The 56,700-nt window shown below is 75.0% G+C and carries 49 protein-coding genes and 2 pseudogenes (2 of these 51 only partly in view); 23 read left to right on the top strand and 28 right to left on the bottom strand.

Going from position 1 to position 56,700, the window contains the following annotated elements; all coding sequences use genetic code 11:
- Positions 1-514 carry the 3' portion of a hypothetical protein gene (locus ACIQI7_RS14890; RefSeq protein WP_401109265.1) on the top strand. It extends 161 nt beyond the left edge of the window, so only the last 514 of its 675 coding nucleotides appear in the window; the start codon falls outside the window, past its left edge; the stop codon is at positions 512-514.
- 491 nt (positions 515-1,005) lie between these two features.
- Here ACIQI7_RS14890 and ACIQI7_RS14885 read toward each other — a convergent pair whose 3' ends face one another.
- The gene (locus tag ACIQI7_RS14885) at positions 1,006-1,185 is read right to left on the bottom strand and encodes a hypothetical protein (protein WP_401109263.1); all 180 of its coding nucleotides are present in this window, start codon (positions 1,183-1,185) and stop codon (positions 1,006-1,008) included.
- 58 nt (positions 1,186-1,243) lie between these two features.
- Positions 1,244-1,993, bottom strand: coding sequence for an SDR family oxidoreductase (locus ACIQI7_RS14880; RefSeq protein WP_401109261.1), 750 nt, complete (start codon positions 1,991-1,993; stop codon positions 1,244-1,246).
- Positions 1,994-2,270: 277 nt separating this feature from the next.
- On the opposite strand from ACIQI7_RS14880, the gene ACIQI7_RS14875 reads away from it, so the two are divergent.
- From ACIQI7_RS14875 to ACIQI7_RS14865, 3 genes and pseudogenes are all read left to right on the top strand, one after another.
- Positions 2,271-2,720, top strand: coding sequence for a cupin domain-containing protein (locus ACIQI7_RS14875; protein ID WP_387755693.1), 450 nt, complete (start codon positions 2,271-2,273; stop codon positions 2,718-2,720).
- 465 nt (positions 2,721-3,185) lie between these two features.
- The gene (locus ACIQI7_RS14870) at positions 3,186-5,984 is read left to right on the top strand and encodes an ATP-binding protein (RefSeq protein ID WP_401109258.1); all 2,799 of its coding nucleotides are present in this window, start codon (positions 3,186-3,188) and stop codon (positions 5,982-5,984) included.
- A gap of 211 nt (positions 5,985-6,195) precedes the next feature.
- Positions 6,196-6,783, top strand: a pseudogene (locus tag ACIQI7_RS14865) (sigma-70 family RNA polymerase sigma factor); the annotation flags it as partial.
- 47 nt (positions 6,784-6,830) lie between these two features.
- Here ACIQI7_RS14865 and ACIQI7_RS14860 read toward each other — a convergent pair.
- Positions 6,831-7,964, bottom strand: coding sequence for a glycoside hydrolase family 88 protein (locus tag ACIQI7_RS14860; RefSeq protein ID WP_401109256.1), 1,134 nt, complete (start codon positions 7,962-7,964; stop codon positions 6,831-6,833).
- 317 nt (positions 7,965-8,281) lie between these two features.
- Between ACIQI7_RS14860 and ACIQI7_RS14855 the strand changes: the two genes are divergently transcribed.
- Positions 8,282-9,232 carry a ribosome-inactivating family protein gene (locus tag ACIQI7_RS14855; protein ID WP_401109253.1) on the top strand — a complete coding sequence of 317 codons (951 nt, stop codon included), beginning with the start codon at positions 8,282-8,284 and terminating at the stop codon, positions 9,230-9,232.
- An 85-nt stretch (positions 9,233-9,317) separates the two neighbouring features.
- Here the strand turns inward: ACIQI7_RS14855 and ACIQI7_RS14850 are convergent, their stop codons facing one another.
- Positions 9,318-10,244 carry a ribosome-inactivating family protein gene (locus ACIQI7_RS14850; RefSeq protein WP_401109251.1) on the bottom strand — a complete coding sequence of 309 codons (927 nt, stop codon included), beginning with the start codon at positions 10,242-10,244 and terminating at the stop codon, positions 9,318-9,320.
- Between the two features lie 266 nt (positions 10,245-10,510).
- Entirely contained in the window at positions 10,511-11,101 is a 591-nt protein-coding gene (locus ACIQI7_RS14845) for a TetR/AcrR family transcriptional regulator (RefSeq protein WP_401109248.1), read from the bottom strand.
- A gap of 97 nt (positions 11,102-11,198) precedes the next feature.
- On the opposite strand from ACIQI7_RS14845, the gene ACIQI7_RS14840 reads away from it, so the two are divergent.
- Positions 11,199-12,122, top strand: coding sequence for an alpha/beta hydrolase family protein (locus ACIQI7_RS14840; protein WP_401109246.1), 924 nt, complete (start codon positions 11,199-11,201; stop codon positions 12,120-12,122).
- Positions 12,123-12,226: 104 nt separating this feature from the next.
- Here the strand turns inward: ACIQI7_RS14840 and ACIQI7_RS14835 are convergent, their stop codons facing one another.
- A complete protein-coding gene (locus tag ACIQI7_RS14835) occupies positions 12,227-12,856 on the bottom strand; it encodes a helix-turn-helix domain-containing protein (RefSeq protein WP_401109243.1) in 630 nt (209 codons plus the stop codon).
- Between the two features lie 268 nt (positions 12,857-13,124).
- Between ACIQI7_RS14835 and ACIQI7_RS14830 the strand changes: the two genes are divergently transcribed.
- Positions 13,125-13,940: a DUF1963 domain-containing protein gene (locus ACIQI7_RS14830; protein WP_401109240.1), complete on the top strand. Its 816-nt coding sequence runs from the start codon at positions 13,125-13,127 to the stop codon at positions 13,938-13,940.
- Positions 13,941-14,081: 141 nt separating this feature from the next.
- On the opposite strand, the gene ACIQI7_RS14825 is transcribed toward ACIQI7_RS14830, so the two are convergent.
- Positions 14,082-14,960, bottom strand: coding sequence for an alpha/beta fold hydrolase (locus ACIQI7_RS14825; protein WP_401109237.1), 879 nt, complete (start codon positions 14,958-14,960; stop codon positions 14,082-14,084).
- A 134-nt stretch (positions 14,961-15,094) separates the two neighbouring features.
- Here ACIQI7_RS14825 and ACIQI7_RS14820 point away from each other — a divergent pair, with 134 nt between their 5' ends.
- Entirely contained in the window at positions 15,095-17,038 is a 1,944-nt protein-coding gene (locus ACIQI7_RS14820) for a BTAD domain-containing putative transcriptional regulator (protein ID WP_401109235.1), read from the top strand.
- A 67-nt stretch (positions 17,039-17,105) separates the two neighbouring features.
- Here the strand turns inward: ACIQI7_RS14820 and ACIQI7_RS14815 are convergent, their stop codons facing one another.
- Positions 17,106-18,011 carry a helix-turn-helix domain-containing protein gene (locus ACIQI7_RS14815; protein WP_401109232.1) on the bottom strand — a complete coding sequence of 302 codons (906 nt, stop codon included), beginning with the start codon at positions 18,009-18,011 and terminating at the stop codon, positions 17,106-17,108.
- A gap of 208 nt (positions 18,012-18,219) precedes the next feature.
- Between ACIQI7_RS14815 and ACIQI7_RS14810 the strand changes: the two genes are divergently transcribed.
- Positions 18,220-18,450, top strand: coding sequence for a tautomerase family protein (locus tag ACIQI7_RS14810; protein ID WP_401109229.1), 231 nt, complete (start codon positions 18,220-18,222; stop codon positions 18,448-18,450).
- Between the two features lie 203 nt (positions 18,451-18,653).
- Here ACIQI7_RS14810 and ACIQI7_RS14805 read toward each other — a convergent pair whose 3' ends face one another.
- From ACIQI7_RS14805 to ACIQI7_RS14790, 4 genes are all read right to left on the bottom strand, one after another.
- Complete coding sequence (locus ACIQI7_RS14805; protein WP_401109226.1) at positions 18,654-19,385, bottom strand: TNT domain-containing protein; 732 nt, start codon at positions 19,383-19,385, stop codon at positions 18,654-18,656.
- A gap of 152 nt (positions 19,386-19,537) precedes the next feature.
- Positions 19,538-20,869 (bottom strand): serine/threonine-protein kinase, encoded by a 1,332-nt coding sequence (locus ACIQI7_RS14800; protein ID WP_401109225.1) that lies wholly within the window; start codon positions 20,867-20,869, stop codon positions 19,538-19,540.
- Positions 20,866-21,627 carry an FHA domain-containing protein gene (locus tag ACIQI7_RS14795; protein WP_401109222.1) on the bottom strand — a complete coding sequence of 254 codons (762 nt, stop codon included), beginning with the start codon at positions 21,625-21,627 and terminating at the stop codon, positions 20,866-20,868. Before ACIQI7_RS14795 ends, ACIQI7_RS14800 begins: the two co-directional genes overlap by 4 nt.
- Before the next feature lie 117 nt (positions 21,628-21,744).
- Positions 21,745-22,623, bottom strand: a complete 879-nt coding sequence (locus ACIQI7_RS14790) for a peptidoglycan DD-metalloendopeptidase family protein (RefSeq protein WP_401109219.1) — start codon at positions 22,621-22,623, stop codon at positions 21,745-21,747.
- Between the two features lie 290 nt (positions 22,624-22,913).
- On the opposite strand from ACIQI7_RS14790, the gene ACIQI7_RS14785 reads away from it, so the two are divergent.
- Together ACIQI7_RS14785 and ACIQI7_RS14780 are read left to right on the top strand one after the other, a co-directional pair.
- The gene (locus ACIQI7_RS14785; protein WP_401109216.1) at positions 22,914-23,957 is read left to right on the top strand and encodes a hypothetical protein; all 1,044 of its coding nucleotides are present in this window, start codon (positions 22,914-22,916) and stop codon (positions 23,955-23,957) included.
- Positions 23,958-24,368: 411 nt separating this feature from the next.
- Positions 24,369-26,549 carry a BTAD domain-containing putative transcriptional regulator gene (locus tag ACIQI7_RS14780; protein WP_401109214.1) on the top strand — a complete coding sequence of 727 codons (2,181 nt, stop codon included), beginning with the start codon at positions 24,369-24,371 and terminating at the stop codon, positions 26,547-26,549.
- A gap of 19 nt (positions 26,550-26,568) precedes the next feature.
- Here the strand turns inward: ACIQI7_RS14780 and ACIQI7_RS14775 are convergent, their stop codons facing one another.
- From ACIQI7_RS14775 to ACIQI7_RS14720, 12 genes are all read right to left on the bottom strand, one after another.
- Positions 26,569-27,198, bottom strand: a complete 630-nt coding sequence (locus tag ACIQI7_RS14775; protein WP_401109211.1) for a sigma-70 family RNA polymerase sigma factor — start codon at positions 27,196-27,198, stop codon at positions 26,569-26,571.
- A gap of 280 nt (positions 27,199-27,478) precedes the next feature.
- Positions 27,479-28,663, bottom strand: coding sequence for a PLP-dependent aminotransferase family protein (locus ACIQI7_RS14770; RefSeq protein ID WP_401109209.1), 1,185 nt, complete (start codon positions 28,661-28,663; stop codon positions 27,479-27,481).
- Between the two features lie 54 nt (positions 28,664-28,717).
- Positions 28,718-29,776 carry an isocitrate/isopropylmalate family dehydrogenase gene (locus ACIQI7_RS14765; protein WP_401109206.1) on the bottom strand — a complete coding sequence of 353 codons (1,059 nt, stop codon included), beginning with the start codon at positions 29,774-29,776 and terminating at the stop codon, positions 28,718-28,720.
- Entirely contained in the window at positions 29,773-31,779 is a 2,007-nt protein-coding gene (locus ACIQI7_RS14760; RefSeq protein ID WP_401109203.1) for an aconitase family protein, read from the bottom strand. The genes ACIQI7_RS14765 and ACIQI7_RS14760 overlap by 4 nt, the downstream gene beginning before the upstream one ends.
- Positions 31,780-31,813: 34 nt before the next feature.
- Positions 31,814-33,079, bottom strand: a complete 1,266-nt coding sequence (locus ACIQI7_RS14755) for a LeuA family protein (RefSeq protein ID WP_401109201.1) — start codon at positions 33,077-33,079, stop codon at positions 31,814-31,816.
- A 30-nt stretch (positions 33,080-33,109) separates the two neighbouring features.
- Positions 33,110-35,062 (bottom strand): non-ribosomal peptide synthetase, encoded by a 1,953-nt coding sequence (locus ACIQI7_RS14750; protein ID WP_401109199.1) that lies wholly within the window; start codon positions 35,060-35,062, stop codon positions 33,110-33,112.
- 23 nt (positions 35,063-35,085) lie between these two features.
- On the bottom strand, positions 35,086-36,255 hold the full coding sequence (locus ACIQI7_RS14745; protein WP_401109196.1) for an acyl-CoA dehydrogenase family protein: 1,170 nt from the start codon (positions 36,253-36,255) through the stop codon (positions 35,086-35,088).
- Positions 36,255-39,455: an amino acid adenylation domain-containing protein gene (locus ACIQI7_RS14740; protein ID WP_401109193.1), complete on the bottom strand. Its 3,201-nt coding sequence runs from the start codon at positions 39,453-39,455 to the stop codon at positions 36,255-36,257. Before ACIQI7_RS14740 ends, ACIQI7_RS14745 begins: the two co-directional genes overlap by 1 nt.
- Positions 39,456-39,558: 103 nt before the next feature.
- On the bottom strand, positions 39,559-40,902 hold the full coding sequence (locus tag ACIQI7_RS14735; protein ID WP_401109190.1) for a condensation domain-containing protein: 1,344 nt from the start codon (positions 40,900-40,902) through the stop codon (positions 39,559-39,561).
- 89 nt (positions 40,903-40,991) lie between these two features.
- Positions 40,992-42,623: an amino acid adenylation domain-containing protein gene (locus ACIQI7_RS14730; protein WP_401109187.1), complete on the bottom strand. Its 1,632-nt coding sequence runs from the start codon at positions 42,621-42,623 to the stop codon at positions 40,992-40,994.
- 103 nt (positions 42,624-42,726) lie between these two features.
- Positions 42,727-43,929 carry an NAD-dependent epimerase/dehydratase family protein gene (locus ACIQI7_RS14725; RefSeq protein WP_401109186.1) on the bottom strand — a complete coding sequence of 401 codons (1,203 nt, stop codon included), beginning with the start codon at positions 43,927-43,929 and terminating at the stop codon, positions 42,727-42,729.
- Positions 43,922-44,959 carry a TauD/TfdA family dioxygenase gene (locus tag ACIQI7_RS14720; protein ID WP_401109184.1) on the bottom strand — a complete coding sequence of 346 codons (1,038 nt, stop codon included), beginning with the start codon at positions 44,957-44,959 and terminating at the stop codon, positions 43,922-43,924. Before ACIQI7_RS14720 ends, ACIQI7_RS14725 begins: the two co-directional genes overlap by 8 nt.
- A 391-nt stretch (positions 44,960-45,350) precedes the next feature.
- Between ACIQI7_RS14720 and ACIQI7_RS14715 the strand changes: the two genes are divergently transcribed.
- The 7 genes from ACIQI7_RS14715 to ACIQI7_RS14685 all read left to right on the top strand — a co-directional run bounded on the left by ACIQI7_RS14715 (position 45,351) and on the right by ACIQI7_RS14685 (position 52,493).
- Positions 45,351-46,229: a BTAD domain-containing putative transcriptional regulator gene (locus ACIQI7_RS14715; RefSeq protein ID WP_401109182.1), complete on the top strand. Its 879-nt coding sequence runs from the start codon at positions 45,351-45,353 to the stop codon at positions 46,227-46,229.
- Positions 46,163-47,167, top strand: a complete 1,005-nt coding sequence (locus ACIQI7_RS14710) for an aldo/keto reductase family protein (protein WP_401109180.1) — start codon at positions 46,163-46,165, stop codon at positions 47,165-47,167. Before ACIQI7_RS14715 ends, ACIQI7_RS14710 begins: the two co-directional genes overlap by 67 nt.
- Before the next feature lie 148 nt (positions 47,168-47,315).
- On the top strand, positions 47,316-48,299 hold the full coding sequence (locus ACIQI7_RS14705) for a trypsin-like serine peptidase (protein ID WP_401109178.1): 984 nt from the start codon (positions 47,316-47,318) through the stop codon (positions 48,297-48,299).
- A 124-nt stretch (positions 48,300-48,423) separates the two neighbouring features.
- Positions 48,424-48,972: a CGNR zinc finger domain-containing protein gene (locus tag ACIQI7_RS14700; RefSeq protein WP_401109176.1), complete on the top strand. Its 549-nt coding sequence runs from the start codon at positions 48,424-48,426 to the stop codon at positions 48,970-48,972.
- A 152-nt stretch (positions 48,973-49,124) separates the two neighbouring features.
- Positions 49,125-49,598 carry a GNAT family N-acetyltransferase gene (locus ACIQI7_RS14695; RefSeq protein WP_401109738.1) on the top strand — a complete coding sequence of 158 codons (474 nt, stop codon included), beginning with the start codon at positions 49,125-49,127 and terminating at the stop codon, positions 49,596-49,598.
- 27 nt (positions 49,599-49,625) lie between these two features.
- Positions 49,626-50,717: a hypothetical protein gene (locus tag ACIQI7_RS14690; protein WP_401109174.1), complete on the top strand. Its 1,092-nt coding sequence runs from the start codon at positions 49,626-49,628 to the stop codon at positions 50,715-50,717.
- 99 nt (positions 50,718-50,816) lie between these two features.
- Positions 50,817-52,493, top strand: coding sequence for a DUF885 domain-containing protein (locus ACIQI7_RS14685; protein WP_401109172.1), 1,677 nt, complete (start codon positions 50,817-50,819; stop codon positions 52,491-52,493).
- Positions 52,494-52,744: 251 nt separating this feature from the next.
- Here the strand turns inward: ACIQI7_RS14685 and ACIQI7_RS14680 are convergent, their stop codons facing one another.
- Both ACIQI7_RS14680 and rpmG read right to left on the bottom strand, forming a co-directional pair.
- The gene (locus ACIQI7_RS14680) at positions 52,745-52,996 is read right to left on the bottom strand and encodes a type B 50S ribosomal protein L31 (RefSeq protein ID WP_401109170.1); all 252 of its coding nucleotides are present in this window, start codon (positions 52,994-52,996) and stop codon (positions 52,745-52,747) included.
- Positions 52,997-53,027: 31 nt separating this feature from the next.
- The gene (gene rpmG, locus ACIQI7_RS14675; RefSeq protein WP_350741047.1) at positions 53,028-53,192 is read right to left on the bottom strand and encodes a 50S ribosomal protein L33; all 165 of its coding nucleotides are present in this window, start codon (positions 53,190-53,192) and stop codon (positions 53,028-53,030) included.
- 150 nt (positions 53,193-53,342) lie between these two features.
- Here rpmG and rpmB point away from each other — a divergent pair.
- The 5 genes and pseudogenes from rpmB to rpmF all read left to right on the top strand — a co-directional run.
- Positions 53,343-53,570 (top strand): annotated as a pseudogene (gene rpmB / locus ACIQI7_RS14670) (50S ribosomal protein L28); the annotation flags it as partial.
- A 9-nt stretch (positions 53,571-53,579) separates the two neighbouring features.
- On the top strand, positions 53,580-53,885 hold the full coding sequence (gene rpsN / locus ACIQI7_RS14665) for a 30S ribosomal protein S14 (RefSeq protein WP_401109735.1): 306 nt from the start codon (positions 53,580-53,582) through the stop codon (positions 53,883-53,885).
- Between the two features lie 5 nt (positions 53,886-53,890).
- A complete protein-coding gene (locus tag ACIQI7_RS14660; protein WP_401109167.1) occupies positions 53,891-55,054 on the top strand; it encodes a CobW family GTP-binding protein in 1,164 nt (387 codons plus the stop codon).
- Between the two features lie 18 nt (positions 55,055-55,072).
- Positions 55,073-55,315 (top strand): 30S ribosomal protein S18, encoded by a 243-nt coding sequence (gene rpsR / locus ACIQI7_RS14655; protein ID WP_401109166.1) that lies wholly within the window; start codon positions 55,073-55,075, stop codon positions 55,313-55,315.
- Positions 55,316-55,326: 11 nt separating this feature from the next.
- Complete coding sequence (gene rpmF, locus ACIQI7_RS14650; protein WP_401109163.1) at positions 55,327-55,491, top strand: 50S ribosomal protein L32; 165 nt, start codon at positions 55,327-55,329, stop codon at positions 55,489-55,491.
- A 78-nt stretch (positions 55,492-55,569) separates the two neighbouring features.
- On the opposite strand, the gene ACIQI7_RS14645 is transcribed toward rpmF, so the two are convergent.
- Together ACIQI7_RS14645 and ACIQI7_RS14640 are read right to left on the bottom strand one after the other, a co-directional pair.
- Positions 55,570-56,433 carry a TIGR03943 family putative permease subunit gene (locus ACIQI7_RS14645; RefSeq protein WP_401109161.1) on the bottom strand — a complete coding sequence of 288 codons (864 nt, stop codon included), beginning with the start codon at positions 56,431-56,433 and terminating at the stop codon, positions 55,570-55,572.
- A protein-coding gene (locus ACIQI7_RS14640) for a permease (protein WP_401109732.1) crosses the window boundary here: on the bottom strand, positions 56,430-56,700 show its end. 701 nt of this gene lie beyond the right edge of the window; only the last 271 of its 972 coding nucleotides appear in the window; its start codon lies off the right edge, out of view — the gene reads right to left on this strand; the stop codon is at positions 56,430-56,432. Before ACIQI7_RS14640 ends, ACIQI7_RS14645 begins: the two co-directional genes overlap by 4 nt.

Raw genomic sequence — 56,700 nt, 5'->3', positions numbered from 1 at the left:
GCTCTGGATCACCGGCGCCGTCGGGCTGGTGGTGGCGGTGGCCGCCTCGTTCGGGATCCGGGACGGCGACGGGACTCCGCTCGCCACCGTGGGGACGGCCCTGCTGATCCTCACGCTCTGGCTCGGCGCCTCGGCGGCCGACTTCGCCGCGAGCGGCGTCCGGGACTGGGTGCGCACCCCGCAGGCGGTCACCGCGACCGTCACCGAGTGCCGGACGGAGAGCTCGTTCCACGAAATCGACACCATCGGCTTCGAGCACGTCGCCTGCCTCTACCACTGGACGTTCAACGGCGACGAACGCACCGGGAGGCTGGCGGGCGACTCGCATCCGGACGGCACGCGGGTCGGCATGTGGATGAGCCCGAAGACGGGCGAACTCGCCGAACACCCGCTGTTCGCCCTCATCGGCTACACCGCAGGGGCACTCGGCGCGGCCGCGATCGTCCTCGTCGGCGGCTGGTTCCGGCTCCGGACGGAGGCGTGCCGGCTGCTCGGGCGGCCGGTCACGCCGTAGCGGTGCGGTGCGCCGTAGCGGTGCGGAGTGTGAGGTGGCGCGTTGGCCGTGGAGGAGGAGGGACAGAGAGAGGGACCGGGAGAGGTCGGCCAGGGCCTGCTGGACGCGGGCGTTCTGCGCGGGGCTGAGGAGGGCGCGACCCGCCGGTCGTACCGCACGGCCAGCCGGCGGCCGCGGGCGGCGCCGTCCCGAGCACGCAGTCGCGCACGACCGCGGTCCGCCCGGCCCGGGACGGCGTGTCCGGCGCGTCGGGTGGCACCTCGCGGGCTTCCCCTCCCGCCGCGGCCACCCCGGCGGCTCCGGCATCCGACAGGCCACGTCGAGCAGGCGCCGGCGTTCGGCGGCCGACTCCCCGATCGGCAGCGCCCCGTCGGAGAACTCCACGGGTCCGTCCTCCTCTCCCGGGGCTCGTCGTCACCGCCGGGCGGATCGGAGGGAGGCGACCGCTCGGGGCGCTCAGGGCCCGGGGGAGGACGGTGCGGGCACCTGCCCTACGCGCCGACGTCCCGGAGCCGCTGCAGGGAGTCGGGCACGGATCGCATCCGGTGGCCGAGCAGGGCGAACGTGCGGCGCGGTTCGGCGGCGCGGGCCTGGAGCGCGACGGCCTCCGCGGCCAAGGACCGTGCGACGACCGCGAGGGCGGGCGGGGTTCCCGGGACGGTGGTCAGCACGCTCCTGTGTCGGCGGGCCAGGAAGGGCCGGAGGGGCAGGGGGCAAGGGTCGGGGATGTCACGGCCGGGACCGGGCGAGCCAGTCGGCGAAGCGGGCCCCGGCGATGTGCGCGCCGGGGCCGGGCAGCAGTGTGGACTCCCGCAACCCGCTGCCGAAGTACTCGGCGTGCGGGTCGGTCACCACGGTGCGCCGGTCGCCGTCGGCGGCCAGGGTCTCGCGGACGAGTTCGTCCAGCCGGAAGGTGTCGGGACCGGCCACCTCGACCACGCCGTTGACGGGGGAACCGACGGCCGTACGACCCACGGCGGCAGCCACGTCGTCGGAGAGGACGGGACGGATCCCGACCGGGGCGAGGCGCACGGTGTCGCCGTCGGTGGCCTCGGCGGCGATGCCTCGCACGAACTCGAAGAACTGGGTGGCGTGCACGATGGAGTAGGGCAGCCCGGACGCCTCGATCAGCTCCTCCTGCGCCTGCTTGGCCCGGAAGTAGCCGCTCGCCTGGAGGCGCTCGGTGCCGACCACCGACAGGGCGACGTGGTGGGTGACACCGGCCTCGGCCCCGGCCTTGAGGAGGTTGGCCGTCGAGGTGCGGAAGAACTCCATCACGGCGTCATCCGCGAACGAGGGGGAGTTGGACACGTCGACGACGACCCGGGCGCCGTCGAGCACTTCGGCGAGGCCCGCACCGGTCAGCGTGTCGACGCCCGTGCTCGGCGCGGCCGCCACCGCCTCGTGGCCCTGTTCGCCGAGGCCGGCGACCAGCTTCGATCCGATCAGTCCGGTGCCGCCGATGACTACGACCTTCATGGGGGATCCTCTCGAGGTGTTCGGGTTCTGGGTCCTCACCAGGTAAAGACCGGGCTGCCGCGATGGTTGTGACGGCAGGCCGGAAGAATTCCGAACTCCGTCCGTCCTCGCCCGGACGGCCCACGGGGCGAGCGTGACGGCCGTCGGCATCCGGTGCTGTGACACCCGCGGCGCTCCCCACGTGTCACACATCCACACGGTGCCCGGTCAACACTGCCGAAGGGCGGGGGAGAAGCACCCCGCCCGGTACCAGGCGACGGACGGAAGGCGCACGACAGTGTCGGACCACCACGCAGGACACCCGCACACGGCAGGCGACCCGGCGTCGTCGGCGAGTTGGACGACCGCGGCCCGGATGCTGCAGGACGCCGGGCCGCTGACCATTCCCGAGGGAGCCTCCGCCATGACCGTGCGGATCGAGTGGGAGCCGGGCGACCCGGGCACCCCGCCGCACCGCCACTCCGGGCCGGCCTTCGGGTACGTGGTCGAGGGCGCGGTCCGCTTCGAGCTGGAGGGCGAGCCCGAGCGGGTGGTGGAGGCCGGCGGCACCTTCTGGGAGCCGGGCGGCGACGCCATCCACTACCAGGACGGCAACGCGCTCGCCGACGCGCGGACCCGGTTCGTGGTGACCATGCTCTGCGCCCCCGGCAAGCCCATGCTCGAACTGGTCTCCGAGGAGGAGCTCGAACAACGCGCCCACCTCCGCGCTCCGCGCCCCGCCGGATGAGGACGCCGTCGGTTGAGGACGCCGTCGGTTGAGGACGCCGCTGGCTGAGGACGCCGTCGGTGGAGGACGCCGCCGGGTGCGCCCGCCACCCCCGGCGGGAGCCCGTCTCCCGTCACCGTCCGGGAGTTGATCCGGGGAGCGCTCGACCCCGCCGGCCCGGTCGGGTCCGGCGACAGGCCGGCGGCCTCGTTGCGGGCCCCGGGGACCCTGCGGCTCGACCGCAACCACTGGACGCCGCCGCAGGAGCCGGCCGCGGTCGCAGCGGCCGTCGAGGCGCACTGGGCGGCGCACCCGGATCGGGCGGACGAGCCCCCGGCACGGGGCGCCACGACGCGGTGACGGTACCTCACCGCGCCGCGCCCGCACAGCAACCGGCGCAGCGTTTGTTCGTCCACGCGAGCTGATGCATGATGAGGACGGCCTGAGCCGATCAGGGTCGAACCTTGAACTGCATGGTGGTGGTGGATGGCGGGCGGCGCCCCTCGGCGCGGGTCGCGCGACCCGCGCGGGCTACCCGCGCTGCGCGGCAGGCGGGGCGAATGCGGAGCGCTGGACCGGGTGGTCGCCGGCGTCCGGACGGGCCGGGGCCAGGTGCTGGTGCTGCGCGGCGAGCCCGGAGTCGGCAAGTCCGCCCTGCTGGAGTACCTGGTGGGCGGCGCGACGGGGTGCCGGATCCTGCGGGCCGTCGGCGTCGAGTCCGAGATGGAGCTGCCCTTCGCCGGACTGCACCAGCTGTGCGTGTCCCTGATGGACCGCCTCGACCGCATCCCCGGCCCGCAACGCGACGCCCTGGCCGTCGCGTTCGGACTGAGCGCGGGCAGCGCGCCGGACCGCTTCCTGGTCGGACTGGCGGTGCTCAGCCTGCTGGCCGAGGCCGCGGAGGAGGAACCGCTGGTCTGCGTCGTGGACGACGCCCAGTGGCTCGACCGGGTCTCCGCCCAGACCCTGGCCTTCGTCGCCCGTCGGCTGCTCGCCGAGCGGGTGGCGCTGGTGTTCGCGGTGCGTGCCTCGGCGCCCGCCGCGGACGGCGACCCCTTCCGCGGGCTGCCCGAGACCGTCGTCCGGGGGCTGCGCGAGGACGACGCACGGGCGCTGCTGGAATCGCTGGTCCCCGGCCGGCTGGACGAGCGGGTCAGGGACCGCATCGTCGCCGAGACCAGCGGCAACCCGCTGGCCCTGCTGGAGCTGACCAGGGGACTGACCGCCGCCGAACTGGCCGGCGGCTTCGGGCGCCCGGACGCCCGCCCGCTGGCCGGCCAGATCGAACAGACCTACCTGCGGCGCATCGGATCGCTGCCGGCCGCCGCCCAGCGGCTGCTGCTGGCGGCGGCCGCGGAACCGGTGGGCGACGTGCCGCTGCTGCGCCGGGTCGCCGAGCGGCTCGACATCGACGCGGACGCCGCGGGAGCCGTCGAGGCGGCCGGGCTCGTCGAGTTCGGCACCCGGGTGCGCTTCCGCCACCCGCTGGTGCGCTCGGCGGCCTACCGTGCCGCCGACCCCGCCGTGCGCCGGGACGTCCACCGCGCACTGGCCGAGGCGACCGACCCCGACGTCGACTCCGACCGCCGGGCCTGGCACCGCGCCCACGCGGCCCTCGGACCCGACGAGGCCCTGGCGGGCGAGCTGGAGCGCTCGGCCGGCCGGGCCCAGGCCCGCGGCGGGATCGCCGCGGCGGCGGCGTTCCTGAGGCGGGCGACCGAGCTGACGCCCGACCCCGTCCGCCGCGGAGCCCGGGCCGAGGCCGCCGCCCGGGCCGCGTTCGACGCCGGTTCCCCCGACGCGGCGCTCGAACTCCTGGCCGCCGCCGAGCTGAGCCGGCCGGACGAGGCGCAGCACGCCCGACTGACCCGGCTGCGCGCCCAGTTGGTGCTGGCCCGCAGGCGCGGCGGCGAGGCGCTGCCCCTGCTGCTCGACGCGGCCGGCCGACTGGCCCGGACCGGCGACGCGCACGCCCGCGAGGCCTACCTCGACGCCATCGGATCGGCGGTCTACGCCGGACGCCTGGCGGACCGCACCGGCGTGCGGGAGGTCGCCGAGGCCGCCCGCACGGCACCGCCCGCACCACACCCGGCGCGGCCCACCGACCTGCTCCTGGACGGCCTGGTGGCCTGGTTCGCCGACGGCTGCGCCGCCGGGGGACCGCTGCTGAGGTCGGCGCTGGGGGCGTTCCGGCAGGCCGCCGCGCACGAGGGCGGCGACGCCATGCGCTGGCTCTGGCTGACCTGGCTGGTCGCCGGAGAGATCTGGGACGACGAGACGTGGCACCGGCTGACCGAGCGGGCGGTCAGGTCGGCCCGCGAGAGCGGCGCCCTCAACTTCCTGCCGCTGGCGCTCGGGTACCGGGCCGTCCTGTCCGTGCACACCGGCGACTTCGACCTCGCCGCGGCGCTCGTCGAGGAGGCCGGAACCCTCGCGGAGGCGGCGGGCCACTCGCCGATGGGCTACCCCTCGATCCTGCTCACGGCCTGGCGCGGCGAGGGCGAGCAGGCCGCGGAGACGATCCGCAGCGGCGTCGCGCAAGCGACTTCGTGGGGCGAGGGGCGGGCGATCGGCGCCGAGCACTATCTCCTCGCGGTCCTGTACAACGGCCTCGGCCACTACCGGGAGGCCCTGGAGCAGGCCGAACGGGCCGTGGCGTACGAGGACCTGGCGCTCGTCGGGTCCGCCCTGGCCGAGCACGTCGAGGCGGCCGTACGGGCGGGTGCCCCCGAGGCGGCCGGTGCGTCGCTGCGCCGGCTGGAGGAACGCGCCGAGGCCGGCGGTACGGAGTGGGCCCTGGGCGTGCTGGCCCGCTCCAAGGCCCTGGCGAGCGAGGGCCCGGCCGCCGAACGGCTGCACCGGGAGGCCGTCGAGCGCCTCGGGCGCGGCCGGGTCGCCGTCGACCTCGCCCGCGCCCACCTGGTGTACGGCGAGTGGCTGCGCCGTGAGAACCGGCGGACCGACGCGCGCGAGCACCTGCGCACCGCCCACGGGATGCTGCAGCGCTTCGGCGCCCGCGCCTTCGCCGAGCGCGCGCGGCGCGAACTCCTGGCCACCGGCGAGACGGTACGGCACCGCCCGGCCGAGGCGGGCGACGTCCGCGAGGCCCTCACCGCCCAGGAGGGGCAGATCGCCCGGCTGGCCGCCGACGGCCTGACGAACTCGGAGATAGGCGCCGAACTGTTCATCAGCCCGCGCACCGTGGAGTGGCACCTGGGCAAGGTCTTCACCAAGCTCGACGTCACCTCGCGCAACAAGCTCCGTACGGTGCTGGCCGGCCCCTGACGGCCGGGGCGCCGAAGGCCCCGGGGGGACACCCGGGGGAGGACCGGGGATTTCCCCGGCGCCCCGGGACGGGTCCGGACGGCAGCGTGTCCACCAGGGCATCGACGGATGCCGGGTGGCGAACGGAGCCGTGGTGACCGAGTGCGAAGAACAGTCCGCAGAGCAGTCGGGGACGTGGACGGCCCCCCGGCCGGCCGCCGGGGACGGCGCCCTGGAGGAGGCCGCGGCCGTCTTCGAGGGCCTGCGGCCGCACCTCTTCGGCATCGCGTACCGGATGCTGGGCAGTGCGGTCGAGGCGGAGGACGTGGTCCAGGACGTGTGGCTGCGCTGGCAGAAGACCGACCGCACGGCCGTGATCAGCCCGGTGGCCTTCCTGTCGCGCGCCACCACCCGGCTGGCCATCAACGTGGCCCAGTCCGCCCGCTCGCGCCGCCAGACCTACACCGGCGCCTGGCCGCCCGACTCCGTCGACACCGGGGCCGACCCCGAGGCCGGCGTGCAGCGGGCCGAGGAGCTCGAACTCGCCCTGCTGCTGGTCCTGGAGACGCTGACGCCCGCGGAGCGGGCGGTGTACCTCCTGCGCGAGGCCTTCGAGTACACCTACACCGACATCGCCGGCATGCTGCGCCTCAGCGCCGTCAACGTCCGCCAGATCGCCAGCCGGGCCCGCCGCCGCCTCACGGCCGGCCGGCGGGAGAGGGCGGACGCGGGGGAGCACCGGCGGCTGCTGGAGGTCTTCCTCGCGGCGGCCAGGACCGGCGACGTCGGCTCCCTGGAGGAGTTCCTGGCCCCGGCCGCCGCCCGGTAGCCCGCCGGGCCGCCCGCGCGGCCCGCCACCCGGCGCGTTCAGGAGGCCAGTCGGGCGACCTGCGAGCCGGCCAGCAGGAAGGCGCCGACCCCGAAGTCGGCGGTGCTCTCGTAGGTGATCGGCCGGCTCGACTCCGGGCGGTCCCCGGTGCCCTGGACCCAGCCCAGCCTCCCGTCCGGGTGCACGGCGTCCCGCACGAGGGCGTTCCAGCCCCTGGCGAGGACGGGCAGGTAGGTGGCCCGGTCGATCACGCCGGTGCGGATGGCGTGGGCCAGGCCGAAGCAGAACAGCGCGGTGCCGCTCGACTCCCGGCCGGGCAGGTGCCCGGGGTCGGCCAGGGACGGGTTCCAGAAGCCGTCCGGGCGCTGCCGGGCCAGCAGGGCGCGGCTCATCCCCTGCATGTTCCACCGGTACTCGGGCGCCCGCCGGTCGGTGGACGGCAGGACGGCCAGCACCTTGGCGTGGGCGGCGTAGGCCCACCCGTTGCCCCGGGACCAGAACACCGGCCTGCCGTCCGGCGACAGCCGCCCGGCGCCGCCGGGGGACCAGGTGTCGTCGCGGTACCAGAGCTCGTGGGTGTAGTCGTACAGCCCGCCGCCCCGGACCCGCTTGGTGTGGTCGTACAGCGCGTACATCTTCGTCCAGTACGCGCTGTCGCCGCGCAGCGCGCCGAGCCGGGCCATCGGGGGCATCGCCATGTGCAGGGCGTCCACCCACCACCAGTCGTCGTCCTTCTCGGGCCGGTCGGTGTGGACCATCCGGTGCAGGGAGGCCTCGATGGCCGCGATCCGCTCCTCCCCGCCGCGCACCTCGTGGATGTCCAGGTACACTTGGCCGGCGTTGTGGTTGTCGGCGTGCCGGGTGGTCACCCCGCCGGCGAGGCCGTAGTCGTGCTTCTCCGCCCAGGACTCGGCGTAGGCGAGGTAGCGCGGCTCGCCGGTCAGCCGGTAGGCGGCCATGGTGCCGCCGAAGTAGGTGGCCCTGGCCCAGAGGTTGTCGCCGGGATCGCCGTGGCCGTTGATCCAGTGGTCGTTGACCCGGCGCACGCTCTCCACGACCGCGGCCCGGCCGGGCAGCACGTCGGCCGGGGCCGCCTGCGCGCGGCCCGCCGCCGTGACGGTGCCGGCGAGGGGCAGGGCGGCCGAGAGCCGCAGGAAGGTCCGGCGTCGCATGGTGGTGGTGCCTCCTGCTGGAAGGGCCCGACCGCCGGGGCGGAGGGGCCGGGACGTGGTCAGTTCGGCGGCAGGCCGTCGAAGTTCGGGATGATGCGGAGCGGCCGCCGGTAGTCGGCGGGGGTGTTCGGCGCGCCGTTGCGGGGGCCGGTGGTCACCACCCCGCCCGGCACGCTCGCCCCGGCAGGCCGGACACCGCCGGCGACCACACAGATGACCGGACAGGGCCGCCCGGTGTGACAGCCCGGGGCCCCGGGCACCCCCGCCCGCGCCGACGGCGGCCGTCACAATCACAGGCTCTGGTCTGTCAGTTGGGTGTGAACACGAAACCCACCACCCGACGGACCGTACGCCCGGCCGCCGCGGTCCTCACCGCGGCCCTCGCCCTCACCGCCCTCGGAGCCCCGCCGGCCGGCTCGGCCGTCCCGCCCGACAAGGTGACCTGGGTCATCCACGAACTCGACGACGACCCGGCCCACCCCGGCGGATCCGCCGGCCGGGACCAGTACTTCTCCGTGGTCACCCAGATCCGCAACTGGATGGCCGGCCCGACGGTCCGCGGCGACATCCGGCTCAGCCAGGCGGACACCGACGGCATCATCGGGATCGACCTGCGCGACCACAAGGGCGCCCGGCTCGTCACCCTGTTCCTCAACCCCCACAGCGGGTACCTCACCGGCTTCCGCGCCCGCAACGAGGTCGTCTTCTACTTCAGCGACGCCAACCCCGCCATGGTCGAGGAGATGAAGAGGTACGCCAGGAACATCGGCGCGCGCACCTACCAGACACACCTGTCCGGATCCTTCGACGCCTGGTACAGCGCGGCCACCAGCGGCGGCCTGCCCGCCCCCACCGGCATCGGCACCCGGTCCTTCCACGACGCGGCCTCCTCGCTGGGCGGCTCGCCCGAGCCGGAGTACATCGACCGCTTCCTCCCGCAGACCGCCCAGTACCTGCTCACCCTCAGCCCGGCCTACGCGCAGGCCTCCCACTACACCCTCTTCCGCGACCGGATGGGCGACGCCCTCGCCAACAACACCTCCTCGGCGGTCGTCATGGACAACCGCACCAGGGAGCTTCGCGCCAACTGGGAGAAGATCAGCAACGACACCCTGCCCAACATCCCCTTCCTGGCGAACGACCGCACGGCGGGCGGCGACGCCCTGCCGTTCCCCGTCACCCTGGGGCCCGTGAACGGCACGCTGCGCACCGTCTCCGACGTGGCTTCCGCGCTGCGCATCCTCACGAACACCCAGGGGCGGGAGTAGCGGCCGACCGCCGCCGCGTGCCCGCGGCGCGACGGAGCCCGGCCGGAGGCGAACTCGCCTCCGGCCGGGCTCCGTCTCCGGCACCTCAGTGGGCGCCCTTGAGGTACACCGTCATCCGGACCTCCCGGTGGAGGTCGCCCAGGGTGTTCAGCGTCCCGTTGATCGGGCCGATGTCGATGCCCTCCGGGAGCGGGGTGGAAGCCTGCGCGGCCCGGTGGTTGCGCCACCAGACCGCGTACCGTTCGGCCCAGTTGACCCACCGCGCCCAGGCCCGGCGGACCTCGAAGGCCCTCTCGTCGTAGACCGGGACCCTCGTCTGGTACGTCGTGCGGCCCATGGCCTGGGCGACGTCGTCACGGAAGCTGGTCCACCGCACGCCCAGCTCGTAGGCGGCGGACAGGGTGCGCATGGACTCCGCGATCGACGGGATGTCGAGGTTCTGCACCGGCCCGGGCGGGAACCGCCAGAGCTGCCAGCCGGCACTGCCGAAGTCCGCGGCGTTGAAGTTCCGTTGCAGCCCGACGCCCGACTCGGCGATCCGCTGCTCCCATTCGTTCCACGAGCCGTTCATGGGCAGCTCGACGGCATGGCCGTGCTGCGACACGGCCAGGGCCCGGATCTCCTGGACGACGGTGGGGGCCGCATCCCTGAAGTAGTAATAGTAATTGTGGGCGGTCGCGAAACCCGCGATGTAGAGCGAGTGCGGGTTGATGAGCAGCGTGCCCCGGTGCTCGTTCAGGTCGCCCTCCAGTTCGAGGACGATGAGTCCGCCCGCGTGCTCCTGGATCTCCTGGATGTCACCGTCGAACGGGTGCCCCGCCGCCCGGCGGATGAGGTTGACGATCTCCTTGTACTCGCTCTCGCCGGAGATGTCCGACGAGGCGTCGGCGATGATCTTGGTGTGCAGGTACCTCCAGAAGCCGGGCCCGGTGTCCGCGGCGGCGGGCTGCGCCCCGACCCCGGTGGCGGCGACGGTGAGAGCGGCGATCACGAACACCAGCAAAGGGTTCATGATCCCGCTCCAGCGGGTTCTTGTCAGCACGACGTCCAGACCTCCGGTGCCCTCGGTGATGTGTCAACGTGGCACGCTCGCCACGTTCCACCGGACTGACCGGACAGGGCCGCGATATGTGACATCTGGTCAGGAGACTTGCGGCCGAAGGCTTTGCGGTGACGACTGGCCTTGCGGCCGCCTCCTGTCCCGACCGGGCTTGCCCGGGAATGCGAGTGGAGGCGAGCGGTCGGCGGTCGGCCGTCCGGGGCGAGGGGTCTCCGTCGTCAGGCCGTCGCGGGACCGTCCGGGGGCGTGGTCGTCCGGCAGCCGGCGAGGAGTCGGGCGACCATGGCCCGGGCGTGCTCGCGGTCGTATCCCGGGCCCAGGATGCACAGGTTGCCGACCGCTCGCATCAGTGTGTACGCGGTGACGTCCGGGTCCAGTTCGCCCCGGGCCTTGGCGGCGTCGAGGAGCGAGGCGCAGGCGGGGACGAGCGTGTCGAGCATGAGGGAGTGCAGGCTCTGCAGGCTGGGGTCCTCGGACTGGAGTGCCGCCCCCAGTCCGTGCTTCGTGACCAGGAACTCCACGAACGCGTCCATCCATCGCGACAGGGCCTCGCCCGGCCTCGGCGATCCCGCGAGGCCGGTGGCGAGCCGGGCGCACTCGTCCACCTGGTGCCGGTACACGGCGACGACCAGCTCCGCCCGGGAGGGGAAGTGGCGGTACACGGTGCCCAGGCCCACTCCGGCCCGGCCCGCGATGTCACGGATGGGCGCCTGGACACCCTGCTCGACGAACACCTGCGCGGCGGCCGCGAGCAGGGACTGGCGGGTGCGCTGGGCGCCCGCCGCTCTGGAGCCGGTCGGTCCGGACACATTTCACCCCTGGTTCGCGGAACATTGTTCCGCTACTGTGAGCGGAACGTCGTTCCGCCAAGTATGCGGCACGTGCCTCGCCGACAGGAAGTCGCACATGTCCACTCCTGCCCCCTCCCCGAAGAACCCGAAGAAGACCGTCGCGATCAAGCCCGTCACCGTCCCCGTCGGGGAGCGGGCGGTGCCCCTGCAGGTCAAGGTGACGGCACCGGCCGAGGGCCGCGACCTCCCGGTCATCGTGTTCTCCCACGGCAACGCGTGGTCGATGGACGGCTACGAGCCGCTGGTCGACCGATGGGCCGCCGCCGGCTTCGTCGTCGTGCAGCCGACCCACCTGGACTCGCGCCGCAACGCCATAGGGTTCGACGATCCGCGCTTCGGCACCGTCTGGCGCGTGCGCATCGCCGACCTCCACGGGGTGCTGGACCACCTCGACGCCGTCCTGGCCGAGGCGGGCGACCTGATCGACCGTGCCGACCGGACGAGGGTCGCCCTCGTCGGACACTCCTGGGGCGCCCAGACCGTCGGCGCCCTGCTGGGCGCCCGGGTGTTCGACGCCCAGGGCGTCGCGGGCGAGGACTTCTCCCACGGCGGCGCGAAGGCGGGCGTGCTCATCGCGGCGACCGGCACGGGCGACTCGCTCACGCCGTTCGCCGTCGAGCACCTGCCCTTCATGAGGCCGGACTACTCCACCATGACCACGCCGGCGCTCGTCATCGCGGGTGACAAGGACCAGTCGAGGATGTCCACGCGCGGACCGGACTGGTTCCTCGACGCCTTCGACCTCAGCCCCGCTCCCAAGCGCCTCCTCGTGGTCCCCGGCGGAGAGCACACCCTGGGCGGCATCGCCGGGGAGGCCGTGAGCGAGACCACGGACCCGGACACCGACCGGGTCGCCCTCGTCGCCGACGCCGTCACCGCGTACCTGCTCGACGCCCTCGAACTCGACCCCGGCACGTGGTCCCGCTTCCGCGCCGACACCGAAGCCGTGGAGAAGGCGTCCTTCCGGCACAAGGACTGACGTCGGCCCGGTGCCGCCCTCCCGGCCCGTCGCGCGCCGCACGGCGGCGGGCCGGGAGGCCGTCGCCTGCCGCCGGCCGCCACCTCGCACCGCGCTCCGGGCCGTCACTCCGCAGCCTTCCGGTCACCGGTCCGGCGAGCGGCGGCCGGTGGGGTGCGCTGCCGCAGCCGCTCGCCCTGCGGTCCGAACATGACCAGGTACTCGACCGGACCGCCGGGGCCGGCGTTCGCCACTCCGTGCGGGGTGCGGGTGTCGAACTCCGCGACGTCCCCGGCGACCAGGACGAGGTCCTGGTCGCCGAGCGCGAGCCACAGCCGCCCGTACAGGACGCACAGCCACTCGTGGCCGTCGTGGGAGAGCTGACGGGGCCGCGCGGGCGGGCCCTCGACGGCGGGCAGGACGTGCTTGTGGGCGTGCAGGCCGCCGACGTACCGGGTCAGCGGCAGCACCGCCTTGTCGTCGCCGAAGCTCAGCGGCGCCCTGGCGCGCGGCTCGGCCGCCGGAGCGGGCTCGGTGCCGGCCAGCTCGTCCAGGGAGACGCCGTACTCCTTCGACAGTTGCAGCAGCACCTCCAGGGTCGGTCTGCGCCGACCGGTCTCGATCCGGGACAGCGTGCTGGCCGAGATGCCGGTCGCGCGGCTGACCCCGGTGAGCGTCAGCCCGTGGTGCTCACGTGCGGCCCGCAACCGGGGCCCCATCGTGGCCAGCGTGCCGTCCACGTCGTCGACTGCCACCCGTCCCGCTCCTTCCGGCCGTACCGCTCCACCGCTCCACCGCTCGTCCGGCGAGCTTGCCAGAATGGCAAGCCCGATCGCGTCGGACGGGTGCGCCACCGCATGATCGACGGGCGGCCCCGCCCACCCCACGCCCCATGCCCCACGCCTCGCGGCTGTCGCGGCCCTCGCGGCCGTCGGGGTCAAACCGCTTTTTCTGCAAGGGAGTTCGATCCGTGCCACTGCCCCTCCTCAAGCCCGTCAGGACCGCCCGGTGACCGACGCGAGCATGGACAGAGCGAACCGCTTCCGGGCCGAGGCGGCATCCCACGGCCTGCCGTCGGAGGAGGTGGAGGAATGGATACGCAGCGCCCGTCCGGCGGTGTACCTGGCGGAGGGCGGTGACGGCCCCGTCGCGGCCCGGATCGGCGGCGAACCCCTGCTGCCGCACGGCGTGCCGAGGCCGTCCGAGCCCTTCGTGGCCTCCGTCGACCTCGCCGCCCTCCCGCCCGGCGCGACCGGCCTCCCGCTGCCCGCCGACGGCCAGCTGCTCCTCTTCTCCGGCGTCGACGTGCACGGCGTCGGGCGGCAGGTGCCCGACGCGGTGCTGTACGTCCCCTCCGGTACCCCGACAGCCCCGAGCCCCGTCGAACACGGCGGTTGCGGCGGGCGCGGGCCGTACCGGCCGCGGGAACTCCGCACCGTGTGGCACCAGCCGAGCGCGCCGATGCCGGAGAGCTTCGCCCTCGACCGATGGGGCGACTTCCCCGAGGACGAGCAGTTCGAACTCGCCGACGAGCTCGCCGACGCCTGGGCGCACGGCGGCGGCCACCGTCCTCCCTGGGACCTGCAGATCGGCGGCCATCCGGTCTCGCCCCAGAACGACCCCGTCCACGACGCCCGTGGTCCCCGGGAGGCCGGCCCCTCCGAGCACGGCGGTACGGCCCACGGAGACGGCGCCGACGACTGGTGCCTCCTGGCCACCTGGAAATGCGGCGACGACGTCACGGAACTGGACTCCGGCACGGCCCACTGGGTGATCCGCCGCCAGGACGCGGCGGCCCGGCGCTTCGACCGGGTCCACCGCTACGTCGAGATGGCCTGACCGCGCGGGCGGGGCGGGGCGCCCACCGGCCGCCCCGCCCCGTCCACACCCACTCGGATCGCCGGATCGCCGGATCGCGGCGCCGGTCGGGAGCCGGGGGCGCTCGGCTGCCCGCGCCCTCCCGCGGCCCGGGTGGAGGGATCAGCGGAGCAGCAGGTCGCGGATCGCCTCCGTGATCTCGTCAGGCGCCTCCTCGGCCATGAAGTGCCCCGCCCGGGTCAGCCGGTGGTCGAGGTCCGGTGCCCACGCCCGCCACACCGCGGCGGCGTCGTAGCCCAGTTGGGCGCCCCAGTCCTGCTGGACCACGGTCACGGGCATCGCCAGCTGCGACCCGGCGTCCAGGTCCGCCTGGTCGTGCAGGACGTCGACGCCCGCCGAGGCCCGGTAGTCCGCGACGATCGACGGCACCGCCGCGGCGCTCGCCCGCAGGTACTCGGCGCGCACCTCCGGCGGCACGGCGGCCGGGTCGTTCGCCCAGGCGTCGAGGAACGAGCCGAAGAACGCGTCCGAGCTGTTGGCGATCATCGTCTCCGGCAGCCCCGGCGGCTGCGCCATCAGGAAGAGGTGGTAGCCGACCGCCGCCGGGACGCCGTGGAGCACGTTCCACATGTCGAGCGTCGGCACGACGTCGAGGATGCCCAGGTGGGTGAGGGTCTCCGGGTGGTCCAGGCCCGCCCGGAAGGCGACCAGGGCGCCGCGGTCGTGGCCGACGAGGGCGAAGCGCTCGTGGCCGAGCGCCGCCGCCAGGGCCACGACGTCGGCGGCCATGGTGCGCTTGGAGTACACGTCGGGTCCGGTGGCCGCCGGCTTGTCGCTGGCGCCGTAGCCGCGCAGGTCCGGGCAGATCACCGTGTGCTCCTCGGCGAGCCGCTCGGCGACGTGCCGCCACATCAGGTGGGTCTGCGGGAAGCCGTGCAGCAGCACGACCGGGCTGCCGCTGCCGCCGACGGCGGCGGCGAGCTCCACGCCGTCCGCACCGGGCAGGCGGAGACGGTCGAAGCCGGGAATGGCGAGCGTCATGAAGGGTTCCTTCCTGGGGTCGGACCGGCGAGAGTCCCGGTCCGAGGACTGACGGAACGAGCATGGGCGACGGCGATCAGCAGCCGATCAGTACGCGTCGACGTCGCGGTCCCGTGACGCGGAAGATGGAAGGCATGCGAATCGACGTACTCGGAGCCGTGCGGGCCTTCCACGACGACGGCACCCCGGTCGACCTGGGCGGGCCCCGCCACCGCGAGGTGCTCGCCCGGCTCGTCGCCGCCGAGGGACGGATGGTCGCCACCGACACCCTCGTCGACGACCTGTGGGCCGAGCCGCCGGACCGCGCCGTCGGGGCGTTGCGCACGTTCGTCGCCGCGCTGCGCCGCGCCCTCGAACCCGAGCGGCCACCCCGCACCCCACCGCGCGTCCTCGTCACGGAAGGCCCGGGCTACGCGCTGCGCCTGCCGCGCGACCAGGTGGACGCCCACCGGTTCGAGGACGCCCTGGCCCGCGCCAGGAACGCGCCCGACGCGCTGACCGACCTCGAAGCGGCCCTCGCGGCCTGGCGCGGCCCCGCCTACGCCGACGTCACCGGCTCCGCGTGGGCCCGTCGCGAGCGGACCCGCTTGGAGGAGCTGCGGCTGGAGGCGACGGAAGTGCGCGCCCGCCTCCTGCTGGACGCGGGTTCAGGGGCCGAGCTGGTCGCCGAACTCGGCGCCCACGTCACCGAACACCCCTGGCGCGAGCCGGCCTGGGGACTGCTGGCCCGCGCACTGCACCGGGCGGGCCGTCAGGCGGACGCGCTGGCCACCCTCCGCCGCGCCCGCACGATGCTGGTGGACCAGCTCGGGCTCGACCCCGACCCCGACCTGCGGCGCCTGGAGACGGACATCCTCCACGGGGCCCCGACGCTCCGGCCGCCGCGCACGGTGTGGACCACCGCCGCCCGCTTCGGCCCGCGCACCACCGTCGAGCTGGCCCGCACCCTGGCCCTGGCTGGGGGTGACGCCCTCGTCCACTCGCGGCGCGACCGCCTCGCCGCCGTCCAGGCGGCGGAGCGCACCGGAGACGTCGCCCTGACCGCCCGCGTCATCGGCGCCTACGACGTGCCCGCCCTCTGGAGCCGGGCCGACGACCCCGAGCAGTCCCGCGCCGTCGTGGAGGCGGCCGAGCGCACGCTCACCGCGCTCGGCCCCGGCGGCCCCGCCGAACTGCGCGCCCGCCTGCTGGCCACCGTCGCGGTCGAGAGCCGCAGCGCCGATCTGTCCGGCACCGCGCTCGCCCGCGCCGCGCGGGCGGCGCGCGAAGCGGAGGCACTGGCCCGGGGACTCGGTGACCCGGCCCTGCTGGTGTTCGCCCTCAACGGCGTGTTCCTCCAGTCCTTCACCCGGCCCGGGCTCGCGGCGGCCCGGGACGTGACCGGCGCCGAGATCCTCGACCTGGCCACCGGGCACGAACTGCCGAACTTCGCCGTGCTCGGCCGGCTCATCCGCCTGCAGTCCGCCTCCGCCCTCGGCGACCTCGACGCCGCGACCGCGCACGCCGAGGCCGCCGAGCGGCTCGCCGTCAGCACCGAGGCCTCCCTCGTCCCCGTCCTCACCGCCTGGTTCCGGGCCCGGGCCACGGCCGCCCGCAGCACCGAACCGGGCGGACCGACCGCCGCCACCGCCGCGGCGCACTACCGCGCCGCCGAGGACGCCCTCGCCGCGACGGCGGGCATGCCGGGACTGCACCGGGGCCTGTTCGCCCTCGCCCTCCTGGGCCTTCGCCTCCTGCACGGCCGCCCCGCACCCACCGACCCGGCTCTCGACTGGGGCCCCTACCGCTCCTGGACCCAGCCGCTGGTGCTGCTCGCCCGCGACCGCGCCGAGGAGGCCCGGACCGCCCTCGCCTCGGCGCCCGAACCACCCCCCGACCACATGCAGGAAGCGCTCTGGTGCCTGACGGCCCACGCCGCCGCCCGCCTCGGCGAGCGCCCGGTCGCCGCCCGCGCGGCCACAGCCCTGCGCCCCGCCCGCACCGAACACGCGGGCGGCGCGAGCGGGCTGCTGACGCTGGGGCCGGTGGCACGGTACCTGGCGGAGGCGGAGGCGGAGGCGTGCGCCGACAGGGGATGACCGGTGCAGCGGTGGGGACGTCGGCGAACCCGCAGGACGAGACACGGCCCTCCGTCTCCGGTGCGGGTCAGCGCTGCGGTCCGGACTCGGCCGCGGGCACCCTCTCCGGGGCCGGGTCCCCGGTGACGCCCAGGTCCTGGGTTCCGATGACGGACAGCAGTTCCAGCTGTTCGGCCCCCCGGCTTCCGGGCGGTGCGGTGAACCACAGCAGGCGTTGGCGTCCGTCCTCGCTGAGGAGGTTGTAGCAGTCGAGTTCGATGACGCCGAGCGCGGGGTGGACGATCCTCTTGTGGTCCATGCGGCGCACCGCGACGTCATGGGTGTTCCAGAGGGCCGCGAACTCCGGGCTTCGGCGGCACAGTACGGCGACCATCCTCGTGACCTCCGCGTCCCTGCCGCGTCGGGCGGCCGCCGCGTGGAGGTCGGCCACGAACACCCGGGAGTGGTGCGGGTGGTCCTCGAGCGGGTACCTCTCGCGTGCCTGCGGATCGGTGAACCAGCGGTACACGAAGCTCGCCTCCGGGCCGCGGTGTGCCGGGGACGCGCCGAGCAGGGCCAGCGCCAGGTCGTTCTCCACCAGGGTTTCGTGCAGGTCGGTGATGACGCGCGCCGGGGTGTCGGACAGCCTGTCCAGGAGTCCGAGGAACGCGGGCTGCACGTGCGCCGTCGGCCCGTGGGCCGACGGCGGGATCGGCCGTTCGGCCAGGCGGAACAGGTGGTCGCGCTCGTCGCCGTTCAGACGCAGAGCCCGGGCCAGGGCGGCCAGGGTCTGGGTCGAGGGCTGTACGCGGTGCTTCCCACCACCGCGTTCCAGCTCGGTGTAGTAGTCGGCAGACAGCCCTGCCAGCTGGGCGACTTCCTCTCGGCGCAGCCCGGGAACGCGCCGGCGCGGGCCTTGGGGGAGACCGACCTCTACGGGGCGGATGCGGTCACGGCGCGTCCGGAGGAAGGCGCCGAGTTCTGGAAGGTTCACCCCTTGATGGTCGCGTGCGCGCCGGGCCGCAGCCAGGGGATGGCACCCCCTGGGTAGACGCAACCCTGGCTGGGGGCGGGGGACCGGCCGATCGTGGAGGTCGCGGCAGGGCGGCGGCGCGACCGCGGCCCTGACCGCGGCCACCACTGGAGTCGGCGGTGCCCACCCCCCGTCCGTGACGTCCCCTTGAGAACAGGAACAACCGGCCATGCCTTTCGCGAACTTCAAGGTCCCCGAGAAGACCCTCACCCCGGAGCAGAAGGAGGAGATCGTCACCCGCGTCACCGAGCTGTACGTCGAGATCTACGGCGAGCGCGCCCGGAACAACACCATGGTGCTGGTCGAGGAGGTCGCCGACGGCGGCTGGGGCATCTCCGGCAAGGTGCTGACCCTCACCACGCTCGGTGAGGCGGCACCGACCGACACCAGGGACCTCTGACCGCTCCAGGCCCCTGCGTGAGCAGCGCGACGAGCCGCTGCCCGACACCGTCGGCGGCGACCGGCACGGCCGCCGCTGACGGCTGATCGGCAGCAGGACGGTCTTCGGCTACCACCGGGGCCCGTACCGCGGACCGCTCCACGCGTTCCGGACGATCACGACCTTCGACCTGGCCGATCGCAGCCCGGGGGCCTGCCGGTCCGTCAGGCGCCGGTGGGTGTCACCACGCACTGGTCGTCGTCGACGACCTGGAGGTAGCCCTCGGCGACGAGGACGTCGATCTTGTAGTCCTTGGTGCCGAGTGCCGCGGGCTTGAGCGCCTTGTCGAGCCACTCCTGCACGCCGCCGCCGGGCATGCCGTAGAAGGCCGCCGTGTGGCCGCGCCACACGTCGAAGGGCTTCAGGGCGTTCAGGCAGTGGTAGGCCTTGCCGTCCTTCGGGTCGGGGTTGAGCCCGTCCGGCGTCAGCGAGCGCTGGGTGTACGGTGTGCCGGGGTCGGCGAGGTAGCCGCCCTTGAGCTCGCCGAAGCGGTCCAGCTTGGTGCCGACCGGCACGGTCCACTTGGTCCGGTTGACCTGGCCGTTGAGCCGCTGGAAGCCGCGATCGGGCGCGAACTGCCAGTCCCCCGTGTCGGATTCGGCGTAGAGCTTCACGAAGTTGGTGGCGCTGAGACCGCCGAACCGCTGGTACCCCCTCAGCAGGACGGCGATCGGCTCGGTGTTGGGCAGGGCGGCGGGGCCGAGCCGGGGGTCGCCGCAGTAGTACTGCTCCGGGTCGACGACCGGCGGGACCGGCCGGTTCGGGCAGTCGTCGGGCAGGACGGCACGGGCGGCCCGGACGGCTCCGGGCTGGGCCACGGCGTCCCCGGCGGCCGCGAGGCCGGTGATCGGCAGGGCACAGGCGAGGGAGGCGGCGGCCATCGAGCGAAGACGCATGCTGAACTCCGTTCCGGGAGGCGGCTGGATGCACAGCGGAACGTAGTGGATGGTCTACGAATTGTTCTCCATCGCCACAGCTCGTAACTCCGATGGACCTCGCCGTCCCAGCGGACGGTCTGGGCCCGGATCAGTGTCCCGGGCGCCGGGGGTCAGCAGGCCGGGACCCAGGTGTGCGAGCGGGGTCGTTCGCCGGCGGGGAGGTCGCGCCGCTCGCCGCGCTCGACGCAGTCCAGGAGGACCTGCCGGTCGGGGTCGGCGTAGTAGCGGACGTCGACCAGGCTGGCGCCCTCCTCGGTGCCCTGGCCGTTGTTGTAGACGGACCGGGGCGGCCGGTCGGCGGCCCAGGCGCAGGTGCGGCCGCCCTGCGTCCAGTCCCGGTAGCCGTCCACCCAGGCGCACATCTCGCCGCGGCCGTCGGGTTCGGAGAAGAAGCAGACGGAGCCGTGCCCGCAGCGTGCGTAGCCGATCGGGTCGCGGCCGGCGGCGTGGCCGAGAAGGCCGGCCGCCAGGCCCGCCGCGGCGACGGCGACCAGCGGGCGGCGGTACCGGTGCAGCAGCGGGCGGCGCGGGCGCCGGCCGGCGCCCGCGCTCCGCACCCGGCACAGCAGCGAGGCGGTGCTGTGGCGGGCCCGGTCCTCGGGACGGCGCGCCAGGCAGTCGTGGACGATGTCGTGCCACACCGGCGGCAGCCGGGGCGAGATCCGCAGTTCCTCCTCCCCCCGGGCGTAGCGCAGTGCGGCGTCCCGGCGGGCCGCGGGGGTCGCGCCGGGCAGGGGCAGGGCGCCGGTGAGGACGAGGTGGGCGAGGACGCCGAAGGCCCAGACGTCGGCGGTCGGGCGGATCTGCCGGCCGCGTTCGCCGACCTCCGCCCAGAGCAGGTCCGGCGGGGTGTAGTCGGGGGTGGCGAACGGCGGGGCGTAGGCGTGGGTGCCGTCGAGTTCGGCGGCCAGGTTGAAGTCGGCGAGCCGCGCGGTGCCGTCCGGCATCAGCAGGACGTTGCCGGGCTTCAGGTCGCCGTGCACCCAGCCCGCGCGGTGCAACTGGGCGAGTCCCTCGCAGATCTCCGCGAGCAGGGCGGGGCCGGTCCGGGGGGTGCGGTCCTCGGCGAGCAGGGTGTCCAGCGAGCGGTCCGCCTCCTCCAGCACGAGGACGGTGGCGCCGTCGAGTTCGGGCCGGTCGGGCTCGTCGACGGCGAGGATCTCGTAGAGCCGGATCAGCCGTGGTGCCCGGACCCGGCTGAGCAGTTCGGTCTCGCGGTCGGCCAGTTCGCGCAGGTGGCGGAGCTGGCGCGGGGTGCGGGTGCCGGTGGGCAGGAACTTGAGCGCGGCGCGGGACGGCAGGCCGGCTCGCGGGAGGGCCCGGCGGGCCGCGTACACGCTGCCGAAGGCGCCGTTGCCGAGCAGGCGGCCGACCCGCCACGCGCCGATCCGGTAGCCGTCGGGGACGCTCAGCGCCCCGCAGGGCCCGGGCGGCAGGCTCACCACGCGGTCCCGGGGGCGAGGAGGGCGAGGTCGTCCTCGCGGACCAGGTCGAAACGCAGGGCGAGGGAGGCCAGCGCGTCCTTCTTGCCGACCAGGCGCGGACCGGAGGCCGCGGTGTCCGGGGCCGGCTTGAGACGCAGCTTGACGGCCAGGTAGTCGATGTTCCACTGGACGGCGGCGCGGTTGGCGGACGGCCAGAGCGGCCGGAGCCGTTCGACGACCTGGTCGACGGTGGGCGCCGGGGCGTGCGGATCGCCGCGCAGCCGGGACTCGCAGAGCGCGGCGAGTACCAGGAAGTACCGCTTGGAGTGGTCGAGCGGGAACGCCAGCAGGGTGGGTTCGCCGCCGGGGCCGCCGGAGGTGTCCCACCCGGTCGGCGCGTCCCGGTCGGCGTAGTCGTGGCGCGGCGCCCAGACGTCGAGGCTGAGCAGCTCGGACCCGGCGGGCAGGACCACCCGGGCGAACTCGAACGGGACGGGCGCGGCCAGCCGGCCCGGTGCGACCTTGATGTGCTCGCCCGCGCCCTCCGGGTTCTCCACGACGTAGGTGGAGGTGCGGCTGAGGTTGCTGAGCGTCCAGTACGTGCCGGTGGCGCCGATCTCGCCGGCGGTGCGCGAGACGCCGCTGTGCGGGATGCCCAGGCCGGGTGCTGCGTCCGCCGCGGCGGCCCGGCCGAATCGGAGGGTCTGCCCCGGTGCCAGGTGGAACCGGTCGCCCGGAGCCATGCCGGGCCCGGGCACCACGATGATGCTGTACATGCCGCTTCCCTTCCCCCGTCTGCGGTCCGGGGAAAGGGTAGCGAGCGGAACTAAACGTTCTCGTAACGTCCGGTCACCACCGGTACGGAGGCGTACGGACGGCGCCGGAGGGGCGGATCAGCACTCGCCGCGCCAGCGGAAGGCGTCGACCGTCCGGCCGCCGTCCGGGAAGTTGCCCCGGCCCTCCGCCCAGCCGAAGTGCAGGCACTGGCCGCCGCCCTCGCGGAACGACACCTGGACGTGGTCGTAGCCCGGCTGCTCCGTCCCGTTGTTGAAGTACGACCGGCGCAGCCCGCAGGTGCTGGCGGGATCGTCGACGGCCGAGCGGCAGACCGTGCCGGTGCCGTCGGGGCCGGAGTAGAAGCAGACCTGGCCGGTCGGACAGTCCTGCCAGGCCGGGGCCGGGCCGCCGGTGCAGTTGCGGCTGGTGACGCTCGGCCAGTGCCGGTTCAGGCCGCTGTACTCCACGCCGTCGAAGCGCACCGGCACCCGGTCCTTCTCGTAGGTGAAGTCGCCCGTCGCCGCGTAGCGCTGCTCGTAGTGCAGGTGCGCCCAGTCGGTGCCGCCGGTGCTGCCGATCCGGCCGATCCGGGTCGACGGCAGCACCGGGTCGCCCTTCTTCACGAAGGCGGCCGGGTCGTCCATCAGGTGGTAGTACGCGGTGAACCAGCCGTTGCCGTGGCTGATCTGGACGGTGTTGCCCGAGCCGTCGTCCCAGTAGGTGGCGGCCACCGTGCCCGCCGCGGAGGCCAGCACCGGCAGGGCGTCGGACCCGGTGTTGTGCTCCACCACGATGTCCAGCGCCGGGCTGTGCTCCTCGCCGTAGGTGTCCAGCTCCCAGGTCGTCCCGCACGGGAACGGCATCTGGAACAGCGGCGGCGCCGGCTGGGCGGCGGCCGTTCCGGCTCCCGTTCCGGCGGCGAACGCCGTGAGCACGATTCCCAGGACGACGGCCAGTACCCCCGGCCGCCACCGGTCGCGAACGCGGTTGCCCATGTCTCCCCCTCTTCCGGTCGGCGGCACCCGGGGCGGGCACCGCCACCGCCATGCTCGGGCCCTTCCGGCGGTCGCGGCACCTCGCAACAACGAGGGTTCGACGGTCCGGGCCTCTGCGGGTGGCGTCCCGGCCGGCGCGTCCGCGGCGGCGTTCCGTCAACCTGTCGGTGCGCTGTACGCCCGGTCGGGTTGACGGCGCCGGGTTCGCGGCCGGTGGGGGGCCGGCCGGGTGAGGATGGGCGCGGCCGCGCAGGTGCGTACCCCGGAAGCGGCGTACGGAAGGACACGGTGTGGACTGGACAGACCGCCGTACGACGGGCCGCCGTACGATCAGGCACCCCCGGCCGCCCGGCGTGGACACCCTCCACTACACCGCGCGGAGCGGCCTCGACGCCGTCCCCGATCCCCGGCACCGCGGCATGGTCGCCGGCGTTCTGGACTCGGGCCTGGTCGACGAGATGATCGCCTTCGTCGGATCCTTCGCCCCGCCCGTCGACCTCGGGCAGGTCCGCGCCGACACCGCCGCGCTCACCGCCGAGTTCGCGGCGTCCGGTGTCACGGTTCCCCCCGCCACCACCGCCCACATCACGCTGATGCGCGCCCTGATGGTGCCGGTCGCCGACGACGCGACGGCCCTCGCGCTCGACCGCGTCTGGGTGTTCACCACCAACACCGACGACGTGTGCTGCCACGACCGGGCGGAGGCCGGATCCGTCCTGCGGGCCGGCATGCTGCCCGGGCGATCGGCGTCCTCGCCGAACACCCGGTACATCGAGTACATGTTCGACGAGATCGCGCGGTTCTGCGATCCGGTGTTCCTCGCCGTGTTCAAGACCTTCTTCTACAACGCGATCAGCGGCGTCCTGATGGAGGCGGAGTTCACGCCGGAGGCCTCGGACGAGGTCGACAGCGACTTCGTCCGCGTCTTCAACGGCTTCTCCCAGTTCTGGTTCAGCTCGCTCCAGTTCACCGATCCCTGCCTGGGCTCCGCCGACAACCGGGCCTTCTGGTCGGCCGCGCTGAGCTCCTGCGTCGCGTTCCTGAACGACGTCAACGACGTCCTGTCCTTCTACAAGGAGGCGGTGCACGGCGAGGACTTCGCCGTCAGCCGGATCCACCGCCGCGCGGTGAGCGAGGGCATCCCGTACCTCGCCGCCTACCGCAGGAGCCTCGACAGCGGCCTGACCGCCTACCGCCGGATCCTGGACCTCGCCACCGACGAGCAACGCCCGCACCTCGACCGGTACATGAAGGCCTTCGCCTTCTGGCACCTCCGCTGCCGCCGCTACCGCTGGCAGGACGTCTACCCCGGGCTGACCCCGATCGACGCCTGATCCGGCGGGCAGGCCGCACCGGCCGGCCGTACAACCACCGCACCGCCGTCGGCGAGCCGGCCGGCCGTCGCGACACCGGCGGGCGGACGGGCGGACGGGCGGACGGGCGGGCGGTCGGTCGGGCGGTCGGACGGAGCGAGGGCGGTACCCGTGCGCGCGGTCCGCGCACCCGAACCGGCGGTCGAGGCCGCCAGGTGGAGCGCGGGCGACCCCTCGCCGAAACGCCCGTCCCCTGGTTCCCCCGAGCGCGCTCCGCCGTTGGCCGGGGGGCGGACGCCGACGGCGGAGGGCGGCTTGACAGCGGGCGCCGGGGGGTGAGACGGTCACAAATGAATAACCCCCCAGAATGGTTATGGAGGGGGCCGCTGCTCACCCCGGCGGGACGCGGAAGGACTGCGAGGTCAACCCGAGATGGACGCACCGGTTCGCTACTCGATCCTCGGCGCCGTGCGGGCCACCCGCGGCACCACGGAACTGGAACTGGGGCCTCCCAAGCGGTTGGCACTGCTCGCGCTGCTGCTGCTCCGGGCGCCCGGGCCGATCACCCTGAGCGAGGCGGTGGACATCCTCTGGGACGACGACCCGCCGGCCAGCGCGGTCAACGTGGTGCACCGTCACATCGGCGCGCTGCGAAGGACCCTGGAGCCGGGCCTGCGCAGCCGCACCGAGGCGGAGCACCTGGTGCGGGCCGCGGACGGGTACCGGCTGCTGGTGGACACCTCCGCCTCGGACCTGCTCCGCTTCCGCGCCCTGCGCGCGCAGGCGCAGCAGGCCGTCCGGGCCGGCGCCGCCGAGCGGGGCGCGCAGGACTTCGTGGCGGCACTGGGCCTGTGGCACGGGCCGACCATCGCGGCCGGCACGTCCGTGGCCCAGCACCCGCTGTTCACCGCGGCGGGGCACGAGTACGTCGCGACCGCCAAGGAGGCCGCCGACGTGGTCCTCGCCTCGGCGCCCGCACTGACCGACGAGGTCCTGACGGCGCTGCGCCGGGCCGTCGACTGCCACCCCTTCGACGAGGCGCTGCACTCCCGGATCGTCGCCGCGCTGGCCGCGACCGGCCGTCAGGTCGAGGCGCTCCAGCAGTTCGAGAGCATCCGGCGCACCCTGGCCGACGAACTGGGGGTCGAGCCGGGGCCCGGTCTGCGTTCCGCCCGGCAGCAGGTGCTGCGCCGACAGGCCGTACGGCCGGCGGACGGGCCGGAGCGGGCTGCCGGTCCGGTGGTGCGGCCCGCCCAACTGCCCCCGGTGCACCTGCCCTTCGCGGGCCGGCGTCAGGTCCTGGACCACTGCCTGGAGGCGCTCACCCCGTCGGGCCGGCAAGCCCCGTCGCCCACGACCGTGGCCGTCTGCGGGATGGCCGGCGTGGGAAAGTCGACGCTGGCCCTGCACTGGGCGCACCTGGTCGCCGGGCGCTTCCCCGACGGGCAGATCCACGTCGACCTCCGGGGCCACCACAGCGCGCAGCCGCCGCTCACCCCGGCCGCCGCGATGACCGAGGTGCTCGGCGCGCTCGGCGCCCGCCCGGACCCGGTGCCCGCGAGCACGGCGGAGCTGGGCGCGCGCTACCGGCGGACGCTGGCCGGGCGTCGGCTGCTGATCGTCCTGGACGACGCCAGGGACTGCGAGCAGGTGCGTCCGCTGCTGTCCGGCGCCCCTGGATCCCTGACGATCGTCACCAGTCGAAGCCGACTGGAGGGGCTGGCCGTCACCGACGACGCCCGGCTGCTGGCGCTGGCTCCGATGGCCGGGCCGGAGGGCCTGGAACTGCTCGAACACCGGTTGGGCGCGGACCGGGTCGCGGACGCGCGGGCGGCGGCGGAGGAGATCGTCGGGCTGTGCGGCGGGCTCCCGCTGGCCCTGGCGGTGGTCGCCGCCCGCGCCCGGACGCGCCCGGACTTCCCGCTCGGCGCGCTCGCCCAGGAGCTCCGCGACAACCGGGACAGCCTGGTGGCCTTCTCCAGCCACGACGCCCGCACCGACCTCCGCAGCGTCTTCTCCCGCAGCTACGACACGCTGAGCAGCGGCGCGGCGGCCCTGTTCCGGCTGCTCAGCCTGTACCCGGGGCCGGACTTCTCGCTGCCCGTCGTCACCAGTCTGACGGGTACCCACCCCTGGTCGGCCCGGGTGCACCTGGCCGAACTCGTGGACCGCAGCATGGCGGTGGAACGGGTTCCCGGCCGGTACGCCTGCCACGGGCTGCTGCGCGGTCGCGCGGCGGAACTGGCCCACTGCGTGGACGGGGACGACGCCCTGGCCGAGGCCCGGGCCCGGCTGTCCGAGCACTACCTGCACAGCGCGGCCGCCGCGGCCGCCCTGCTCGTGCCGCACGGCGAGGGTGACGGTGACGGTGACCACGGCGGTGACGGCGACCGCGACCGGGACGGCGGCAGTGGTCTGCCGCTGCCGCCCCCGCGGGCCGGGGTCCGCCCCCAGCGGTTCGACGACCCGACGGGCGCCGCCCGGTGGATCGCGGCCGAGCGGCCCGCCCTGACGGCGCTCCTTCGGGAGGCGGAGGGCGGCCCCGGAGCGGCCGCCCTCCGCCAACACCTCACCACCGCGCTGGAGTCGGGCGCCCGGTTCGCGGCGCCCTGACCCTCCGGCGGGCGTCGGTTCAGGCGGCCCTGGGCCCGGCCACGGCCCGTAACTTGCGCAGCGCGTGGTGCTGACGGGACTTCACCGTCCCGAGCGGCACCCCGAGGATGCCGGCGGTCTCCTGGATGGTGCGGTCGCACAGGTAGATGTGGACCAGGACGGCGCGGTGCTCCGGCGACAGCCGCCGCAGCAACAGCCGGGCCAACAGCACGTCGTGCACCGAATCGGTGCCGTCGCGCACCGCTTCGCCGGACTCCCGCCGTACGGACGGCTCCTCGTGCGAGCAGCCCACCACCTCCCGGCGGGCGTGCGGCCGGCGGACCGAGTCGATCACCAGGTGCCGGGTGACGGTGAAGAGCCACCCGCGCACCGAACCCTCCAGGCCGACGAGGCGGTCGATGTTCCGCCAGGCGCGCACGGCGGTCTCCTGGACGATGTCCTCGGCGAGCCCGTGGTCCCCGGTCATCCGCTCCGCGTAGGCCAGGAGGGCCTCCCGGTGCTCTCTCATGATCACGCCGAGGAGGTCCGACCGGGTCGCGGTCGCGCCGCGGGTGGTGGCGGTGACGGCCGTGGTGGTCGCGCGGCGCCGGCGGGCCGTGCCGCGCACGGTGGCCTCGCCGGTCATGGTGGCCGTCGGTCGGTGAGTCATTCCGGTCCCCTGTCACATGGTGGGCGGGCGGGTGCCGGGATGCGTCCTCCGGCACCGCGTGTTCCGCACACTAGGAGCCCCCCTGTGTCCGAACAGTGACGTTTCCCTGCCGCCCGGGTGCCGGTGCGTCAGTCGGCACGACGGCCCTGCGTCAGTGCGCGTCACACACCGAACCCCCGGCCCCCCGCCGCAGCTCGGGCGGCGGGGGAGCGGGGGTTCGGTGGCTCCGGCGCCCGGGCGGGGCGCGGTCAGGGGACGGGAACGGGGACGGGAACGCGGCTCAGCCCGGGCCGGCGAGCACGTCGGCGAGCCGGCCGGCGCCCTCCTCGATCACCTCCGGGCGGTGGGCGGCGAAGGACAGCCGCATCGTCCCCGGGTCCGCGGGGCCGGCGTGGAAGGGCGCGCCCGGCAGGTAGGCGACCCCCTTGGCGACGGCGTCGCGCAGCAGCGCCCCGGTGTCGTGACCGGCCGGCAGCCGGGCCCAGACGAACATCCCGCCGTCCGGCCGGCTCCAGGTGCTGCCCGCGGGCAGCACCCGTGGGAGCGCGGCCAGCAGCGTCGCACAGCGCTCCCGGTACGCCGCGCGCACCGACACCAGGTGGGCGTCCAGGTCGTGGTCCGCCAGGTACCGCGCGGCGGCGGCCTGGTCGACGGTCGAGGAGTGCAGGTCGAGCGCCTGCTTCGCCAACAGGCAGGCGCGGCGCAGCGTCCCCGGTGCGCGGAGCCAGCCCAGCCGCAGGCCCGGTGCGATCGTCTTGGACAGGCTGCCCAGCAGCGCGGTCCGGTCCGCCGCCTCCGGCTGCGAGGCGATCCACGGCACCGGCTCGCCGCGGAAGCGCAGTTCGCCGTACGGGTCGTCCTCCACGATCCGGAACCCGTGCTCCGCCGCGAGGCGCGCCACCTCCCTCCGGCGGTCCCCCGCCATGGTCTGCCCCGTCGGATTCCGGAACGTGGGGACGAGGTAGAGCAGCCTGGGCCGCGCGGTGGCGACCACCCGCTCCAGCGCCTCGACGACGATCCCCCCGTCGTCCGAGGGGACGGGCACGACCGTCGCGCCCGTGTAGGCGAAGCACTGCAGGGCCGCGAGGTAGGTGGGGTCCTCCACGGCCACCACGTCCCCGGGGCGCAGCAGGGTGGCGGCCAGCAGGGCCAGGGCCTGCTGCGCCCCGGTGGTGATCAGCAGGTCGTCCGGGCGGGTCGGGAGGCCCTGCCGGGAGAGCCGGGCCGCGATCGCCGCGCGCAGGTCGGGGTCGCCGTCCGAGCCGGAGTACTGCAGGGCCCGGCCCGGGGACTCGCTCAGCACCCGGTCGTAGGCGCCGCGGAGGTTGTCGGCGTCGATCAGCTCCGTGGCGGGGAGTCCGCCGGCGAAGGAGATCACGTCGGGCCTGCCGGTGAGGGCGAGGGCCTCGTGGATGGCCGATCCGCCGGCCAGGACGGGCGGCTCCACCAGGGCGGGCGGCGGCATGCGTGCTGAGGGGGGTGTCATGACTCTCCGATCGTCATACGGTCGTTCAGTGGTTCAGTCGGTACCCGGGCCGGCGGCCGCGGGCGGTGCGGCCGGCAGGCGCCGTTCGAGCAGCGCCGTCACCTCGGCCATGAACTGCCGGGTGGTTCCGCTGCCGCCGAGGTCGGGCGTCGCCGCCGGTCCGGCGGCGGCCTCCACCAGGCAGGAGCGGAACACCTCGGCCGCGGCCCGGTGGCCGGCGTGCTCCAGCAGGAGGACCAGGGACATCGCCGCGCCGTAGGGGTTGGCCGTCCCCGTTCCGGCGATGTCGGGGGCGCTGCCGTGGACGGGTTCGAACAGGGCGAACCCGGTGTCCGGGCAGATGCTGGCGCTCGGCGCGAGGCCGAGCCCGCCGGCCAGGGCGGCGCCGATGTCGCTGATGACGTCCCCGAAGAGGTTGGGAGCGAGCACCCCCTCGTACCGGCTCGGGTCGCGTACCAGGTGGTAGCAGAACGAGTCCGCGTACTCCTCGGAGCCGGCCAGGCCGGGGAAGGCGCGGAGTTCCCGGCGGAAGACGTCCTGCCACAGGCGCCCGGTGTTCGGCACCGCGTTGGACTTGTGCACCAGGGTGGCCCGGCGGCGTCCCGCGGCGTGCAGCCGGGCCAGGCAGTAGCGGACGAAGGACTCGACGGTCTCCCGGGTGTAGACGCACTCGTCGATCGCCACCGTGACGGCCCCGGAGCGGGCGACCGACCCGCCGACGCCCGCGTAGAGCCCCTGGGTGTTCTCGCGGTAGAGGTCGACGACCCCGTGCTCCAGCACGACGGGCCGGTGGTTGACGCAGAGGTCGAGGCCCCGGCGCAGTCCGAGCAGGATCTCCCGGCCGTGGGCCATGTCGGGGATGCGCGGGTCGCCGAGCGCCCCCAGGTAGACGGCGCCGTAGTCCCGGGCGAGGCGGTCGAGCGCCCCGGGCGGCAGGCCGACGCCGGTGGCCAGCCAGCGGTCCGCGCCCCAGTCCAGGACGTCGTAGCTGAGGCCGAGGCCGAACGCCTCGCTGACCGCCGTCAGGGCGGGCAGGGTCGCCGGGACGACCTCCTTGCCGATCCCGTCGCCGGGCACCACCGCGATCCTCATGACCGCGGCTCCGTGCCGAGCGGCGCCCCGACGGAGTCGCCGAACAGGGCCTCGACGGAGCTGAGGCGTCCGGCGATCGCCGTGGCGGCCACCACGTACGGCGACGCGAGGTAGACCCGGCCCGGCCCGGAACGTCCGGGGAAGTTGCGGTTCTGGGCGCTGACGGTGACCTGGTCCGCCCGCTCGGAGACGCCGGGGCCGGCGTTGATGCACGCGCCGCAGGACGGTGGCAGCACCTGCACCCCCACGGCCGCGAACAGGTCGGTGTACCCGCGGTCGACGGCGTACCTCATCACCGACTCGCTGCCGACCTGGATGTACGCCTCCACCCCCGGCGGCACCGTCAGGCCCCGGTCCCGGGCCAGCGCGAACACCTGGGCGTACATGTCCATGTCGTACGCCTTGCCGCCGGTGCACGAGCCGCCGTACACCTTGTCCACCGGGACGGGCTCGCGCACCGAGCCGAGCGGGACGGCGTTGCGCGGATCCCCGGGCAGCGCGACCATCGGCTCGACGTCCGCCAGCTCGACGGCCACCACCGCGCTGTAGTGGGCGCCCTCGTCGGAGGCGAGGAGCGGGCCATCGAGGACCGGCCCGCCGGGGACCTCCCCGCCGATGACCGGCGCCCCTGCACGCCCGGCCAGGAACTCGCGCGTCACCTCGTCCGGTTCGAACAGCGCGGTCATCGCGCCGGCCTCCACGGCCATGTTGCACAGCGTGGCGCGCTCGTCGGTGTTCAGCCCGGAGCATCCCGGACCGGTGAACAGCAGGACCTTGCCCAGCGTCCGGCTGCCCTCGATCATCGGGTGCGCCAGCAGGCCGAGCATGAGGTCCTTGGCGCACACGCCCTCCGGCAGCCGCCCGGTGAGCTCGATCCGCAGGACCTCCGGCACCTTCACGAGGGTTTCCCGGCTGTACCAGGCGCTCGCGATGTCGGTTGCGCCGACGCCGAACGCGAGGGCTCCGACCGCGCCCGCGGTGCAGGTGTGGCTGTCCGTGCCGATGATCACGTCCCCGGGCCGGGCGACGTGCTCCACGATGTGGTTGTGGCAGATCGCCCGGCTGCCCCCGCCGGTGGCGGCGGGGCCGACGAAGTGGCCGCCGGCGGCCGTGGCGAACTCCAGCTGCCGGCGACCGAGGTCGTGGATCCGGCCGACCAGGTCCGCTCCGCCCGGCCGGCGGGCCACCACCTGGTCGGCGAGCGACAGGTGGTCCTGGAAGAAGTAGCAGGAGTCCGGGTCGGCGAGCGGGGCGTCCGCCCCGAACTCCCGGGTGAACATGCCGGCGGCCATCGGCGTCACGTACTCGTGGGAGAACCTGACGTCCGTCCGCACGAAGTACGACTCGCCGGCCCGGACGGTGCCGCCGGCCGGCGCCGGGTTCCTGGGCGCGAGCCGGCTCTGGAGGATCTTCTCGACGATGTTCAGCGGCCGGCTCCCGGCGAACGCGGGCAGCGGCCCGGTGCCGTGCCCGTCCGCCGTCCGGCGGTGGAAGCCGAACAGCCCGCCGAGGTCGATGACGGCGCGTTCGACGTCGTTGGCGCTGCCGGTGAAGGCCGCCAGCGGCAGTTCCTCCCCGGCCAGCAGGGCGGCGAGGAGGTCGAAGTCCTCGCAGGTGACGATGCCGACGTTGCGGCAGTTCTGCTGGTAGATCCGTTCGAAGGAGCGGGCGAAGACCAGCTCCGTCCCGGCGTACTTCTCCGCGTACACCGCGTGCTCCCGGGAGGATCCGCAGCCCTTGGCCTCCCCGCTGACGATGACCTGCGGGGCGAAGGCCCTCACCGCGCCCTCGCCGAACCGCCGGTCCCGCAGGCCCAGGTACGCGAAGTCGCCGAGCCGTTCGTCGTACCAGAAGCAGCACCAGCCGGGGATGATCTCGTCCGTCGAGACGTTGTTCCGCAGCGGCTCGCGCAGCAGCCGCTGCGGCGTCGGTCCGCCCTCGCCGGCCAACTGCCCGGCGACCAGTTCCGGGTCCTCGGTGAGGACCAGCACGTTCCCGTGCAACGCGATCGTGCGGGGGGACGCGTCCGGCGTCCCGTCAGTGGCCCGTCGCAATGACCCGTCCTATCTCTTCGTCGGTGAGCGGGGTGCGGCGCGTCTTGGCCAGCTCCAGCACCCTCTTGACCACGTCGGAGTCCTCCGCCGGGTAACCGTGCGTGGTCAGCCAGTACTTGACGCTGCTCGCGCCGGAGGCCGCGTCCACCAGCACCTCCTGCTCCCGGCCCAGCAGCCGGGCGGGGACGCCCGCGTAGACGCCGTCCTTCAGCGCCTCGTCGCCCTTGCGGTGGGCCTTGAGGATGGCGGAGGCGTGCACCCCGGCGCTGGTCTTGAAGACGTCGCGGCCCATGCCCGGGTAGTTCCGCGGGATCTCGACGCCGAGCAGCGGGGCCGCGTGCTCGACGTACCCGCGCAGCGCCCTCAGGTCGTACGGGTGCCCGTCGTTCAGGCGGTGGTTGACGATGATCTGGTCGAGCGACGCGTTGCCGGCCCGTTCGCCGACGCCGAGGACGGTGCCGTGCACCCGGGCGCAGCCGAGGGACAGCGCGACGAGCGAGTTCACCAGGGCCAGGCCCCGGTCGTTGTGCCCGTGCCATTCGAGGTCCACGGTGTGGCCGCGCTCGGCGAAGTACCGCCGGGTCCAGCGGATCAGGGCCGCCGTGCCCCTGGGGACGGCGGCCCCCACCGTGTCGCACAGGGTCAGCCGCCGCACGCCGGTCTCAACCGCGACGTCGTACACGCCGGCGAGCACCTGCGGGGTGCAGCGGACGGTGTCCTCCAGGACGAGGACGAACTCCGCCCCGCCGCGGGCGCACTCGGCGGCCGCCGTGCGGATCGCGCGCTCGATCAGCCCGGGGTCCCAGTCCTCCACGTACTGCCGGATGGGGCTGACGCCGATGAAGGCGTACGCCTCGACGCCGATCCCGGCCCGCTGGCCCATCTCGCAGATCGCGCCGATGTCCGCCGGGTGGGTGCGCCCCGCGAAGCCGGGGACCAGGTCGAGTCCGGCGGTGGCGATGTGCCGGGCCAGGGCCGTGCACTCCTCGGCCGCCGCCGGGTCCGAGCCGGGGAACCCGAGGTCCGCGCACCGGATGCCGGAGCGGACCATGTGCTCCAGGAAGCCGAGCTTCTGCTCCGGTGTCGGGTTGCGGACGTGCGGCGCCTGGAGGCCGTCCCGGAGGGTCTCGTCGAAGACGAGGCCCGTACCGCCGGCACCGCCGTGCTCCTCGTGCCCGTCGTGCTCCGCCGCGTGTTCCGTGCTCGCGTCGTTCCAGCTGTACCAGACGTCCTGCCCGGTCTCACTCACGGTCTTCCCCTTCCTGACGGGTGCTCGCGGTCACGACCGGTCGGCGGTCGCGGCGCCGGACACGGCGTCGGACACGGCGGCGTCGAGCATCGCGGCGACCGCGGCCAGGTCCGGCTGGCGCATGACCCGCGCCGCCCGGAGCCGGACACCGGTGTCCTGCTCCAGGGCCGCGAGCAGCCGGGCGATGTCGATCGAGGTTCCGCCGGCCCGGATGAAGTTGTCGTGCGGCATCAGCGCCGGATTGCCCAGCAGGGCGCGGCAGTGCTCCAGCACCCGCCGCCGGGTGGCCGACGCCCGGTCGTCCGGGAGTTCCTCCGCCGCCTCGGCGGCCTCCGCCTCGACCGCGGAGCGCCGTTCGTCCTCGGCCAGCAGCGCCGCCCGGTCGACCTTCCCGTTGGCGTCGTACGGGAGTTCGTCCAGCAGCCGGACCCGGGAGGGCACGGCCTGCGCGGGCAGCCACTCGGCGGCCAGCGCCAGCAGTTCCGCCTCGTCCGGACGGGCGCCGGGCGCGGGCAGGACGAAGGCCAGCAGCCGGCCGCCGCCGGGCGAGGCGACGGCGGCCCGGCTCACCCGCGCGTCGCGCTCCAGGGCGCCCTCGACCTCGGCCGGCTCGATCCGGACACCGCTGATCTTGAGCTGGTCGTCCACCCGGCCGAGGAACTCCAGGACGCCGTCCGCGCGCATCACCGCCCGGTCGCCGGTCCGGTACGCCCGGCCGCCGCCGGCCTCCTGCGGTGCGGCCGGGAAGCGCCGGGCGGTGAGCTCCCGGTCGAGGTACCCCAGGGCGAGGGTCGGTCCCGCGATCCACAGCTCGCCCGGTGTGCCGCGGCCGAGGACCGACCCGTCCGCGTCGGTGACGAAGGCGCGGGCCCCGCCCAGCGGGCGGCCGATCGGCGGCGGGCCGGACCGGTCGTCCGCCGGCTCCCCGTCGAGCGGGTGGAAGGTCGCCGCGATGGTGGTCTCGGACGGGCCGTAGACGTTGTCGGCCCTGGCGGTCACGTCGGGCCCCGGCCAGCGCCGGAGCCGGTCGCCGCCGATGCACAGGTAGCGCAGCGGCAGTCCCGGCGGCCAGGGACGGTCGAGCACGGTCTCCGCGAGCGGGGTGGGCAGCAGCGCGGCGGTGAGCCCGGACCGCTGCCACCAGTCGGTGAGCGCGGCCGGGTCGCTGCGCGCCTCCTCGGGGGCCACCACCAGGGTGGCGCCCGAGGCCAGCCCGCCCCACAGTTCCAGGAAGTGCGCGTCGAAGGCGGTGCTCATGAAGAGGCCCTGCCGCTCGCCGGGCCGCAGCCCGGACCGGCCGCGGTACCAGCCGACGGCCCGGGCGAGGGACCGGGCGCCGACCAGCACGACCTTCGGGGCCCCGGTCGATCCGGAGGTCAGCACGGCGTACCGGGCGCCCGGAGGGAGGTCCGCCGGGCCGGCGCCGCACGGGAGGTCCGTGGGGCCGGTGGCGGGCTCCGGGCCCGGCCCGGGCACGGGCACCCGTACGTCCAGCCGTCGCGCGGCGCCGTCCCGGCCGGGCCCGGACACCTCGACCGCGCGGTGGTCCGTCGGCAGCCCGTCCCCCGGGTCGCCCAGCAGGCAGCCGAGGCGCAGGCTCCCGGCGAGCGCGGTCAGCCGCCCCGGGGCGGGCCGGGGGCCGAGCAGGACCTGGACCGCTTCCAGCCGGGCGAGCGCGACCGTGGCGGCCACCAGCAGCGCGGAGCGTTCCAGGCACATGCCCACCACGTCGCCGGGGCGCACCCGCTCCCGCAGGGCGTCGGCCAGCTCGGTGGCCGCGGCGTCGATCTGCGCGTAGGACCACCGGGTGCCGTGCTCGTCCACGGCCACGGTGTCCGGGGCCAGCCGCGCCCAGGAGTCGAAGGCGGCGAGCACGGGGTCGGCGGCGTCGGGGAGCGCCGGCCCGGCGGCGGCCGGGTCGCTGGTGACGATGCTGAGGTCGGCGGTCGCCCGCCGGGGCGTCGCCGGTGTGCGGTGGTTCACGGTTCCTCCGGTCTCGGGGGCGGTCATCCCAGCCCCATGGAGCGAGCGATGATCACCTTCTGGACCTCGGAGGTCCCTTCGATGATCGTCATCATGCGGATGTGGCGGTACAGGTACTCCAGGGGGTGGCCGCGCACGTAGCCGGTGGCTCCGTGCACCTGCAGGGCCCGGTCGACGACGTCCACGGCGACCTCGGTGGCGACCAGCTTGGCGAGGGCGGCGTTCTCCCCGCTCTCCAGTCCCTCGTCGACCAGTTCGGCGCAGGCCAGGGTGAGCAGCTTGGCGGTCTCCACGCCGGCCCGGCCGGTGACGAGGTGCTCCTGCACGTGCTGGTAGCCGCCGATGACCTGGCCGAACGCCCGCCGTTCCCGGGCGAATCCGACGGCCTCGCGCAGCGCGAACTCGGCGATGCCGTTGCACTGGGCGGCGACCAGCAGCCGCCCGTAGGCGAGGCTGTCCATGGCGTACTCCACCGCCGAGCCGATGCCCTCCGACTCGCCGACCACCGCGGCCATCGGCAGCCGTGCCTCGTCGAGGACCAGCTCGAACAGCGGCTCCCCGGCCATGCCGGCGTACTGCTGGCCGCGCCGCAGCCCCGGGTGGTCGAGCGGCATGACGAACGCGGTGGCGCCGCCGTGCCCGGTGGGGCCGTCCGTCACGTCGGCGACGACGATGGCGTAGTCGGCGTGCCCGGCGTTGCTGACGAAGGTCTTGCGCCCGTTCAGCACCCAGCCGTCGCCGTCCCACCGGGCCTTGGTCGACATCGCGAAGGAGTCGGAGCCGGAGCCGGGTTCGGTCATCGCGAGGCAGCGCAGCTTCTCCCCGCGCACCATCGGGACGAGGTACTCCTCGATCTGCCGGGCGGTGCCGTGCGTCAGCAGCCAGCTGGGGCCGTCCGGCCCGGCCAGGGCGTACGGGGCGAGCGGGCAGCCGCTCGCCCCGGCGGCGTGGTGGAGCTGCACCAGGGCGGTGACCGGCATCCCGGCGCCGCCCATGGACTCGGGGTACTCGGCGCCGTAGAAGCCCAGGGTGGCGGACCGCCTGCGCACGTAGTCGCGCAGCTCCCGGGGCGGACCGTCCACCGGTTCGGGGACCTCGGCGGCCAGCGGCACCAGTTCGCGCTGCACGAAGGACTCGAAGCTGGCGGTGATCTCGCGGTGCCTGCGTTCCAGCACGGAGGAGGGCTGCGGCATCACGCGGCCACCTCCAGGGCCCGGGCCTGGTCCGCGAGGACCGGGTTGCGGAAGACCGTGCGCAGCGGCGGCCGGTGGCCCAGCCTGGGTTCCAGCCAGGCGACGAGCTGGGCGGCGAGCAGGGAGTGCCCGCCGACCTGGAAGAAGTGCGAGTCGGCGGTGAACCGGTCGTGGCCGAGGACCGCGCGCCACCCTTCGGCGAGCAGGGACTCGCCCGGGCCGGCGAAGCCGGTGCCGTCCTGCGTGCCGTCCCCGGTGCCGGTGGCCTGGGCGGCGGGCTCGGCCGGCGCGGCCGCGGCCGCGAGCGCGGCCAGCCGGGCCCGGTCCGGCTTCCCGCCGGGCAGGGTGGGCAGGGCGGCCCGGGCGATCCACCGGGCGGGCAGGAACGGCGCCGGCAGCCGGCCGGCCAGGGCCCGGTGCAGGGCGCGTTCGTCGAGCGGGCCGTCCGTGGCCACGAAGCCGGTCAGGACGGGGCCGGCCACCGGGTCGTCGTGCAGGACGACGGCGCAGGAGCGGCCGCCCAGTTCGGCGGAGGCCGCCGCCTCGATCTCCTCCGGTTCGATCCGGTGCCCCCGCAGCTTCACCTGGTTGTCCCGGCGGCCCAGGAAGTGGATCCGCCCGGCCGGGTCGCGGTAGCCGCGGTCCCCGGTGCGGTAGACCCGCTGCCCGCCCAGGGCTGGCAGGGTGACGAAGCGCTCCGCGGTGGTCCGCTCGTCGTCGAGGTAGCCGGTCGCCAGGGTGCCTCCGGCGATGGCCAGTTCACCGACGGCGCCGTCCGGCAGGGGGTCGAGGCCGGTGTCGAGCACGAGGACCCGGGTGCCGTCGATCTCCGTGCCCAGCGGGGTGTCCCCGCCGCGGGCCAGGTCGTCGGCGGTGACGGTGTGGGTCACCGAGGTGACGGTGGCCTCGGTGACGCCGTAGGCGTTGAGCAGCCTGGTGCCGGGGTGCGCCCAGTCGGCCAGCGCGTCGACGGGCAGCCGTTCGCCGCCGACCACCACCGTCGTCGGGTGCCACCTGCCGTCGCGCCGCGCCGCAGCCAACTCGCCCCGGACGGACAGGAAGTAGCTGGCCGGCAGGTTGGCGACGGTCACCTGCCGGCCGGCGAGGACCGCGACCAGCTCGTCGGCGGTGGGCACCTCGCGCTGCGGGAGGACGAGCGCCGCGCCGGCGGCGAGGGTGACGAGCACGTCCTCCAGGTTCTGGTCGAAGGAGGGCCTGGCGAACACCAGCACCCGGTCCGCGGCGGTGAGGGCGAGCCGCTCGCCCATGCCAGCCAGGTAGGTGTCCAGCGCGCGGCGGGGGACCGCCACCGGCTTCGGGGTGCCGGTCGAGCCGGAGGTGTGGATGACGTAGGCCGCGTCCTCGACGGACCGGCCGGGAGCGGCGGCCGGGAACTCGGCGGCGTCCAGCAGGCCCACCGGCGGCCCCTGGACGGGCAGGCCGAGGGCGCTCTCCGCGGTGGCCAGCACCAGGGCCGGCCGCAGCCGGTCGAGCAGCAGCGCCAGCCGGTCGCGCGGGTCGTCCGGCGACAGCGGCGCGTACACCGCTCCGGTGCGCAGGCAGGCCAGCAGCGCCACCACGCTGTCGGCGCCCCGGGGCAGCACGACCGCCACCGGGCGGCCCGCCGTGACGCCCGCGCGGGTCAACCGGTCGGCCAGGGCGGTCACTTCGCGGTCGAGGTCGGCGTACGTCCAGGTCCGTGCCCCGCTGACGAGCGCGGTGGCCGTGCCGTCCCGCCGGGCCGGGTCCAGGGCGGCGACCCGGTCGTCCGAGGGGTCCGCGGACCCGACGGCGGGGAACCCGGCGGCGGACCCGGCGGCGGCCGCGGTGGAGTCGGCGGCCAGCGAGGCCAGCCGGGCGCCGGGGCGGGCGAGGTAGCTCTCCAGCAGTTCCTCGAACCTGGCGGCGAGCAGCCGGATCGACTCCTCGGGGAACACGTCGGCGTCGTAGTCCCACACCGCCGTCATCCCGCTCCCCGGGCGGGAGCCGTCCGCGCCGATGGTGCGTTCGTGGGGGATCAGGACCACGTCGAGGTCGAAGCTCCGGGTGGTGCCCGCGGTGAACGCCTCGTCGAGCGACACCTCCAGGCCCGGCACGTCGATCACCGGAAGGGGGGTGTCATGGGCGTTGAACATGACGTTGAACATCGGGTTTCGGGCGCCGTCGGTGTGCAGGCCCAGCGCCTTGGTGAGCTCCTGCACCGGCACCTCCTGGTGGGGCAGGCCGCGCATCAGCACGTCGGTGACCTCGTCCACCGCCTCGTCGGCCGGGCCGGCCGGGTCCGGTCGCAGGCGCAGCGGGATGGTGTTCACGAACATGCCGACGCTCTCCTCCCAGCCCGGCCCGCGGTTGGCGGTGGCCGTGCCGACCACGAGGTCGTCCCGGCCGCTGTGCCGGCGCAGCAGTTCGGCGAACAGCGTGAGCAGCGTCGTGAACGCGGTGTGCCCGGAGGTCGCGCAGTGGTCGTGCAGCCGTTCCACGAGCCGCCGGTCGAGGGCCTGGCGCAGCTGGGCGCCGTGGTGGCGGCGCTCGGCCCCGGGCCGGCCGAGGCCGGGGAGGGCGATCTCGTGGGCGGCGCCGCGCAGTTCCTCCTGCCAGTACTGCAGGCTCTTCGCCAGGTCGGCGGTGCGGGCCGACTCCTGGAGGTGCTCCTGGTAGCCGCGCGGCCGCGGCAGCACGGGTTCCGTGCCGAGCAGCCGGCAGCGGTAGAGGGTGAACAGGTCGCGCAGCGCGATCACCCAGGACCGGCCGTCGTGCACGAGGTGGTGCTCGACGTGGACCAGCCGGTGGTGGTCCGGGCCCATCCGCACCAGGCACCACCGCACCAGCGGCGCGGCGTACGTGTCCAGCGGCGTGTCGGCCTCCGAGCGGACCAGGGCGGCGAACTCGGCCTCCGGGTCCTCGGCCGCCGAGAGGTCGACCTCGCGGAAGCGGGGCACGCTGTTCGCGCTGACCCGCTGGCCCGGCAGGCCGCCCTCCCGGTCGACGAGCTCCAGCCGGAGCCCGGGGTGCCGGCGCAGCACCTCCTCCCAACTGTCCAGCAGGGCCCGGACGTCCAGCTCGCCGCGCAGCTCGATGGCCGCGGTGGAGTTGTAGGCGCGGCTGCCGGGGAGCAGCTGCTCGTGCAGCCACACGATCTCCTGGGACGGGGAGAGCGCGTAGACGGTGCCTTCCGGTGGTGTGGTGCTCTGCTGTGGCATGGTGCCTTCCTTGTGGTCGTTCGGATCGTGTGGGTCGTACGGGTCGTGCCGACGGTGGGTCGGTCGGTCGGTCGGTCGGTCGGTCGGTGGGTCGGTCGGCGGTTCAGGGCGCGGGTGCGCAGGGGTCGGGGGAACGGTCCAGATGGGCGGCGAGGGTGCGGCGCAGCGCGTCGAAGCCGGAGTGCGCCGCCGCCCGATCGACGAGCCCGGGCTGCCACCCCAGCCGCACCAGCAGGTCGGTGGCGCCGCGCGTGACGGCCACCGCCAGGGGGGTCTGGAGGGCCAGGGCCTCCCGGTGGGTCTCCAGGCCCTCGACGCCGCCCAGTTCCAGCGGCGGGCGCCGGGTGGCGTCCTCCTGCGCCACGAGCGCGTCGAACAGCGCGTGCCGGGCGGGGCCGCGGAGCCGCGCGAGCCGCAGGACCTCGTCGAGCGGGGTGTCGGCGTGGTCGAGGTCGTCCCACCAGCGGTCGGTGAGGTCGTCCGGGTCCGCGCCGCAGGGGGCCACGCAGAGCACCGTGTTGAGGAAGCAGCCCAGGACGGGGGCGGCGCCCGGCGGCCGCCCGCCCCACGGGTAGCCCACGGTCGGGGTGGCGCCGCCGGGGGCGCCGGCCGTGACCCCCGCGACCGCGGTGACCGCCGCGGCCGTCGCGCCGAGCACCGCGGGGAAGAGGGCGATGCCGGCCTCCTCGGCGGGCGCCGGCCTGCGGTACCGGAGCAGCCCGGCGACGGCGTCCGCCCGCCCGGGGCCGGCGGCGGCCCGCCGGGCGGCGACGCCGGTCGGCACCAGCTCCGCCAGCCGGCCCGCCCAGTGGGCGAGCGAGCCCGGCCGGGAGGCGGCGCGTTCGACGGCGAGCTGCCGTTCCACCGCGTCCCGGTACGCCTCGGCGTCCGACGCGCCGGTGGCGGCCAGCACCTCCCGCGGATCGGCCCGCTCCCGGTAGGCGCGGCCGAGGCCCTCGGTGATCAGCCCCAGCGACTGTTCGTCGCAGGCGGCGTGGTCCACGACCACGGCCAGCGTCTCCACCTCCGGTTCGGCCTCCGAGGCGGCCAGGAACAGCCGCAGCGGCGGGCCGTCGGGGCTCCAGGTGCGCAGGGCCCGCCGCAGCGCCCCGTCGGTGGACTCGCCGGGCCTGGCCGTCACCCGGTGGACCGCGCCCCGGGGCTCGGCGAGCCGCTGGACGGGCAGGTCGGCCGCGGTGTCGAACCGCGTGCGCAGCACCGGGTGCCGGGCCGCGAGCCGCGCGGCCGCCGAGCGCAGCAGGTCCGGGTCGACGGCGCCGCGCGGGAACCGGAAGTACAGCGGGACCAGCAGCGGCGGGACGTCGCGGGCGAGCCGGCGCATCGTCAGGAAGCGGCGTTGCGCCCCCGTGACGGGGAGGACGCCCGGGTGGGCGGCGGCGGCCGAGCGGAACTGTTCGAGGTACGTGGCGGTGATGTTCTCGCCCATCGGTGGACTCCAGCGGTCGGCGGCGGTCGGCGGTGGCCGGCGGTGGTCGGCGGCGGTCAGGTGCGGCGAAGCGGCAGTGCGGCGGACGGTCAGTGCGGAGCGCCCACGGCCTGGTCGGGGTCGCGCAGGCGGGCGAGCAGCGCGGCCCGGTCGACCTTGCCGTTGGCCGTGACGGGCAGCGCGGCGGCGACGTGCCAGGCGGTCGGCACCATGTAGTGCGGCACGTGGCGGCGCAGTTCCCGGGCGAGTGCCTGCGGGAGGGGCCCGGCCGGCCCGGCCGTCCGCCCCGCCGGTACGACGAACCCGACGAGACGGGCGTCCGGGCCTTCGCCGGTCTTCTCGACCACGGCCGCGTCGAGCAGTCCGGTGGCCAGCAGGGCGCGTTCCACCTCCTCCGGCTCGATGCGGAAGCCGCGCAGTTTGACCTGGCGGTCCCGGCGCCCCAGGAACTCCAGCGCCCCGTCGGCGCGCCGGCGCACCAGGTCCCCGCTGCGGTAGACCCGCTCACCGTCGGGCAGCAGCACGAACCTCTCCGCGGTGAGCCCGGGTTGGCCGAGGTAGCCGGTCGCGAGGCGGGGGCCGCCGATGCACAGCTCGCCGGGCTCGCCGGACGGCACGGGTGCGAGGTCGGGGCCGAGCACGGCGACGGTGGTGTGCGGGAGCGGGAAGCCGATCGGTATCCGGTCGAGCCCGTCGAGGTTCCCGGCGTCGCAGCGGAACGCGGTGGTGAAGGTCGTGGCCTCGGTCGGGCCGTAGACGTGCAGCACCTGTCGGGGCGGACGGACGGCGCACAGGCCCCGGACCATCTCCGGGTCGACCGCCTCGCCGCCGAAGAGCAGGACGCGCAGCGGCGCGAAGGCGCCGGGTGCGGTGCGGTGCACCAGGTCGACCAGGGCGGTGGTGAGGAACATGACGTCGATCCGGTGCCTCGCCAGGTTGTCGGTCCACTCCTCCAGCGGCACTTCGGCCACGGCGGGCAGGACGACCACCGTCGCTCCGGACGCCAGGGTGTTCCACACCTCGAAGGTGACGGGGTCGAAGGCGGGGCTGGCGACGTGGGCGACGCGGTCCCCGGGGCCGACGGGGCAGTAGCCCCCGCCGGCGATGAAGTGCGTGATGGCCGAGTGGCTCAGCACCACGCCCTTGGGCCGGCCGGTGGAGCCGGAGGTGTAGCCGATGAACGCGGCGTCGCCGGGTGCCACGAACCGGACGGGTGCCGCGTCCTCGACGGGCGGCGGCACGTCCTGAACGGGCTCCGGGGCCTCGACGGGCGGGGTGTGCCGGCCCTGCACCGCCCGGTCGAACAGGTCGCCGGGCGTCAGCCGCGGCGGCCGCTGCCCGGACGGGCCGGTGCCGGCCGGGCCGGCCGTCACCACGGCGTCGGCGTCGCAGTCCCGGACGACCGCCTCCCGGCGCGCCGCGGGTGCGTGCGGGTCGACGGGGACGTAGGCCGCCCCCGTACGCAGGACGCCGAGGAGCACCGCCACCAGGTCGGGGGAGCGCTCCAGCGCCACCACCACGCGCGCCCCCGGTCCGACGCCGTGCCGGGTGAGCGCCGAGGCGACCTCGCCCGACCGCTCCCAGAGCTGCGCGTAGGACAGTTCGCGGCCCAGGACGTCCCGGACCGCGCAGGACTGCGGCCGCGCCGCCACCTGGCGCGCCACCAGGACGTGGACGCCCGCGAAGGGCGTCCCCGCGGCGTCCGGTGCGGTGCTGCTCATCGCGCTCTCCGTTTCTCCGGACCCGGCCGGAAGGTGCTGCTCGGAACGTTCTGCTCGGAAGGCCGCTCGGAAGGCCGCGCCCGGCAGGCCCCGACCGGCGGTCTCAGCCATGTCCCGCCCCGGCGGCCAACGTCGCCGCCAGCAGCGGCCGCCAGTCCTCCCGCAGGCCGGTTCCGTAGCGCGCGTCGAACAGGTCGGTGCGGTAGCGCCAGGGCCGGTGCAGGGCCGGCGGCAGGTCCGGTGCCGTCCGTACGGCGGATCCGCCGCCCATCAGCGCCGCCAGCTCCCCGGCCAGCTCGGCCCAACCGACGTGACCGGCCACGGCGTTGACGGTTCCGCCGGCCGGGCGGTCGAGCATGTCCGCCAGGGCGCGGGCCAGTGCGGCCGCCCCCACCCAGGGGACCCCGGTCCAGCCGTGTCCCTCGGGGACCAGCAGCGGTTCGCCCCGCAGTGCCCGCTGGTGGAAGGTGCGCAGCGCGCCGAACCGCAGCTGTTCGCCCAGCCGGCGATGCGGCCCCCAGACCAGGGGGACGCGGACCAGGCTGACGCCGTCCCGGGCGCTCCGGCGGTCCGCCGCGTCGAGCAGCAGGGACTCGCAGCGTTCCTTGCCCCGCCCGTAGTCGCTGACCGCTCCCTCGGCGCCCTGCCCCTCGCGGACCGTCGGGCGGGCCGGGCGCCCGTAGGCGTCGACGCTGCTGACGAAGACGAAGGGGCCGCCCTCCCAGCCGTCCGCCAGTGCCCGCAGCGCGGCCTCGTCCACGTCGGGGCGGGTGAAGGTGCAGGCGGCGTGCACGACCGCGTCGGCTCCGCGGGCCGCCGCCCGCAGGCCGTCGGGCTCGGCCAGGTCCCCGTCCACCGGCTCGGCTCCGGTCCCGGCCAGGGCGGCGGCGGACTCGGGCCGGACCAGCGCCCGTACCCGGTGTCCGCGGGCCAGCAGCTCGGCGACGACGAAGCTGCCCACGGCGCCGGTGCCGCCGGTCACCAGGACGGTTCCCCGGCCGCTCGTCGCGGCCCCGGCCCCGGCCCCGGCCGCGCCGGGCGCCGGGTGCGGCGGGGCGGTGCGGCCGCGCAACTCGGCCAGGAGGGCGCGGGGCGTGGGGTGCTCCATCACGTCGAACCCCGTGACGGGCACCCGCAGCAGCTCGCGCAGCCGGTCGGCGAGCAGCACCGCGAGGAGGGAGTGGCCGCCCGCCGCGAAGAAGTCGGTGTCCGGGCCGGCGGCGGCGGACAGGCCGGCCGCGTACACGGCCGCGATCCGCTCGGGATCCCAGTCCGGCCGGGCGTCGGGGCGGGCGGGCTCAGTCATCGCGTGCTCCGGAGAGGGCCGGGGAGCCGCCGGACCGCCGGACGCCGTCCGGGCAGCAGCGGTCGACGACCGCCTGCCCGTAGCCGTGCTCCGCCCGCTCCGAGGCCGGCCGCCCGGTGCGGTGCGGCAGGCGGACGAGGGTGCGCTTCAGCCAGCGGTCCGTACCGTCGTAGCGGGCCCGGAACGGCACCCGGCCGTGCACGACGACGTCGTTGTCCACGACCAGCACGTCGCCCGGTTCCAGCACCACGGCCTGGGTCACCCGCTCCAGTTCGGCTTCCAGCCGGGCGTAGGCGCCGCGGAACACCGGGTCCGCGCCGTCCCGCCGGGTGTAGGCCGGGTCGAAGCGGATGCCCAGCCCCTCGGGCGTCCGCCACAGCGTGCGCACCGGCACGGGCGGCCGCGCGGAGCGCACGGTGTAGGCGTCGTCGGGCAGGATCGGCACCGTCGGCCGCGTCAGCGCGGCGACGTCCTCGGCCGACAGGTCCGTCGACCGGACGCTCGCCGCCGTCGTCGACACCCGGTCCGGGTTCCGCAGGCAGCACAGCATCAGCACGTCGGCCCGGCCGGGGTGGAAGGCGTCCTCGGTGTGCGGGGCGAGGAGCACGGCGCTGCTGGCACCGGTCTGCTGCTCCTCGTGGCCGGGCGAGGGCACGATGTTGTGGACGGTACGGCCGTTCTGCTGGCCCTCCCACGCGAGCGGGTGCCCCAGGACGGAGGCGAGCAGGAGGAGCACCACGTCCCACCGGGCGCCCGCGTCACCGGCCTGCCGCCAGCCCAACGGGGTCGGCTCCAGGGGGTGGTCGGCGACGGGCAGGCCGCGCAGGACGTACATGCCCTCGACCGGGAAGCCCCGGCGCACGGCCGCTACCAGGGATTCGGGCAACTCGCGGGCGGCACGGGGAAGTTCGGCGAGGAGTTCGGGGCTGTCGGGGGCGCCGTGCCGCGCCAGCAGTCGTTCCGCGGCGTCGACCAGGCGGCGCGCGGCGGGGGGAGCGAGCACGGAGACCGGCGGACTCGCTGTCGGCATAGTCGATTCCTCTGTTCGGGGCAGGGTGTGACCGGCTGCCCGGAGAAGACGGGCGTCCCGGGTGGGAGGCGGGCGGCCGATGGCCGGGCCCGCGCCGCTCCGAAGGACGCGGCTCCCGCCGGAAGCCCGTCGGGCCCGGCGGCTCGGCCAGTCAAACAGGGCCGCGTAGAATCCCCGTCAATTCGCCGTAGAACACCGCGGGAACCCGTAACCGCTCCGCCGGCCCGCCGGATTCCACCCGGCGGCCGGGTGCCGTGAACCTTTTTCCGGCTCAATTCGTGTATGACCTGTACGCCTTGACGCTCCGTCGGTGTGTGCGCACCATTGAACCCGCCGCCGAGAAAGCCTGGAGGCTTCCGTGTTCGCTGTCCGCCTGTTGGGACCGCTCTCCGTGTCGAACTCCCGAACCACGGTCGGCATTTCCAGCCCGAAACAGCAGGCCGTCCTTTCCGCACTCGCCCTCTCGAACGACAGGAAACTCACCACCGAGAAAATCGCCACCGCACTCTGGGGCACCGAGCAGCCGCGCACGGCCGCCGAAACCGTCCGCACCCACGTGTACCTCCTGAGAAAGACCCTGCGGGCCGCCGGAATCGACATCGTCGGGAATTCCGGCAGGTCCTACCAGCTCGACGCGGAGAAGGCGTCGGTCGATCTCGACGAGTTCCGGAGGATCGTGTCCCTCGCCGAGGCGGCGAAGCTGGACGGAAGGACCGCGGAGGCCGCGGACCGCTACGCGGAGGGAATCCGCCTGTGGCACGGGGAACCCCTCCGTGACGTGCCGGGGCCGCTCGCCGAGGCCAAGCGGACGTTCCTCGGCGAACTGCTCCGCACCACCCGGAGCGAACGCCTGCGCTGCCGGATGAGGCTCGGCGAGCACCTGGCCGCCGCGACCGAACTGTGGGAGCTCACCGCCGAGAACCCGCTCGACGAGGGCCTGCGCGAGCTGCTCATGGTCTGCCTGTTCCGGGCCAACCGGCAGGCCGACTCGCTGGCCGTCTTCCGGGACACCGGACGGCTGCTGAAGGAGGAGCTCGGCGTCGGCCCCTCGCCCCAGCTGAGCCGGACGCACCAACGCATCCTCGACCGCGACCCCGCGCTGCTCTGGTCGCCCGAGGCCGCCCCCGGCCCGGCCCCGCGGAGCGGCGCGCCCCACCGTTCCCCCCTCCACCACCCCCCGCACCGAGAGGAGCGAACCCCCTCATGGAGTACCGCCACCTGGGCGCCAGCGGCGTCCTGGTCAGCGAGATCGCGTACGGCAACTGGCTGACGCACGGCTCCCAGCTGGACGACGAGCAGGCGATCGCCTGCGTGCACGCGGCCCTGGACGCGGGCATCACGACCTTCGACACCGCGGACGCCTACGCCGCCACCCGCGCGGAGCAGGTCCTCGGCCGCGCGCTGCGCGGACGGCGGCGCGAGGGGCTGGAGATCTCCACCAAGGTGTACTTCCCCACCGGCCCCGGCGCCAACGAATGCGGGCTGTCGCGCAAGCACCTGATGACCGCGGTCGAGGGCTCGCTGCGCCGGCTCGCCACCGACCACGTCGACCTCTACCAGGCCCACCGCTTCGACCCGCACACTCCGCTGGAGGAGACGATGCAGGCGTTCGCGGACATCGTGCGGTCCGGAAAGGCCCACTACATCGGGGTGTCCGAATGGACGGCCGGGCAGATCCGGCGCGGGCACGCGCTGGCCCGGGAACTCGGCGTCCCGTTCGTCTCCAACCAGCCGCAGTACTCGATGCTCTGGCGGGTGATCGAGGCCGAGGTGATCCCGGCCTGCGTCGAACTCGGCATGGGCCAGATCGTCTGGTCGCCGCTCGCCCAGGGCGTGCTCACCGGGAAGTACCGCGCCGGCCGGGAGGCTCCCGCCGGCACCCGGGCCACCGACACCAAGGGCGGGGCCGGGAACATCGGCGAATTCCTCCGCACCGACGTGCTGGAAAGGGTCGCGGAACTCGAACCACTGGCGGCGGAGGCGGATCTCACCCTGCCCCAGTTCGCGCTCGCCTGGGTCCTGCGCGATCCCGCGGTCTCGGCCGCCGTCATCGGCGGCACGGACCCCGCGCAGATCCGCGAGAACGCCCGGGCCTCCGGTGTCCGGCTCGATCCCGGGCTGGTGGCGAGGGCGGAGGAGATCCTCGCCCCCGTCACCGAGAGCGACCCCTCGCTCACCGCCGCGCAGACCCCCGCCCGACGGCCCTGACCGGTCAACGCGCATCCGCCCGCATTCTCGTGTCCGGAAATCCCTGACACGTCTTCAGTAACGCCCGTCGCGGCACGGATCGGCGATGGCGGCCGACCGCCCGCCGGATTCCGTTCAGCGACGGCGAAGAATCCGCCAAAGGAGTGGAATGATGATTCGCCACGGAAAGACGACGGCCGGTGCCGCGGCCTTCGCCGGCGCCCTGTTCGCCTTCACGGCGTTCCTCGGAACGGCCCCCGCCGGCGCGGCGGGCCTCGGCACCGCGGCAGCGCCGAGGCCCGTCACGGTCGCGACGGCCACCGCGGGTGCCGACGCGGCGGCCTACTGGACCCCGGAGCGCATGCGGCAGGCGGTGCTCGACTCGGAGGGCGGCACCGCGGCCGCCCCCGACGCGGCGGGCTCCCGATCGGCCGGTTCCGAAGCGGCCGGCTCCGAAGCGGCGGCCTTCGGAGCAGCCGCCTCGGGGGCCACCGCCGAGCAGCGGCTCGCCGGCACCTACGACCGGCGCGTCGGCAAGCTGTTCTTCACCCGGAACGGGCAGGCCAGGGAGTGCGGCGGGGTCTCGGTGACCCCGGGCAAGCTCAAGGGGATGGTGGAGACCGCCGCGCACTGCATCCGCAACTCCAGCGGTGACGCGCAGAACGTCGTGTTCGTGCCCGCGTACGACAACGGCAGCACGCCGTACGGGAAGTTCCCGATGAACCGGGCGGCGCTCGCCGGCAACTACACCCTCGGATCGCCGGTGGGCGACGTCGCCTACCTCGACCTCGGCGTCAACGAGCAGGGCAAGGGGCTGGCCGAGATCATGGGCGGCTACGGGGTCTCGTTCGGCGACCCGAAGGATCCCACCGGCGCCTTCACGACCGTGTACTACCCGTCCGGCACCCAGACCACCTGCGGCGCCTTCGCCAGTGCCGACCCCAAGTACCCGGGCCAGGGGATCTGGCTCATGCTGTGCGGCGGGAACCTGGCGCAGAGCGGAGCCCCGATCCTGTGGGTCGACCCGAGCAGCCACGCGTCCTGGGTGGTGGGCACGACCCGCGGTGACGTGACGATCAACAACGAGGTGTTCTTCCAGGGGCAGATCAACGAGTCCCACGCCCAGGCGGCGTACGAGACCCTCGCCAAGTAGGCCGTCCGCAGGGGCGGTTCGGGGGTGGCGCCGGGTCCGGTGCCACCCCCGAGGTGCCGGGCGGTCCGCGGCCGGCCACGGCGGAGGACTTGCCTCGGGCCTTGTCACTGGCCAGTATGGTTACGTGAATCACGCATTCCCCTGCGGGACCCCGGCCCTGGACTTCGTCGGCACGCTGCGCGCCCGGCGCAACGCGGAGCCTCTGGAGAAACTGGCCACGCCCGCCCTGCTGGACGACTGGTTCGTCGAGTCGGGGACGCTGGACGCGGCGCCCGGCGCGAACGAGGCCGAGGTGGCGATCGCCGTGCGGCTGCGCGAGGCGATCTACGACCTGGTCGCGGCCCGGCTCCACGGCCGGCCGCTCCCGGCCGAGGCGGTGGCGGAGGTCAACCTGCACGCCTCCGGCCTGCCGGTGACGGTCCGGCTCGCTCCGGAGGGCGTCACCCTGACCGGGTCGGTCTCCCAGGCCCTGGCGACGCTGGCCCGCGAGACCGTACGGCTCGTCGGCGGGGAGGAGGCCGCGCTGCTGCGGGAGTGCGCCCGCCCGGAGTGCACCCAGGTCTACCTCGACCGCTCGCGGGGCCACCGCCGGGAGTGGTGCGCGATGCGCACCTGCGGCAACCGCGTCAAGGCCGCCAACTACCGGGCGCGCCAGAACGCCTCCCAGTCCTGACCGGACCCCTCCCGGCCGGACCCCTCCCGGCCGGGCCCCTCCCGGCCGGGCCGCCCGACCACCCGGGCCGCCCTCCTCGGCCTCGGCCACCGACCCGACCCGCACCCCTGGAGCACGCCCCGGTGTCCACCTCCCTCCCGGCTCCCGTCCCGATGGGCCCCGAGCACGCCGAGCAGGTCCTGGCCGTCTACCGGGCGGGCATCGAGGAGGGCGACGCCACCTTCGAGACCACCGTGCCGACCTGGGAGGCCTTCGACGCCGCCCGCCTGCCCGAGCACCGGTACGTCGCGCTCGGAGCGGACGGCCGGGTGCTGGGCTGGGCCGCGGTGAGCCCGGTCTCCGCCCGCCCGGCCTACGCCGGGGTGGTCGAGCACTCCGTCTACGTCCACCCCGGCGCCCGCGGCCGGGGCGTGGCCCGTCGCCTGCTGGAGGCGCTGATCGCCTCCACCGAGCGGGCGGGGATCTGGACGATCCAGTCCTCGGTCTTCCCGGAGAACACCGCCAGCCTCGCCCTGCACGCCCGCACCGGCTTCCGCGTCATCGGCACCCGCGAGCGCGTCGCCCGCCACCACGGCCGCTGGCGCGACACCGTCCTGATCGAACGCCGCAGCCCCGTCGTCGGCTGAAGCGGCGGCCGGTGGCAGGATGCGCGGGTGAACGAGATCCTGCGCGCCGCCGAGCGACTGCTGACGACCCCGCTGCACGACGCCGTCGACCTGGGCGGGAGCAGCCGCACCACCGTGCTGCGCTGCCGGACGGCCGACGGGCGGAGCGTCGTCGTCAAGGCCTACACCGGCGGGCCGGACGCGCTGCGCGGCTTCACGGCGGAGGCGGCCGGGCTCGCGCTCGGGCTGGCCGGCCCGCCGCTGCTCGGGGTGGACCCGGAGGTGCCGCTGGTGGTGCTGGAGGACTTCGGGGGCGCCCCCACCCTGGCGGACCTGCTGCTGGGCGACGACCCGGCGGCCGCGGAGGAGGGGCTGCTGGCCTGGGCGGCAGGGCTGGGACGGCTGGCCGCCCGCTCGGTGGACCGGCAGGCCGACCTCGCCCGGCTGTGGGCGCGGTACGACAGGGGGATGCCGACCTGGGCGGACGAGCCGTGGATCGCGCGCAACGCGACCGCCTTCCCCGGCGTCCTGGAGCAGTCCGGCGTCGCGGTGCCGGACGGGCTGGCCGAGGAGCTCGCGCGGATCGGGACGGCGGGCGGAGAGGAGTACCCGGCGTTCACGCCGGGGGACACCTGCCCGGACAACAACCTGCTGACCCCGCAGGGGCTGCGCCTGATCGACTTCGAGGTCGCCTGCTACCAGTCGGTGTTCCTGACCGCGGCGTACTGCCGGATGCCGTTCTCCACCTGCTGGTGCGTCTTCGCCCTCCCGGCCGGGCTCGCCCGGCGGATCGAGGCGGCGTACCGGGCCGAAGTCGTACCGGTGTACCCGGCGTTGGCCGACGACGCGGTGTGGGAGGACGGCATGCGGCAGGCCGTCGCCGTGTGGACGGTGGACGCGACCGTACGCCTGCTCCCGCGCGCCGCCGAGGACGGCCCGATGCACCGCACCCGGCGGCCGGTGCCGACCCGGCGTCAGGTGCTCAAGCACCGCTGGGAGGCGGCCGCGCGACTGGCCGGTCTCCCCGCCTTCACGGAGACGATGCGCCGGCTGTCGCGGGACGTCGCCGACGGATGGGGCGTGGACCCGTTGCCGGGGTATCCGTGCTTCGGACCCGGCCGGACGGGGCACGGCGGGTGAGCGTGGCCGGTCCGTCCTGCGGGCGGCCTGCCGGAGGCCCGCCCGGCTGCGAGGCCGGCCGACTGTCGTGCGGAGCTGTCGATGGATCAGGATGACGGCATGGCAAACGAAACGATCACCGCGCGCACCATCGCCGACCGCCACCTCGAACAGGTGGCGGCGCACGTTCCGCTGGTCGCCGCCTGGTTGGGCCTGAACCCGGGGGACGAGCGGCAGCCGGACCTCTCGCCGGAGGGGTTCGAGGCACTCGCCGGCCTGGCCCGGGGCACGCTCACCTCGCTCGCCGCGCTGCCCGCCCCGGCGGACCCCGCCGACCTGGCCTGCGCCCGGCTGCTCCGTGAGCGCCTGACCGCCGAACTGGCGGTGCACGACTCCGGCGAGCACTTCCGCCAACTGCGCAACATCGCCGCCCACGTCCACCAGGTACGCGACATCTTCACCTACATGCCGACCGCCACCGACGACGACTGGGCAGCGGTGGCCGGCCGGATGCGCAACCTGCCCGCCGCGCTCGACGGGTACCGCGCGACCCTCACCGAGGGGATGGACCGGCGCCTGCTCGCGGCACCCCGCCAGGCGGCCGCCGTCGTCGACCAGCTCACCGCCTGGACCGGCGGAGGCACCGGCGGCGCGGGCTGGTTCGCCGAGTTCGTCGCCTCCGGCCCCGAGCGGCTGCGCGGCGAACTGGACGCCGCCGCCCTCCGGGCCACCGCCGCCGTCGCCGGGTTCCGCGACTGGCTGCGCGACACCTACGCCCCCGCCACCACCGGAACCCCGGATGCCGTCGGCCGGGAGCGGTACCGGATCGCCGTACGCCACCACACCGGCGCCGACGTCGACCTGGACGAGGCCTACGCCTGGGCCTGGGACGAGTTCCGCCGCACCGCGGCCGAGATGCGCACCGCGGCCGACCGGGTGCTGCCCGGGGCCGGAGTCCTGGAGGCCATGCACCACCTGGAGAAGCACGGCCCCGCCGTCGAGGGCGAGGAGGCGGTCCGCGACTGGCTGCAGCAGCTCATGGACGGGGCGATCACCGCTCTCCACGGCACCCACTTCGACATCTCCGGCCCGCTGCGCCGGGTGGAGTCCCGGATCGCCCCGGCGGGCAGCGCCGCCTCGCCGTACTACTCCGCCCCCAGCCTGGACTTCAGCCGCCCCGGCCGCACCTACTTCCCCACCGTGGGGCGGCAGACCTTCCCCACCTGGCAGCTCGTCAGCATCTGGTACCACGAGGGCGTCCCCGGCCACCACCTGCAGCTCGCCCAGTGGGTCGCCGTCGCCGACCGGCTCAGCCGCTACCAGACCACCCTGGGCAAGGTCAGCGCCAACGTCGAGGGCTGGGCACTGTACGCCGAACGCCTGATGGACGAACTCGGCTTCCTCGACGACCCGGCCCACCGCCTCGGCTTCCTCGACGAGCAGATGCTGCGCACCATCCGGGTGATCATCGACATCGGCATGCACCTGGGCCTGGCCGTTCCCGCCGACGCGGAGTTCCACCCCGGCGAGCGCTGGACACCGGAACTCGCCACGGAGTTCATGGCCACGTACAACGGCAGTCCGGCGGAACTGCGGGACAGCGAGATCGTCCGCTACCTCGGCTGGCCCGCCCAGGCGATCGGCTACAAGCTCGGCGAGCGCGCCTGGCTGGCGGGGCGTGAGGCCGCCCGCCGCCGCCAGGGCGCCGCGTTCGACCTCAGGGCGTGGCACATGAAGGCCCTCGCCCAGGGCTCGCTGGGCCTCGACGACCTCGCGGACCAGCTCGCCGCGCTGTAGTGGGCCGCGCCCCTGCTCCGGCAGCCGGCCGCCGCGCGTACCGAGCCCGGACGTCCTGGCCGGGGCCGCGATCCGGCCCGGGCGCCGCCAGGGTGCGGGCGCGGGGGTGAGGCGGCGGCGCACGGCCGCCGGGTGACCGACGGAACGCCCGGGAGGGCCTGCCCCCGATGGGCAGGCCCTCCCGGTCCGTCCTGGCGGGGCCGAGGAGCCGACCGGTCGGCGGCGACCGCCTGCCGCGGTGGGCCGTCGGATCAGCCCTGAGCCGTGCCGTAGCGGCGGCGGAAGCGTTCGACGCGGCCCTGGGTGTCCAGGACGCGGGTCTGGCCGGTGTAGAAGGGGTGGCTGGCGGAGGAGATCTCGACGTCGATGACGGGATAGGTGCTGCCGTCCTCCCAGTCGACGGTGCCGGTGCCGGTGGCGGTGGAGCGGGTGAGGAAGGCGAGGCCGCCGACCTTGTCGCGGAAGACGACGGGGCGGTACTCGGGGTGGATTCCGGGCTTCATGGCAGTGGTCCTCCTGGTGGTGCGGGGGTGGTCAGCGCTCTTCGCGGAAGTCGACGTGCCGCCTGGCGACGGGGTCGTACTTGCGCAGGACGAGGCGGTCGGGGTCGTTCCGGCGGTTCTTGCGGGTGACGTACGTGTAGCCGGTGCCGGCGGTGGAGCGGAGCTTGATGATCGGGCGCAGTTCGTTGCGGGCCATGGATGTCCCCTCGTCGGTGTGTGCTCCCACTATAGCGAAATGAAATTCGTTTTCATCTAGCGTAGGGTGGGGAAGGCATCCAGGGGGCGGCACGCCCGTCCCGGGGTGAGTCCTGTGCCTGCCCGCACGATGAGCAACGGAGTCGTCACCATGTCCGCACACTGCCAACTGACCGGCCGCAAGCCGTCCTTCGGCAACGCGATCTCCCACTCGCACCGGCGAACCCGCCGCCGCTTCGACCCCAACATCCAGCGCAAGCGCTACTGGCTGCCCAGCGAGGGCCGGTACGTCCGCCTCACCCTCAGCACCAAGGGCCTGAAGACCGTCGACGCCATCGGCATCGAGGCCGCCGTCGCCCGCGTCCGAGCCCCGGGGGGAGAAGGTCTGATGGCCAAGCAGAGCAAGATCGCCAAGAACGAGCGGCGGCGTGCGACCGTCGCCCGGTACGCCGAGCGCCGCGCCGAGCTGAAGCGCACCATCGCCCACCCGGCGAGCACCGCCGAGGAGCGGGCGGCCGCGCAGCGCGAACTCGCCCGCCAGCCCCGCGACGCGAGCGCCACCCGCGTCCGCAACCGCGACGGCGTCGACGGCCGTCCGCGCGGCTACCAGCGCGCCTTCGGCCTCTCCCGGATCAACCTGCGCACCCTGGCCCACGCCGGACAGCTGCCGGGCGTGCGCAAGTCGAGCTGGTGAGCGCGGTGCCCGAACACGTCAGGCTCCCCGTCGTGGTGGTGGCGGGCCTGCACCGCGCGGAACGCCGCCGCGCGGTCCAGGAGCTGCTGGACGGCAGCGTCAACGGCGTCGTCCTCCACCACGACCTGCGCGACGCCTCGCGCCGTACGGTCCGTCGCGAACTCCGCGACGCCTCCGGCACCATCGCGACGGCGGACGTCCCGCTGACCAACGACTGCCCCTGCTGCGCCCTGCGCGAGGACCTGCTGCCCGAGCTGCTGCGCCTGGCCGAGGAGGGGCAGCACGGGCTGGCCGTCGTGGAGCTGTGGGGCGGCAGCGACCCGCACCCGGCGGCCGAGGTGCTGGCCGGCGGTGAGGTGGACGGCCGGGCTGCGGAGGAGTTCCTCGAACTGGCGGGCACCGTGGTCGCGGTCGACCCGGACCGGTTGCCCGGCGAACTCTCCGTCCCCGACGACCTGGCCGAGCACGGCGAGCACACCTCGCCGGACGACACCCGTACCCGGGCCGAGGCGCTCGCCCACCAGATCGAGTACGCCACGACCATCGCGGTCGCCCGCGGCGGTGAGACCGGCCTCGCGATGCTGCGCCAGCTGCACCCGACCGCCCGGCGGGTGCTGCTCGGCACCGGTGAACTGCTGCGTGCCGCGCTCGGCGGCTTCGACGTGGCGGCCGCCCGCGACCGGGTGAACCCGGCACTCGCCCTGCTGCCGCAGCAGGCCGACGACGCGGGCGTGGCGACCATGGTCTGGGAGCGCCGCCGCCCGCTGCACCCCGGCCGGTTCCACGAGGCGCTCGAACTGCTCGTCCCGGCCGCCCAGCGCAGCCGCGGACGGTTCTGGCTGGCCAACCGGCCCGGGACGATGCTGGCCTGGGACGCCGCCGGCGCGAACCTCGCGGTCGAGGAGTGCGGCCCGTGGCTGGCCGGGCTCCCCGACGCCGCCTGGGAGTTCTACCCGCCCGCCCGCAGGGCCGCCGCGGCCCTCGACTGGCATCCCGCGCACGGCGACCGCGTCCAGCAACTCGTCTTCATCGCCGAGGGCCTGGACGTCGACGGGATCACCGACCTGCTCGACTCCTGCCTGCTCACCGATGCCGAACTGATGGCGGGGGAGCGGGGGTGGAAGGACCTGCCCGATGCCTTCGAGGGCCTGCTCGAACCCGTGTCCTGACCAGAGAGAGGAACCGAGATGGCCAAGCGACCCGTCGGCGGACGTCCGACCCGGCCGCGCCCGAACCCGCTCGTCGAGGCGGGCATCACCTCCATCGACTACAAGGACACGGACCTGCTGCGCGGGTTCGTCTCCGACCGCGGCAGGATCCGCGGCCGCCGGGTCACCCGGCTCACCGTGCGGCAGCAGCGGGCGATGGCCCGGGCGGTCGAGAACGCCCGCGAGATGGCCCTGCTGCCCTACGCCTCGACCACCCGATAGGAGCCGTTCCCATGGCCGTACCCAAGCGGAAGACCTCCCGCGGCAACACCCGCCACCGCCGGTCGCAGTGGAAGGCCGCGGCCCCGCAGCTCGTCCCGATCACGGTGGAGGGCCGCGAGCACCTGGTGCCGCGCAACCTGGTCAGGGCCTACGAGCGGGGGCTGCTGAAGCCGTGAGACCGCGAGGAGCCGCAGTGCGAGAACTGCGGCTCCTCGCGGCGGAAGGGCACGACGGCGCGTGCGCGGTGTGCCGCGTCAGCCGTCCGAGGGCGGCAGGTCCCGGTACGGGGCGCGGGGTTTGGGGACGGCGTGCTGCTCGGACACGTCGATCCGCGGCGCGGCGGTGGCGGACGCGTCGGGAGTGGGGCGCCACGTCCCGGTGAGGTCGACCCAGCTGTCGGCGGCCGGGGCGGGGCCGGTGTCGTGCACGAGGACGCGCAGCCGGCGGGCGTCCGCCGCGCAGCAGCCGACGACCAGCCGGTTGAGGTACCACTCGCCGGGATTCGCTCCGGGGGAGGCGAAGCCGGTGAGGCGGACCCTGCGTCCCTCCAGGCTCTTCTGCGGGTCGCGGCTGCGGCCGATGAACTCGGTCAGCGACATCGGGGTGACCACGTCGACGCGGACGCCCGCACCCGCGCCGGCCGCGCCCGGAGCGGTGGGCGGCGCCGCCAGCCCGGCGTACGTCGCCGGCTCCACGACGGCGTCCGATCCGTCCCGGGCAGCGGTGAACGAGCCGAGCGGGGGCGGGGCGAGGAAGAGCAGCAGTACGGCGGGTACGGCCAGCAGCCAGGCCACGCGCAGTCCGTGACCGTGGCCGCCGTGGTCGTGCCCGTGGTCGTCCGGGTGTCCGTCGTCCCCGGTGGGCCGGTGCCAGACCGCGTTGCCCTCGGCGTCCCGGCCGAACCGCATCACCGGCTCCTGCCGACGCGCGGTCACCCGGCGCACCACGCCGGCGACGCCCAGCCCGAGCAGCACCGTCCCGGAGGCGATCAGCGGGATCCGCAGGCCCTCCTTGACGTACTGCAGGAACACGTCGCTGCCGACGGTGATCCGCAGCAGGGCGGCGCCGACCAGCGCGACGAGCAGACACGGCGCGAGGTCCCGAACGGTGGCTTTCACAGGGCCCCTCCGATCACGATGCTGGCGAGGACGGCGACCACGAAGGTGGCGGTGGAGAACCGCAGCGCGAACGCGCGGCCGAAGGCGCCCGACTGGAGGGCGATGAGCTTGAGGTCGACCATCGGGCCGACGACCATGAAGGCGAGCCGGGCGACGGGGGAGAAGCCGGTGAGCGAGGCGGCGACGAAGGCGTCCGCCTCCGAGCAGACCGCCAGGATCACGGCGAGGAGGGCGAGCACCGGAACGCCCAGCCAGGGCGAGTCGTCG

It is taken from the genome of Kitasatospora sp. NPDC092039 (genome assembly GCF_044756065.1).
Lineage (GTDB): Bacteria > Actinomycetota > Actinomycetes > Streptomycetales > Streptomycetaceae > Kitasatospora.
Note: the sequence above shows the minus strand (reverse complement) of the source record. Positions and strands in the feature narration are given on the sequence as shown.

Coding starts and splice junctions, on each gene's coding strand:
- ACIQI7_RS14880 (WP_401109261.1), bottom strand. CDS start 1,993: ATGAAGGTCGTAGTCATCGGCGGCACCGGACTGATCGGATCGAAGCTG.
- ACIQI7_RS14870 (WP_401109258.1), top strand. CDS start 3,186: ATGGCGGGCGGCGCCCCTCGGCGCGGGTCGCGCGACCCGCGCGGGCTA.
- ACIQI7_RS14860 (WP_401109256.1), bottom strand. CDS start 7,964: ATGCGACGCCGGACCTTCCTGCGGCTCTCGGCCGCCCTGCCCCTCGCC.
- ACIQI7_RS14850 (WP_401109251.1), bottom strand. CDS start 10,244: ATGAACCCTTTGCTGGTGTTCGTGATCGCCGCTCTCACCGTCGCCGCC.
- ACIQI7_RS14840 (WP_401109246.1), top strand. CDS start 11,199: ATGTCCACTCCTGCCCCCTCCCCGAAGAACCCGAAGAAGACCGTCGCG.
- ACIQI7_RS14830 (WP_401109240.1), top strand. CDS start 13,125: ATGGACAGAGCGAACCGCTTCCGGGCCGAGGCGGCATCCCACGGCCTG.
- ACIQI7_RS14825 (WP_401109237.1), bottom strand. CDS start 14,960: ATGACGCTCGCCATTCCCGGCTTCGACCGTCTCCGCCTGCCCGGTGCG.
- ACIQI7_RS14820 (WP_401109235.1), top strand. CDS start 15,095: ATGCGAATCGACGTACTCGGAGCCGTGCGGGCCTTCCACGACGACGGC.
- ACIQI7_RS14810 (WP_401109229.1), top strand. CDS start 18,220: ATGCCTTTCGCGAACTTCAAGGTCCCCGAGAAGACCCTCACCCCGGAG.
- ACIQI7_RS14805 (WP_401109226.1), bottom strand. CDS start 19,385: ATGCGTCTTCGCTCGATGGCCGCCGCCTCCCTCGCCTGTGCCCTGCCG.
- ACIQI7_RS14795 (WP_401109222.1), bottom strand. CDS start 21,627: ATGTACAGCATCATCGTGGTGCCCGGGCCCGGCATGGCTCCGGGCGAC.
- ACIQI7_RS14790 (WP_401109219.1), bottom strand. CDS start 22,623: ATGGGCAACCGCGTTCGCGACCGGTGGCGGCCGGGGGTACTGGCCGTC.
- ACIQI7_RS14780 (WP_401109214.1), top strand. CDS start 24,369: ATGGACGCACCGGTTCGCTACTCGATCCTCGGCGCCGTGCGGGCCACC.
- ACIQI7_RS14775 (WP_401109211.1), bottom strand. CDS start 27,198: ATGACTCACCGACCGACGGCCACCATGACCGGCGAGGCCACCGTGCGC.
- ACIQI7_RS14770 (WP_401109209.1), bottom strand. CDS start 28,663: ATGCCGCCGCCCGCCCTGGTGGAGCCGCCCGTCCTGGCCGGCGGATCG.
- ACIQI7_RS14765 (WP_401109206.1), bottom strand. CDS start 29,776: ATGAGGATCGCGGTGGTGCCCGGCGACGGGATCGGCAAGGAGGTCGTC.
- ACIQI7_RS14745 (WP_401109196.1), bottom strand. CDS start 36,255: ATGCCGCAGCCCTCCTCCGTGCTGGAACGCAGGCACCGCGAGATCACC.
- ACIQI7_RS14740 (WP_401109193.1), bottom strand. CDS start 39,455: ATGCCACAGCAGAGCACCACACCACCGGAAGGCACCGTCTACGCGCTC.
- ACIQI7_RS14735 (WP_401109190.1), bottom strand. CDS start 40,902: ATGGGCGAGAACATCACCGCCACGTACCTCGAACAGTTCCGCTCGGCC.
- ACIQI7_RS14730 (WP_401109187.1), bottom strand. CDS start 42,623: ATGAGCAGCACCGCACCGGACGCCGCGGGGACGCCCTTCGCGGGCGTC.
- ACIQI7_RS14725 (WP_401109186.1), bottom strand. CDS start 43,929: ATGACTGAGCCCGCCCGCCCCGACGCCCGGCCGGACTGGGATCCCGAG.
- ACIQI7_RS14720 (WP_401109184.1), bottom strand. CDS start 44,959: ATGCCGACAGCGAGTCCGCCGGTCTCCGTGCTCGCTCCCCCCGCCGCG.
- ACIQI7_RS14710 (WP_401109180.1), top strand. CDS start 46,163: ATGGAGTACCGCCACCTGGGCGCCAGCGGCGTCCTGGTCAGCGAGATC.
- ACIQI7_RS14705 (WP_401109178.1), top strand. CDS start 47,316: ATGATGATTCGCCACGGAAAGACGACGGCCGGTGCCGCGGCCTTCGCC.
- ACIQI7_RS14695 (WP_401109738.1), top strand. CDS start 49,125: ATGGGCCCCGAGCACGCCGAGCAGGTCCTGGCCGTCTACCGGGCGGGC.
- ACIQI7_RS14685 (WP_401109172.1), top strand. CDS start 50,817: ATGGCAAACGAAACGATCACCGCGCGCACCATCGCCGACCGCCACCTC.
- ACIQI7_RS14680 (WP_401109170.1), bottom strand. CDS start 52,996: ATGAAGCCCGGAATCCACCCCGAGTACCGCCCCGTCGTCTTCCGCGAC.
- rpmG (WP_350741047.1), bottom strand. CDS start 53,192: ATGGCCCGCAACGAACTGCGCCCGATCATCAAGCTCCGCTCCACCGCC.
- rpsN (WP_401109735.1), top strand. CDS start 53,580: ATGGCCAAGCAGAGCAAGATCGCCAAGAACGAGCGGCGGCGTGCGACC.
- rpsR (WP_401109166.1), top strand. CDS start 55,073: ATGGCCAAGCGACCCGTCGGCGGACGTCCGACCCGGCCGCGCCCGAAC.
- rpmF (WP_401109163.1), top strand. CDS start 55,327: ATGGCCGTACCCAAGCGGAAGACCTCCCGCGGCAACACCCGCCACCGC.